The 57,671-nt window shown below is 59.7% G+C and carries 48 protein-coding genes (2 of these 48 cut by a window edge); 27 read left to right on the top strand and 21 right to left on the bottom strand.

Annotated features, from left to right (window positions below; genetic code table 11):
* Positions 1-1,068: the 5' portion of an isochorismate synthase EntC gene (gene entC, locus ABLV12_RS17925; protein WP_004100073.1), read on the bottom strand. The gene continues 108 nt to the left of window position 1, outside the view; only the first 1,068 of its 1,176 coding nucleotides appear in the window; the start codon lies at positions 1,066-1,068; its stop codon lies beyond the left edge, outside the window.
* 189 nt (positions 1,069-1,257) lie between these two features.
* Between entC and fepB the strand changes: the two genes are divergently transcribed.
* On the top strand, positions 1,258-2,217 hold the full coding sequence (gene fepB / locus ABLV12_RS17920) for a Fe2+-enterobactin ABC transporter substrate-binding protein (protein WP_023320536.1): 960 nt from the start codon (positions 1,258-1,260) through the stop codon (positions 2,215-2,217).
* A 230-nt stretch (positions 2,218-2,447) separates the two neighbouring features.
* Entirely contained in the window at positions 2,448-4,589 is a 2,142-nt protein-coding gene (locus tag ABLV12_RS17915) for a glycosyl hydrolase family 18 protein (RefSeq protein ID WP_115239834.1), read from the top strand.
* A 459-nt stretch (positions 4,590-5,048) separates the two neighbouring features.
* On the opposite strand, the gene entS is transcribed toward ABLV12_RS17915, so the two are convergent.
* Positions 5,049-6,290: an enterobactin transporter EntS gene (gene entS / locus ABLV12_RS17910; protein ID WP_004111272.1), complete on the bottom strand. Its 1,242-nt coding sequence runs from the start codon at positions 6,288-6,290 to the stop codon at positions 5,049-5,051.
* Between the two features lie 112 nt (positions 6,291-6,402).
* On the opposite strand from entS, the gene fepD reads away from it, so the two are divergent.
* From fepD to fepC, 3 genes are read left to right on the top strand one after another with little or no spacing between them, the layout of a single operon-like run.
* On the top strand, positions 6,403-7,410 hold the full coding sequence (gene fepD, locus ABLV12_RS17905) for a Fe(3+)-siderophore ABC transporter permease (RefSeq protein ID WP_004111269.1): 1,008 nt from the start codon (positions 6,403-6,405) through the stop codon (positions 7,408-7,410).
* Positions 7,407-8,399, top strand: a complete 993-nt coding sequence (gene fepG / locus ABLV12_RS17900) for an iron-enterobactin ABC transporter permease (protein ID WP_032704620.1) — start codon at positions 7,407-7,409, stop codon at positions 8,397-8,399. Before fepD ends, fepG begins: the two co-directional genes overlap by 4 nt.
* The gene (gene fepC, locus ABLV12_RS17895; protein WP_032727936.1) at positions 8,396-9,190 is read left to right on the top strand and encodes an iron-enterobactin ABC transporter ATP-binding protein; all 795 of its coding nucleotides are present in this window, start codon (positions 8,396-8,398) and stop codon (positions 9,188-9,190) included. Before fepG ends, fepC begins: the two co-directional genes overlap by 4 nt.
* 98 nt (positions 9,191-9,288) lie before the next feature.
* On the opposite strand, the gene entF is transcribed toward fepC, so the two are convergent.
* The 3 genes from entF to fes are packed head-to-tail and all read right to left on the bottom strand — an operon-like array spanning position 9,289 to position 14,611.
* Positions 9,289-13,170: an enterobactin non-ribosomal peptide synthetase EntF gene (entF, locus tag ABLV12_RS17890; RefSeq protein ID WP_348867199.1), complete on the bottom strand. Its 3,882-nt coding sequence runs from the start codon at positions 13,168-13,170 to the stop codon at positions 9,289-9,291.
* 10 nt (positions 13,171-13,180) lie between these two features.
* Complete coding sequence (locus tag ABLV12_RS17885) at positions 13,181-13,384, bottom strand: MbtH family NRPS accessory protein (protein WP_004100064.1); 204 nt, start codon at positions 13,382-13,384, stop codon at positions 13,181-13,183.
* A 27-nt stretch (positions 13,385-13,411) separates the two neighbouring features.
* Positions 13,412-14,611, bottom strand: a complete 1,200-nt coding sequence (fes, locus tag ABLV12_RS17880) for an enterochelin esterase (RefSeq protein ID WP_348867198.1) — start codon at positions 14,609-14,611, stop codon at positions 13,412-13,414.
* A 318-nt stretch (positions 14,612-14,929) separates the two neighbouring features.
* Between fes and ABLV12_RS17875 the strand changes: the two genes are divergently transcribed.
* Together ABLV12_RS17875 and entD are read left to right on the top strand one after the other, a co-directional pair.
* Positions 14,930-17,179: a TonB-dependent siderophore receptor gene (locus ABLV12_RS17875; RefSeq protein WP_004111258.1), complete on the top strand. Its 2,250-nt coding sequence runs from the start codon at positions 14,930-14,932 to the stop codon at positions 17,177-17,179.
* A gap of 67 nt (positions 17,180-17,246) precedes the next feature.
* Entirely contained in the window at positions 17,247-17,870 is a 624-nt protein-coding gene (gene entD / locus ABLV12_RS17870) for an enterobactin synthase subunit EntD (RefSeq protein WP_004111252.1), read from the top strand.
* Between the two features lie 53 nt (positions 17,871-17,923).
* Here the strand turns inward: entD and ABLV12_RS17865 are convergent, their stop codons facing one another.
* Both ABLV12_RS17865 and ABLV12_RS17860 read right to left on the bottom strand, forming a co-directional pair.
* Positions 17,924-18,859, bottom strand: a complete 936-nt coding sequence (locus ABLV12_RS17865) for a transketolase C-terminal domain-containing protein (RefSeq protein ID WP_004100059.1) — start codon at positions 18,857-18,859, stop codon at positions 17,924-17,926.
* Complete coding sequence (locus ABLV12_RS17860; RefSeq protein ID WP_023329422.1) at positions 18,852-19,682, bottom strand: transketolase; 831 nt, start codon at positions 19,680-19,682, stop codon at positions 18,852-18,854. The genes ABLV12_RS17865 and ABLV12_RS17860 overlap by 8 nt, the downstream gene beginning before the upstream one ends.
* Before the next feature lie 364 nt (positions 19,683-20,046).
* Between ABLV12_RS17860 and ABLV12_RS17855 the strand changes: the two genes are divergently transcribed.
* From ABLV12_RS17855 to yqaB, 9 genes are all read left to right on the top strand, one after another.
* Positions 20,047-20,997 (top strand): sugar-binding transcriptional regulator, encoded by a 951-nt coding sequence (locus ABLV12_RS17855; RefSeq protein ID WP_004100053.1) that lies wholly within the window; start codon positions 20,047-20,049, stop codon positions 20,995-20,997.
* Between the two features lie 364 nt (positions 20,998-21,361).
* A complete protein-coding gene (locus ABLV12_RS17850; RefSeq protein WP_348867197.1) occupies positions 21,362-22,882 on the top strand; it encodes an FGGY-family carbohydrate kinase in 1,521 nt (506 codons plus the stop codon).
* Between the two features lie 133 nt (positions 22,883-23,015).
* A complete protein-coding gene (locus tag ABLV12_RS17845) occupies positions 23,016-23,951 on the top strand; it encodes a D-ribose ABC transporter substrate-binding protein (protein ID WP_004100051.1) in 936 nt (311 codons plus the stop codon).
* A 43-nt stretch (positions 23,952-23,994) separates the two neighbouring features.
* Positions 23,995-24,615, top strand: a complete 621-nt coding sequence (locus ABLV12_RS17840) for a DUF2291 domain-containing protein (protein ID WP_004111235.1) — start codon at positions 23,995-23,997, stop codon at positions 24,613-24,615.
* Between the two features lies 1 nt (position 24,616).
* Positions 24,617-26,161: a sugar ABC transporter ATP-binding protein gene (locus tag ABLV12_RS17835; RefSeq protein ID WP_348867196.1), complete on the top strand. Its 1,545-nt coding sequence runs from the start codon at positions 24,617-24,619 to the stop codon at positions 26,159-26,161.
* 17 nt (positions 26,162-26,178) lie between these two features.
* Entirely contained in the window at positions 26,179-27,234 is a 1,056-nt protein-coding gene (locus ABLV12_RS17830) for an ABC transporter permease (RefSeq protein ID WP_004100048.1), read from the top strand.
* Positions 27,235-27,294: 60 nt separating this feature from the next.
* Complete coding sequence (locus ABLV12_RS17825; protein ID WP_004100047.1) at positions 27,295-28,092, top strand: SDR family oxidoreductase; 798 nt, start codon at positions 27,295-27,297, stop codon at positions 28,090-28,092.
* 179 nt (positions 28,093-28,271) lie between these two features.
* The gene (locus ABLV12_RS17820) at positions 28,272-29,057 is read left to right on the top strand and encodes an SDR family oxidoreductase (RefSeq protein WP_004111223.1); all 786 of its coding nucleotides are present in this window, start codon (positions 28,272-28,274) and stop codon (positions 29,055-29,057) included.
* A 74-nt stretch (positions 29,058-29,131) separates the two neighbouring features.
* On the top strand, positions 29,132-29,713 hold the full coding sequence (yqaB, locus tag ABLV12_RS17815) for a fructose-1-phosphate/6-phosphogluconate phosphatase (protein ID WP_004111221.1): 582 nt from the start codon (positions 29,132-29,134) through the stop codon (positions 29,711-29,713).
* A 145-nt stretch (positions 29,714-29,858) separates the two neighbouring features.
* On the opposite strand, the gene ABLV12_RS17810 is transcribed toward yqaB, so the two are convergent.
* The gene (locus ABLV12_RS17810; RefSeq protein ID WP_004100044.1) at positions 29,859-30,011 is read right to left on the bottom strand and encodes a Hok/Gef family protein; all 153 of its coding nucleotides are present in this window, start codon (positions 30,009-30,011) and stop codon (positions 29,859-29,861) included.
* Positions 30,012-30,233: 222 nt separating this feature from the next.
* On the bottom strand, positions 30,234-32,267 hold the full coding sequence (betT, locus tag ABLV12_RS17805) for a choline BCCT transporter BetT (RefSeq protein WP_004100042.1): 2,034 nt from the start codon (positions 32,265-32,267) through the stop codon (positions 30,234-30,236).
* Positions 32,268-32,396: 129 nt separating this feature from the next.
* Here betT and betI point away from each other — a divergent pair, with 129 nt between their 5' ends.
* From betI to betA, 3 genes are read left to right on the top strand one after another with little or no spacing between them, the layout of a single operon-like run.
* Positions 32,397-32,990 (top strand): transcriptional regulator BetI, encoded by a 594-nt coding sequence (gene betI / locus ABLV12_RS17800; protein ID WP_160885810.1) that lies wholly within the window; start codon positions 32,397-32,399, stop codon positions 32,988-32,990.
* 10 nt (positions 32,991-33,000) lie between these two features.
* Entirely contained in the window at positions 33,001-34,473 is a 1,473-nt protein-coding gene (betB, locus tag ABLV12_RS17795) for a betaine-aldehyde dehydrogenase (RefSeq protein WP_004100039.1), read from the top strand.
* A 14-nt stretch (positions 34,474-34,487) separates the two neighbouring features.
* Complete coding sequence (gene betA / locus ABLV12_RS17790; RefSeq protein ID WP_064345007.1) at positions 34,488-36,152, top strand: choline dehydrogenase; 1,665 nt, start codon at positions 34,488-34,490, stop codon at positions 36,150-36,152.
* Between the two features lie 133 nt (positions 36,153-36,285).
* Here betA and ABLV12_RS17785 read toward each other — a convergent pair whose 3' ends face one another.
* Positions 36,286-36,981 (bottom strand): GNAT family protein, encoded by a 696-nt coding sequence (locus ABLV12_RS17785; RefSeq protein WP_348867195.1) that lies wholly within the window; start codon positions 36,979-36,981, stop codon positions 36,286-36,288.
* Between the two features lie 209 nt (positions 36,982-37,190).
* Between ABLV12_RS17785 and ABLV12_RS17780 the strand changes: the two genes are divergently transcribed.
* From ABLV12_RS17780 to ABLV12_RS17760, 5 genes are all read left to right on the top strand, one after another.
* The gene (locus tag ABLV12_RS17780; RefSeq protein WP_004111210.1) at positions 37,191-38,759 is read left to right on the top strand and encodes an ABC transporter substrate-binding protein; all 1,569 of its coding nucleotides are present in this window, start codon (positions 37,191-37,193) and stop codon (positions 38,757-38,759) included.
* Positions 38,760-38,923: 164 nt separating this feature from the next.
* Positions 38,924-39,973, top strand: coding sequence for an ABC transporter permease (locus ABLV12_RS17775; protein WP_004100034.1), 1,050 nt, complete (start codon positions 38,924-38,926; stop codon positions 39,971-39,973).
* Positions 39,973-40,806, top strand: coding sequence for an ABC transporter permease (locus ABLV12_RS17770; protein ID WP_004100032.1), 834 nt, complete (start codon positions 39,973-39,975; stop codon positions 40,804-40,806). Before ABLV12_RS17775 ends, ABLV12_RS17770 begins: the two co-directional genes overlap by 1 nt.
* Positions 40,799-41,635: an ABC transporter ATP-binding protein gene (locus tag ABLV12_RS17765; protein ID WP_348867194.1), complete on the top strand. Its 837-nt coding sequence runs from the start codon at positions 40,799-40,801 to the stop codon at positions 41,633-41,635. Before ABLV12_RS17770 ends, ABLV12_RS17765 begins: the two co-directional genes overlap by 8 nt.
* The gene (locus ABLV12_RS17760) at positions 41,622-42,326 is read left to right on the top strand and encodes an ABC transporter ATP-binding protein (RefSeq protein WP_004100030.1); all 705 of its coding nucleotides are present in this window, start codon (positions 41,622-41,624) and stop codon (positions 42,324-42,326) included. Before ABLV12_RS17765 ends, ABLV12_RS17760 begins: the two co-directional genes overlap by 14 nt.
* Positions 42,327-42,422: 96 nt before the next feature.
* On the opposite strand, the gene ABLV12_RS17755 is transcribed toward ABLV12_RS17760, so the two are convergent.
* Positions 42,423-43,760 (bottom strand): aspartate aminotransferase family protein, encoded by a 1,338-nt coding sequence (locus tag ABLV12_RS17755; protein ID WP_004100029.1) that lies wholly within the window; start codon positions 43,758-43,760, stop codon positions 42,423-42,425.
* A 182-nt stretch (positions 43,761-43,942) separates the two neighbouring features.
* On the opposite strand from ABLV12_RS17755, the gene ABLV12_RS17750 reads away from it, so the two are divergent.
* Positions 43,943-44,707: an SDR family NAD(P)-dependent oxidoreductase gene (locus ABLV12_RS17750; protein WP_004100028.1), complete on the top strand. Its 765-nt coding sequence runs from the start codon at positions 43,943-43,945 to the stop codon at positions 44,705-44,707.
* 709 nt (positions 44,708-45,416) lie between these two features.
* Here the strand turns inward: ABLV12_RS17750 and ABLV12_RS17745 are convergent.
* From ABLV12_RS17745 to ABLV12_RS17730, 4 genes are read right to left on the bottom strand one after another with little or no spacing between them, the layout of a single operon-like run.
* Positions 45,417-46,178, bottom strand: coding sequence for an amino acid ABC transporter ATP-binding protein (locus ABLV12_RS17745; protein ID WP_004111204.1), 762 nt, complete (start codon positions 46,176-46,178; stop codon positions 45,417-45,419).
* Entirely contained in the window at positions 46,171-46,836 is a 666-nt protein-coding gene (locus ABLV12_RS17740) for an amino acid ABC transporter permease (protein ID WP_004100026.1), read from the bottom strand. Before ABLV12_RS17740 ends, ABLV12_RS17745 begins: the two co-directional genes overlap by 8 nt.
* Positions 46,837-46,850: 14 nt before the next feature.
* The gene (locus ABLV12_RS17735; RefSeq protein WP_004100025.1) at positions 46,851-47,492 is read right to left on the bottom strand and encodes an amino acid ABC transporter permease; all 642 of its coding nucleotides are present in this window, start codon (positions 47,490-47,492) and stop codon (positions 46,851-46,853) included.
* 49 nt (positions 47,493-47,541) lie between these two features.
* Positions 47,542-48,393: a transporter substrate-binding domain-containing protein gene (locus ABLV12_RS17730; protein ID WP_160885808.1), complete on the bottom strand. Its 852-nt coding sequence runs from the start codon at positions 48,391-48,393 to the stop codon at positions 47,542-47,544.
* A 234-nt stretch (positions 48,394-48,627) separates the two neighbouring features.
* On the opposite strand from ABLV12_RS17730, the gene ABLV12_RS17725 reads away from it, so the two are divergent.
* Positions 48,628-50,094 carry a PLP-dependent aminotransferase family protein gene (locus tag ABLV12_RS17725; protein ID WP_016809446.1) on the top strand — a complete coding sequence of 489 codons (1,467 nt, stop codon included), beginning with the start codon at positions 48,628-48,630 and terminating at the stop codon, positions 50,092-50,094.
* Here ABLV12_RS17725 and ABLV12_RS17720 read toward each other — a convergent pair.
* Positions 50,091-51,425 (bottom strand): PLP-dependent aminotransferase family protein, encoded by a 1,335-nt coding sequence (locus ABLV12_RS17720; protein ID WP_348867193.1) that lies wholly within the window; start codon positions 51,423-51,425, stop codon positions 50,091-50,093. The two genes, ABLV12_RS17725 and ABLV12_RS17720, sit on opposite strands and share 4 nt — an antisense overlap.
* Positions 51,426-51,533: 108 nt before the next feature.
* Between ABLV12_RS17720 and ABLV12_RS17715 the strand changes: the two genes are divergently transcribed.
* Positions 51,534-52,424 carry a DMT family transporter gene (locus tag ABLV12_RS17715; RefSeq protein ID WP_195606994.1) on the top strand — a complete coding sequence of 297 codons (891 nt, stop codon included), beginning with the start codon at positions 51,534-51,536 and terminating at the stop codon, positions 52,422-52,424.
* Between the two features lie 183 nt (positions 52,425-52,607).
* On the opposite strand, the gene ABLV12_RS17710 is transcribed toward ABLV12_RS17715, so the two are convergent.
* The 5 genes in view from ABLV12_RS17710 to ABLV12_RS17690 are tightly spaced (at most 18 nt apart) and all read right to left on the bottom strand, a layout consistent with a single transcriptional unit that may run on beyond the window.
* Complete coding sequence (locus ABLV12_RS17710) at positions 52,608-53,876, bottom strand: Zn-dependent hydrolase (protein WP_348867192.1); 1,269 nt, start codon at positions 53,874-53,876, stop codon at positions 52,608-52,610.
* Entirely contained in the window at positions 53,866-55,050 is a 1,185-nt protein-coding gene (locus ABLV12_RS17705; protein WP_348867191.1) for an amidase, read from the bottom strand. Before ABLV12_RS17705 ends, ABLV12_RS17710 begins: the two co-directional genes overlap by 11 nt.
* An 18-nt stretch (positions 55,051-55,068) precedes the next feature.
* Positions 55,069-56,079, bottom strand: coding sequence for an ABC transporter ATP-binding protein (locus ABLV12_RS17700; protein WP_004100016.1), 1,011 nt, complete (start codon positions 56,077-56,079; stop codon positions 55,069-55,071).
* Positions 56,069-57,112, bottom strand: coding sequence for an ABC transporter ATP-binding protein (locus ABLV12_RS17695; RefSeq protein WP_224358242.1), 1,044 nt, complete (start codon positions 57,110-57,112; stop codon positions 56,069-56,071). The genes ABLV12_RS17700 and ABLV12_RS17695 overlap by 11 nt, the downstream gene beginning before the upstream one ends.
* Before the next feature lie 3 nt (positions 57,113-57,115).
* Positions 57,116-57,671: the 3' portion of an ABC transporter permease gene (locus ABLV12_RS17690; RefSeq protein WP_016809132.1), read on the bottom strand. 338 nt of this gene lie beyond the right edge of the window; 556 of the gene's 894 nt are visible here — the last part of the coding sequence; its start codon lies off the right edge, out of view; the stop codon is at positions 57,116-57,118.

Below are 57,671 nucleotides of genomic sequence, written 5' to 3'. Positions count from 1 at the left end.
CAGCGTGCGTTGATGCAGGCGCGCGCAGCGGATGGTGACCACCCACTCGCCGTTGCCTTCATCATCGCACCAGCCGACGATACCGCCGAACAGCTGGCGATCGAACGGCTCCAGTTCGTTAATCAGGCGTTTTGCCGCCTGATGCGGGAAGCCGCTCAGCGCCGGGGTGGGATGCAGCAGACAGGCCAGCGACATGGCATTCTCGTTTGCCAGCGCGGCGCCCTGAATCTGCGTCGCCAGATGCCACAGGGTCGGCGTGGTGATCAGCTGCGGAGAATCCGGCAGGCTTAGCTCGCTGCTGCGCGGTGCCAGTACGGCCTTCATCGCCTGGGTCACCAGCTCATGTTCATGGCGGTCTTTTTCCGACGCCAGCAGCTTGTGCCCCGCTTCGCGGTCCAGCACATCGTCCGGCTGACGGCGGGCCGAACCGGCCAACGGCAGAGAGTAAAAATGCGCCCCTTCTTTACGTAACAGCAGCTCCGGGCTGGCGCCCAGCAGCACGCCGCCGTCCGAAAGCGGCACGTGGAAGTTATAGCTGGCGGGGTTCTGGGCAATCAGGCGCTCCAGCAGCGCACCGCTATCAACCCGCTCACGGGTGGTGATATCAATCAGGCGCGACAGGACCACTTTGTCCACTTCCGGCGTCGCGGTCAGGGCCGCCGCGCGCGTCACCATCGCCATAAAGGTGTCCTGTTCGGGGATCTCCCGGCGCTGAATCACGTCCATGGGCTGCAGCCCCGACGCATAGCGCGCGGAGTGCTGCTTTTCTGGTCGGGAGAAGGTTTCCCAGCTTGTGGGTATAAACAGCTCGGACGGCTCGCTGGTATCAAACGGAATGGCGCCGACCATTATCGGCTTAGCGATCCCGGCAGCCCGCGCCGCTGTAAAGGCGGCGGCCATTTTGTGCTGGAATTCCCCATCCAGATTTTCGCCATCGGCGGCAGGATGAGAAAACCGACTAAAGCAGCCAGCGGTGGTGAAACTGCGGTACGGCGACATAAAGAAGAAGCTTTCCGGCGGCAGAGTCATTTTTTTCTCCCGTACTTCCTCAGCCAAAGACGTTTCCATATCATCCTCCAAAAAAACGATAAAGATATTACGAATAATTATCATTTATATTTTGGTTGGGTAACCTAAAAGGTATTGCGCGCTATGTCAACCGTACAGGTAGCATGTTGTGCGACTTAGGCTTGCATCCACGCGGCGCAAAGCTGAAAATGAGAAGCATTTATCACCACTTAATCAGGATGCGAATACGTGAATTTCTCCACCTTTTGCCGCCGTACCCTCCTCGCCAGCGGTCTGGCGATTTTAGGAATTAGCTCAGCGCTGGCGGCAGACTGGCCGCGGCAGATAACCGACAGCCGGGGAACGCACACGCTGGAAAGCCAGCCCCTGCGAATTGTTTCCACCAGCGTGACGCTGACCGGCTCACTACTGGCGATTGACGCGCCGGTAGTCGCCAGCGGCGCCACGACGCCGAACAACCGCGTCGCCGACGGTCAGGGATTTTTACGTCAGTGGAGCGATGTGGCGAAAGCGCGGAAGCTGTCGCGCCTCTACATTGGCGAACCGAGCGCTGAGGCCGTCGCTGCGCAAATGCCGGATCTGATTCTGATTAGCGCCACCGGCGGCGATTCGGCGTTGACGCTCTACGACCAGCTTTCCACCATCGCCCCAACGCTTGTCATTAACTACGATGACAAAAGCTGGCAGGCCCTGCTGACCCAACTGGGGACGATCACCGGCCATGAAAAACAGGCGGCAGAGCGAATTGCGGAATTTGATACTAAGCTGGCGGCGCTGAAAGAGAAGATGAAGCTGCCGCCGCAGCCGGTCACCGCGCTGGTCTACACCGCCGCGGCCCATAGCGCCAATATCTGGACGAAAGAGTCCGCTCAGGGGCAGATGCTTCAACAGCTGGGCTTTACCCTTGCCGATCTGCCCGCCGGTCTGCATGCCAGCCAGAGTCAGGGGAAACGTCATGATATCGTGCAGCTGGGCGGTGAAAATTTAGCCGCCGGACTTAACGGTCAGAGCCTGTTCCTGTTCGCTGGCGACCAAAAAGACGCCGATGCGATTTACGCCAACCCGCTGCTGTCGCATCTGCCCGCAGTCGAAGGTAAACGCGTTTATCCGCTGGGAACGGAAACCTTTCGCCTGGATTATTACAGCGCCGTACTGGTGCTGCAGCGCTTAGCCGCGCTCTTTGCTTAAAGCTCTTCTCCCGGCGCGGGTCGCCGGGATCTCATCGCGCATCACTCCTCACATCATCTCTTTGTTATAAAAGCTTATTTTCCCTCACTGAACCTCATCAGTCTCATCGCCGCCTCAGCCAAAATATCATCGTCGCCGGTGTTGTTTTGTGATTAGCCCTGGCCGCCGCGTTGCCCGATTATCTGCCCCACACCGCTTGAGGTGGGCATTCAACACAGAAGGAAATTAACGTGGCAACAAGCAAATTGATTAAGGGCGATACGCTGACCGAAACCAGCAACGCCGCAGACGGCTTTAACCCGGCAACCGAAGTGAGCAACTACAGCTATACCTCCGCTCGCGTCGCCAAACCGGTCTATAACAAATACAAAGCCTCAACCAGCAAACCGAAAGTCTTTGGTTACTACACCGACTGGTCTCAGTATGACGGACGTCTGCAGGGCGGCGATGCGAAAGATAACCGCGGTCGCGGCTACGATCTGACTAACGTCTCCCCTACGGCTTACGATAAAATCATCGTCGGCTTCGTCGGCGTCACCGGCTTCCATAAAGTGGATGGGATGTACCGCGATGTGGTTGCCGAAGCCGCCGAGCAGTGCGGAAAAGTCAAATATGAGCCGACCTTCCTCGACCCGTGGGGCGATTTCCAGTCCTACGTTAACGTTGGCCACTCCGTCAGCGGCTGGGACGTCGATCCGAAAACCGTCACTCAGGCGAATACCAAAGGTCTGCTCGGCGGCCTGCGCGATCTGCAGGCCAAAGCGAAGCAGCAGGGTCACGATCTGGTGCTGTCCATGAGCATCGGCGGCTGGACCATGAGTAACAGCTTCCACGAAACCGCAGCTTCTGATTCCGCCCGTAAAACCTTCGCGAAAGGCGTGGTAAAACTGTTCAAACAGTTCCCGATGTTCAGCGAAGTGGATATCGACTGGGAATACCCGAACGCGGAAGGCGCGGGCAACCCTTACGGCCCGGAAGACGGCGAAAACTATGCGCTGCTGATCGGCGAGCTGCGTAAGCAGCTGGATTCCGCCGGTCTGAGCAACGTCAAAATCTCCATTGCCAGCTCCGCGGTAGTGAAGACCTTCGATTACTCCAACGTGAAAGCGCTGCTGCAGGCCGGTCTGTACGGCATCAACGTGATGACCTATGACTTCTTCGGTACGCCGTGGGCGGAAACCCTGACGCATCACACCAACCTGAACGCGCTGGAAGAAGGCGGCTGGGCGGTCAATACCATCGTCGACCATCTGCTGGCCGAAGGCTTCCCGTCAGACCGCATTAATATTGGTTACGCTGCCTACAGCCGTAACGGCCGCAATGCAGAGCTGGAATCTCTGTCTCCGCTCAAGGGTACCTATAACCCGGGCACCGGCACCACCGTGGGTACCTTCGAGTCGGGTACCACCGAATGGTATGACACCATTTATAACTACCTGGATCTGGAAAACCAGAAAGGCCGTAACGGTTTCAACGTCTATACCGACCAGGTGGCCAACGCGGATTACCTCTACAATCCGGAAACGAAGCTGTTCATGTCTCTGGACACCCCGCGTACGGTGAAAGCCAAGGGCGAATACGCCGCCAGCCTCGGTCTGGGCGCGCTGTTCACCTGGACTATCGACCAGGACAACGGCGTGCTGGTGAACGCCGCGCGTGAAGGTCTGGGCTATGAAATGGCCTCTGAAGTTATCGATATGGAGCCGTTCTATTTCGAAGGCATCAACGTCGAACCGACGGATGAAGCGGATGAAACGGATGAAAATGAGGAAGACGACGTTCAGCCTGAACCGGCGGTCAACCACGCGCCGAAAGCAGCCATCGAACTGATGGTGGTTGGCGGCTCCCGCGTGCGTCTTTCCGGCGAAAAATCCTCGGATGAAGATAGCGACGACCTGTCCTTCAGCTGGGGCGTGCCTGCGGCGATCGCCGTGGCGGATAAAACCGCCGCCGTCATCGAGTTCGACGTCCCGAAAGTGAGCGAAGATACCGAGTTCACCTTTACTCTGTTCGTACGCGATACCTGGGGTGAGCCGTCAACGCAGCAGCGCTTTGTGCTCTCCGTCGTCGCCGCTACCCAGAGCGATGACAGCGAAGACGAGTCGGAAGACAAGAACGATGATGAGCCGGCGGACGACCAGGATAACAGCGATGATCAACCTCAACCGGCGGATGATGATGTAGTGCCGTCAGACGAAACCACGCCTTATCCGCTGTGGAATGCCAGCACCGTGTATGGCGGCAACTGGGGTACCTTTGAAACCGTCAGCTGGAAAGGCCACAACTACCAGGTGAAATGGTGGTCTCAGGGCAATCAGCCGGACCTGAACTGCGGCCAGTTCCAGGTGTGGACCGACCTCGGCGCGTACTAAGCCTTAATCGTCACTGACGAGTGATAGCCAGCCCCGGAGCCATCCGGGGCTTTTTATTGGCGCTCTTTTCGGTTTACCCGGTGGCGCTAGCGGGCTACTTCAAGTCGATAGCCTGGGATGCGCCAGGATGAATACATCGGTGCGGCTTCTTCCCGGGTCGCGCTGCGTTTACCCGGGCTACGAGTCCACCCCCGTCTGCGGGCCAGTAGCCCGGGTCAGGCGTTTACGCCGCAACCCGAGGAGGTGCCGGGATGAGTACATCGGTGAGGCTTCTTCCCGGGTCGCGCTGCGCTTACCCGGGCTACGGGTAACGCGCCGTCTGTGGTTCCGGCCAACTCACCGTCGTCTGCGGTGTGCTTCCCCGGTGGCGCTGCGCTGACCGGGCTACGGGTTCACCGCCGTCTGCGGGCCAGTAGCCCGGACAGGCGCGACGCGCCGCCTCCGGGAAGACCGGCGGAACTAGCTTTCGCTGACCGTCTCCGGGCGCTGAAAGCGGCGCAGCTCGCGTAGCAGCCCGACCAGCACCACGCCCACAATCACCAGCGCCCAGCCGCTGGCGCTCGCCGAAGCGGCCGGCGTCAGAATCGCGCCCAGCCCCCCCAACAGCGCCGCGCCTATCGCATCGCCGGTCACGTTCTGCGCGGTCCACAGCCCGTTGATGCGCCCGAGCATATTCTCCGGGGTTTGCGTCTGGATCAGCGTATATTGCAGCAGCGAGCTTATTGCGCTCAGCCAGCCAAACAGCGCCAGGCACAGAGCGCCCAGCTCCCACACCGGCATCAGGCTGAACAGCGCAATCGCCACAAACGAGCCGACGGTGGTCGCCAGCATCAGCACGCCGGGCTTCGCCGTCTGCGCCAGCTGTCCGCTGGTCAACGCGCCGAACGCCGCTCCCAAAGGGATCGCCGCGTACAGCAGGCCAATCTGCGACGCCGACATCTGCCAGCTTCCGGCCAGCGCCGGATAGAGCACGCGCACCGCGCTGGCCATCGTCAGCAGTCCGCCAAGCAGCGCAATGCCGCCGATAAGCGGGCTGTTAAACAGAAACTTCAATCCCGCGTTCAGCGATTTTAGCGGATGTTCGCGCGGCTGCGGCGGCGGCGCCAGCCGCGGCAAACGCAGCAGGGTCAGCGTCGTAATAAAAGTACCTGCCGCCGCCAGCCCGTAATTCCAGGCCACGCCGCCGGTTGCCAGCAGCAGACCGCCGATCATCGGTGAAATGACCGATCCCAGCCGCACCGTCAACATAGTGATCGCCCCGGCCTGCATCAGATTTTCCCGGCCAACCAGCGCTGGGGTCGCCGCCAGCAGCGCGGTCACGCCGATTGAGGCAAACAGGCCGTCCCAGATGCCCAGCAGATAGATTGCGATAAGCGACGGTTCCGGCAGCATGGCGTTGAGGCACAGGCCGACGAAGCCGATGCCGCAGGTGCCGCGCGCCAGCAGGATCAGTCGCTTACGCTCATAGCGGTCGGCAAGCACGCCGCCGATCATCAGACCGACAAACATCGAACCGCCGGTTAAGGTGACCGACAGCCCCACTTGCCAGGTCGAATGGGTCATCATCTGGATCTGTACCGGGATCGCCACGCCCAGCAGGCCAAGCGACAGAATTGAGATAAAGCGGGCGATAAAGACGGCGCGAAAGGCCGGGTGGGTTTTCAGCAAGCTGAGATTCAGCAGCCAGGATTGTCGGTTCATGACAGCGCCTTGTTATTATTTTCCATACCATTTTTATGGGTGCACATGCTAACATAACTGGATAGAATCGATAACGATAATTACTATCATTATCATGTCAGGGATGTAAGCCATGTCGTCTTCAACGACCGCGGCGCGCGCCTTTGCCGTGCCGGGTCTTTTAATCGTCTTAATCATTGCGGTTGCGCTCAGCCTGCTGATCGGCGCCAAACCCCTACCGTTTAGCGTCGTCATCGATGCTTTCGCCGGCACCTGCCAGAGCGCCGATTGCACCATCGTCCTTGATGCCAGACTGCCGCGAACCCTTGCCGGGCTGCTGGCCGGCGCCGCGCTGGGCCTGGCCGGAGCGCTGATGCAAACGCTGACCCGTAACCCGCTGGCGGATCCGGGGATCCTCGGCGTCAACTCCGGCGCCAGCTTCGCTATCGTGCTGGGTGCGGCGCTGTTTGGTATCTCCTCACCGCAAGAGCAGCTGCTGATGGCCTTTTGCGGCGCGTTCGGCGCCTCGCTGCTGGTCGCCTTTACCGGCAGCCAGGGCGGCGGCCAGCTGAGCCCGGTTCGCCTGACCCTCGCGGGGGTCGCCCTGGCGGCGGTGCTGGAAGGCCTTTCCAGCGGTATCGCCCTGCTCAACCCCGACGTCTACGATCAGCTGCGCTTCTGGCAGGCGGGTTCGCTGGACGTGCGCACCCTGCAAACGCTTAAAATTGTCCTGATCCCGGTACTCATTGCCGGCCTGGTGACGCTATTGCTGAGCAGGGCCTTAAACAGCCTGAGCCTCGGTAACGATACGGCCACCGCGCTCGGCAGCCGGGTGGCACGTACCCAGCTCATCGGCCTGCTGGCGATTACCGTCCTGTGCGGCAGCGCCACGGCGGTGGTCGGGCCCATCGCCTTTATTGGCCTGATGATGCCGCATATGGCCCGCTGGCTGGTGGGCGCGGATCATCGCTGGTCGCTGCCGGTCACCCTGCTGGCCACCCCTGCCCTGCTGCTGTTTGCCGACGTGCTGGGCCGTCTGCTGGTCCCCGGTGAGCTGCGAGTTTCGGTCGTCAGCGCCTTTATCGGCGCGCCGGTGCTGATCTGGCTGGTCCGCCGCCAGCCGCGCGGAGGTGGAATGTGATGGCCCCGTCCCGCCGCCTGATGTTTAGCTGCCTGCTGCTGCTGATCGCCAGCGCCCTGGTCTCCCTGTGGGGGCTCGGCACCGGCCTGGTACCGTTAAGCGTTGAACAGGTTATCTCCGCGCTGCTCGGCGATGCGCCGCGCAATATCACCCTGGTGGTGACCGAGTGGCGCCTGCCCCGCGTGCTGATGGCGCTGCTGATCGGCGCCGCCCTCGGCGTCAGCGGCGCGATTTTCCAGTCGCTCACCCGCAACCCCTTGGGTAGCCCGGACGTGATGGGTTTTAACACCGGGGCGTGGAGCGGCGTGCTGGTCGCCATGGTCATGTTCGGCCAGAACCTGGCGGCCATCGCCGCGGCGGCGATGGCTGGCGGGATCCTCACCGCGCTGGTGGTCTGGATACTGGCGTGGCGCAACGGGATTGAAACCTTTCGCCTGATTATTATCGGCATCGGCGTCCGCGCCATGCTGGTAGCATTCAATACCTGGCTACTTCTGCGCGCTTCGCTGGAAACCGCCCTCTCCGCCGGGCTGTGGTATGCCGGCTCGCTTAACGGACTGACCTGGGGAAAAACCTGGCCATCCGCGCCGCTGATTCTCTTGATGCTGGTTTGCGGGGCGCTGCTGGCGCGGCGCATGCGGCTGCTGGAGATGGGTGACGATACCGCCTGTGCGCTGGGCGTGCGGGTTGAGCGTTCGCGCCTGCTGATGATGCTGGTCGGGGTGGTACTGACCGCCGCCGCCACCGCGCTCGCCGGGCCGATTTCATTTATCGCCCTGGTGGCCCCGCATATCGCGCGCCGCCTCAGCGGCACCGCGCGCTGGGGGCTGACTCAGGCGGCGCTGTGCGGCGCCCTGCTGCTGGCCATCTCCGACTACGCCGCGCAGCGTCTGTTTATGCCCTATCAGTTACCGGTGGGCGTGGTGACCGTCAGCATTGGCGGCATCTACCTCATCGCGTTGTTAATTCAGGAGTCCCGCAAAAAATGACCGCTGTTACCTCCCGTTTGCGCGGCGATCGGCTGACCCTGGCGTACGGCAAAAAGACCATCGCCGAATCGCTGAACGTCACCATTCCCGATGGCCACTTTACCGCGATTATCGGTCCCAACGGCTGCGGTAAGTCGACCCTGCTGCGCACCCTGAGCCGCCTGATGACGCCTACCAGCGGTCATGTCTGGCTCGACGGCGAACAGATCCAGCATTACGCCAGTAAAGAGGTGGCAAAGCGCATCGGCCTGCTGGCGCAGAACGCCACCACGCCGGGGGATATAACGGTTCAGGAGCTGGTCGCCCGCGGCCGCTATCCGCACCAGCCGCTGTTTACCCGCTGGCGCAAAGAGGATGAAGAGGCGGTCACCAGGGCGATGAAGGCCACCGGCATTACCGACCTCGCGCAACAAAGCGTCGATACGCTCTCCGGCGGCCAGCGCCAGCGGGCGTGGATCGCCATGGTGCTGGCCCAGGAAACGGCGATTATGCTGCTGGATGAGCCCACCACCTGGCTGGATATCAGCCATCAAATCGATCTGCTGGAGCTGCTGAGCGAGCTGAATCGGGAAAAGGGCTATACGCTGGCGGCGGTGCTGCACGACCTGAATCAGGCCTGCCGCTACGCCACCCACTTGATTGCCCTGCGCGACGGTAAAATCGTCGCCGAGGGCGCGCCGAAGGAGATTGTCAACGCGGCGCTGATCGAGAAGATTTACGGCCTGCGCTGTACGATTATTGAAGATCCGGTGGCGCATACGCCGCTGGTAGTGCCGCTGGGTCGCAAGTAGAAATTCCCGGCTCGCGCTGCGCTTAGCCGGGCTACCCAATCTGGCACAAACGGTAGCCCGGGTAAGGCGTCAGCCGCAACCCGGGAGTTCATCGATCCCTAACCCAGTATCTCCCTGACCACCGGACCGATCGCTTCAAAAGCCTGCGGAGAGATAATATCCACGTGGGCGCAATCCTGGCTAAACACCTCCAGCTCGCCGATCCACGGCCCCCACACCACCTGCGGGTCCATCCCGGGTTGCCGGGTCTTCTCCGCCACGAACAGCGTCGCCTTACCGTCAAACTTCGCGCTGTGCGCGGTAGTCAGCAGGCGCACTGCATCGGCATAGTTGCCTTCAATCACGCTGAACAGCTCGCCGGAAGCCTGCCCCTGCTGGGCGGCCAGAAACGCCTCACGTTCACGGGCAATTTCCGCCAGCACCTCAGGATCCAGCCCGTTCGCCTCTTTCTCCGCCCAGTTCTGCGTCTCGGGCGGCCAGGTATCCAGCAGCCCGAGGAAGGCCACCGCTTCGCCGCGCTGGCGTAAACGGGCGGCAATTCCCTGCGCCAGGGTACCGCCGAGCGAATAGCCAAACAGATAGTACGGGCCGCGCGGCTGCTGCGAAAGCAGGGTTTGCAGATGATGTTCGCATACCGCATCCAGATCGGCCGCCGTCGCCATCGGCCCCTGCGGTCGCGGCGACTGAATGCCGACGATCGACCAGCGCGGGCTTAAATAACGCGCCAGCACGCTGAACTGCCAGGCAAAACCGGAAGCCGGATGGAAGCAAAACAGCGTCGGACCGTCGCTCTCGCGCAGCGGCAGGATCGCGTCGAAGCCCAGCCGTTGCGCCTGCTCATCGCTCAGATCCGATGCCAGCAGCGCACTCAGCTTGCCGACGGAAGAAGCGACCATTATCTGGCCAGGCGTCACCTGGCGTTCCAGTTCGCGGCTCAGCAGCGCCGCCAGGCGCATCGCCAGCAGCGAATGGCCGCCAAGGGCGAAGAAATCGGCATCGATGTCGTTCACCTCACAGCCGAGCAGCTGGCTGAACGCTGCGGCAACGGCAGTTTCCACGCCCGGCTCCGGCGGACGTCCGCTGCGCTCACTGCTCAACGTGGGTAACGGCAGCGCTTTACGATCCAGCTTGCCGTTGGCGCTTAGCGGCAGCGCCGGCAGCTGAATCAGCACCACCGGCACCATATGCGGCGGTAGCTGTTCGCCAAGCTGCGCTTTGAGCGCGGCGGTGTCCAGCGGCAGACCGGAAGCAGAAACCAGATAGCCCACCAGCTGACGGGCATCGCCGCCGGTCGCCGCCGCCAGGTTGAAGACGCAGGCGTGAGCCACCGCCTGCGCAACGTCCGGCAGCGCAGATAGCGCGCGGTCAATTTCGCCCAGCTCAATTCGCTGGCCGCGTATTTTTAGCTGGTCGTCGCTGCGTCCGAGATACTCGACCGCGCCGTTATCCAGCCAGCGGGCAACATCGCCGGTACGGTACATCCGCTCGCCCGGCGCGTAGGGGTCGGCAATAAAGCGGCTGGCGGTCAAATCGGGACGCCCCAGATAGCCCTGCGCCAGCTGAATGCCGGTCAGGTAGAGATCCCCCGCCACGCCCGGCGGTACCGGGCGCATGGCGGCATCAAGGATGCGCAAGCCGGTATTCCACACCGGCCAGCCAATCGGTACGCTGGCGCCGGTGACTGCCGCCAGTTCGGGCCCGCAGGCCGGATACCAGCTGACGTCCACCGCGGCTTCCGTCGGGCCGTACAGGTTATGCAGCGGCGCGCCGGTGAGCTGCTCCCATTCACGGCATAGCGCCGTCGGCAGCGCCTCTCCGCTACAGAATACCCGGCGCAGGGTTTGACAACAATCGACGTTTTCCGCCTCCAGCGAGGCAACGAACGCCGCGAGCATCGACGGCACAAAGTGGGTCGTTGTCACGCCGTAGCGGGCAAAAAACTGCTGCATCGCCAGCGGGTCGCGGTGGGCTTCCGGCTCGGCCATCACCAGCTGCGCACCGGCGATAAACGGCCACCAGAACTCCCATACCGAGACATCAAAGCTGCACGGCGTCTTCTGCGCCACCACATCCTCAGCACAGAGCGGATAGTGGTCCTGCATCCACAGCAGGCGGTTGACGATGGCGGTCTGCCCGACCATCACCCCTTTCGGTCGCCCGGTGGAGCCGGAGGTAAAGATGATATACGCGGTATGCTCCGGCTGCGAGAGCGCCAGCGGCGCGGACTCGCCCGCCGCCAGCGGCTGCTGGTAGCAGAGGCTTTCCAGGCCGGGAATATCGCTAAAGCGCGCCAGCTGATCCTCGGAGGTGATCAGCAGCGACGGACGGGCGTCTTCCAGCATCATCCGCAAGCGGTCGTCGGGATAGCCGGTATCCAGCGGCAGCCACGCGGCTCCGGCCTCAACAATGCCGTGCAGCGCCAGCGTCAGGAACACCGAACGCGGCAGCGCGACCGCCACGCTATCGCCCGGTTTGACGCCCCGCGCGCGCAGACGCTCGGCCAGCGCTAGCACCTGCTGGCGCATCTCACGGTAGCTAAACTGCCAGCAGCCATCCGCCAGCGCCGGGGCATCCGGGGTTTTTGCCGCCTGTGCCGCCACCAGCGCGCTCAGGGTGGTGAGCGGCAGGTCGACAGCGGTCGCGTTCACCTGCGCCAGGCGTTGGTTTTCCGCCGCCGACAGCATATTGGCCTCGCCGCAGGGCAGAGTGGGATTATCGGCAAACTGAGTCAGCAAAGAAGATAGACGGGCGATATGCCCGCGCAGCGTCTGTTCATCATATCGCTGCTTGTTCGCCAGCACCTCCAGCGATAGACCGCCGGTTTCATCCGGGAAGAGCGCCAGCTCCAGGTCATTGACCGGGCCAGTGGCCAGGGTGTGGGTAATCGCCTGTACGCCGTCGATATCCAGCTGATAGTCGAAGACTTTAATATTGAGTACCGGGCCAAACAGCGGTTCATCGCCCGCCGCCCTGCCGCTGTCGCGGACAATCTGTTCGGCATCATAGCGCTGGTGGCGGCGCATTTTCTTGAGCTGTCCGGCAAGACGCATGGCCAGCTCCGCCAGCGTTTCCCGGGCGTCAATATTGACCGCCAGCGGCAGAACGTTGAGCACCGGGCCGGTAGCGGTTAATGCCGCAGAGCCCATGCGGCGCATGAAAATAAAGCCCGCGGCGTAATCCATTCGGCTGCACAGCCGTCCCAGCCACAGGGCGGTTAGCGCCAGCGCCAGATCCGCGCGCTGGCACTGCGGCGCGCCTGCCGCCAGCCGGCTAAATACACCGGCGTCGACCTCCAGCTTCATGCGCCAGATATCGGTGCTGGTCGCCCTTCCCGCCAGCGGCGCGTCGGAAAGGGAGGCCGGAGCCGGCAGCGCCTGACGCTGCGCCTGCCAGAACTGTTTGTCACGCTGCCAGGCGTCGCTGCCGTAGTAGCGCTGGTACTCTTCCACCACCTCGGCAAACGGCGTGAACGGCGAAGCTGGCGTCTCTTCGCCGCGCTGCCATGCGCGATAAATCGCGGCGATCTGGCGGGTAATGGCCGGGAAACTGAAGCCATCGACCAGCAAATGATGATAACGCTGATACCAGTACCAGCACTTATCCCCCACCCGCAGCAGCTGATGGCAGACCAGCGGATTACCGCCGTCCACGCGCAGGTTTTGCCCGAGGTCGGCCTGCATCAGCGCCAGCGCGGCGGCGTACGGGTCGTGCGACGTGCGCAGATCCCGATAGTCCGGCTCGGCAAAATGACGATTTTCATCGACCCACTGCCAGGCTTCGCCGTTATCTTCACAAAAACGCATGCTGAGGGTGTCAGCCTGAGAGAGCCCGGTGACAATCGCCCGCCCGAGCAAGGTCGGGTCGATATCGCCGCGCAGCTCAACATAGTGGGCCACGCTCCAGGCGCCGGGCAGCGTCGAGAGGCGCTCCGCCATCCAGATCCCCGGCTGAGCCGCAACCAGCGGTAAACGTGTGGTCATTGTGGGCTCCTCAGGATGCATAGTGCGCGGGGGTAAGCGTTGACCAGTTCTCCGCCAGCCAGGCGTTGCACGCCTCTAACGACTGCGGCGGGCACTCTACCGTCCAGCCTTCCGGCAGGGCGCAGTGGTGCGGCCACAGGCTGAACTGCTGCTGGTCATTGCGCAGAATGTAAAACTGCCCTTGCGGATTGTCGAAGGGGTTACTGAATTGCATATCAAATTCCTCGTAAATCGCGCTTTGCTACTCTTCACGGCCTAATGGCTGCCACAGCTGGATGAGCCCGGCCGTCAGCCCGCCGCGCCAGCAAAGCGCATCATGTCCGCCGTCAACCTGACGCCAGAAAATCGTCTGCTGTTCCAGATGCGTCAGCAGCGCCTGGTTCGCGCGAAAAATGATCGGCTCGCGAACGCCGGCCTCCAGCCAGATGCGTAGCCCTTGCGGCTGTATTTCGCCGCGGCTGAGCCGCTCAATCAGCAGGCCCGTCTGCGCGCCGCCGCGATGCGGCCACCAGTAGGAGCCAGACTGGCTGAGCACGCAGCCAAAGCGCAGAGGCCAGTAGAGCGCGGCGAACATCGCGGCCAGGCCGCCAAAGCTCTGGCCTGCCACCACGGTTCGGTCGGCGCTATCGCTGAAAGGTGCTATCCGGTGAACCATCGGCAGCAGCTCTTCCTGAACCGCCAGCCAGAACGTTTCATTGCAGGGAAGCTCTTCGGCGCGATGCTGGTTATCGATAACGTCAATCAGCAGATAAACCGCCTGCGGTAACCGCTTCTCGCGGGTTAATCCTGCTAGCGGCGCCCATACCGGCATGCTTTCAGCCCAGAACTGACCATCAAGCAAAATCGCCAGCGGGCGCGCTTGCGGCTGCGCATCGCCGGTGGCGTAAATCCATATCCGCCGCCGGTTGCCGAGTCGCTGGCTCTGCCATTCAATGCAGACCGGCGGCTGATAAGGTTCATCACGCAGCGCCCAGCCGGGCTGTTCGGGGGCGTCCGGCAGCTCCAGCGCAGAGACCGCGTGGCCGCGCCCGCCCTTCCAGCTTTGCGGATTAAGCGGGTCGGCAATCGCCCGCGGCAGCAGCTTGCGCCAGCCTTCGCGCAGCAGCGCGCGGTCCGGGCTGTCGCCGTTAAAAAGCTGAGGGGAAAAGTCGTCGTCCCGCGCGGAAGGAATAAAGCAGTAGCTGCCGCGCCAGGCGGCAGAGAGAGTGGTTTGCCAGCACCAGGCATCGGTACCGGGAATGCGCTGCAGCGTTTGCGGTACGGCGTTTTTATGATGGTCAGTCACGCCGGTAATATAAATCCATACCCGCCGGGTTGGCGAAGAGGCTTCGTTGCCCGCCGGATCGCGCCACCAAAAGGTCACCCGATACGTGTCGTCCACGACCTCAATTTGCGGACCGGAGATATGGCGCCACCAGTCGTCGCATCCTGTCTTATGCATTCCTTTCAACCCTATGTTTATCGTGACATTTATCAACAAACGCATTAATAAACGCAATATTTATTGATAATATTATTGATAACTATTTTCATTTGCAATAGCGTATTAGCGCGCTGTGGGAAGCGCGTCTTTTAAAAAATAAACATGTCAGAGAGAGCTTATGCAGCGCCGGGACTTTCGGGGAAACAATTTAGCCCGAAAGCCGGGTTCTGGTCAGCGACGGAGTGCCTGTGCTCTCTACCGGCAACATTGATACCGCCTCCCCTCCCGACGGGAAGGGGCCTTTGGGGAAGGCGGCGACGAAAAGCAGGATTTACAATGAATAACAGGATCAAATCCCTGGCCTTGCTGGTCAATCTGGGAATCTACGGGGCTGCTTTTCCGCTAAGCGCGGCGGAAACGGTCTCCGATAGCAAAACCGCAACCGCTGATGAAACCATGGTTGTCACCGCCGCCGAGCAGAACCTGCAGGCGCCTGGCGTATCAACCATCACCGCAGATGAAATTCGTAAACGTCCGCCTGCGCGCGACGTATCTGAAATTATCCGTACCATGCCGGGCGTAAACCTGACCGGCAACTCCACCAGCGGCCAGCGCGGCAACAATCGCCAGATTGATATTCGCGGCATGGGCCCGGAAAACACCCTGATCCTGATTGACGGCAAGCCCGTGACCAGCCGCAACTCCGTACGTCTGGGCTGGCGCGGCGAGCGCGATACCCGCGGCGATACCTCATGGGTACCGCCGGAGCTGATCGAACGTATTGAAGTCATTCGCGGCCCGGCGGCCGCGCGCTACGGCAACGGCGCGGCGGGCGGCGTGGTCAATATCATCACCAAGAAGAGCGACGGCGAATGGCACGGTTCATGGAATACCTACATGAACGCCCCGGAGCATAAAGACGAAGGTTCGACTAAACGCACCAACTTTAGCCTCAGCGGCCCGCTGGGGGGCGATTTCAGCTTCCGCCTGCTGGGCAACCTCGACAAAACCCAGGCCGATGCCTGGGATATCAACGACGGACATCAATCCGAGCGTACCGGCGCCTATGCCAATACCATGCCTGCCGGGCGTGAAGGGGTGAAAAATAAGAATATTAACGGCGTCGTGCGCTGGGATTTCGCGCCGATGCAGTCGCTGGAGTTTGAATCCGGCTACAGCCGTCAGGGCAACCTCTACGCGGGCGATACGCAGAACACCAATACTAACGATCTGGTGAAAGAGAACTACGGGAAAGAGACGAACCGCCTCTATCGCCAGACTTATTCCGTCACCTGGAACGGCGGCTGGGATAACGGCGTGACCACCAGCAACTGGGCCCAGTACGAACGTACCCGTAACTCGCGTAAAGGCGAAGGTCTGGCGGGCGGCACGGAAGGTATCTTCAACAGCAACCAGTTCAGCGATATCGACCTCGCCGACGTGATGCTGCACAGCGAAGTCAACATCCCTCTGGATCTGGTGTTTAACCAGAACCTGACGCTGGGCTCCGAGTGGAATCAGCAGCGGATGAAGGATTTGGCGTCAAATACCCAGACCTTTATGGGCGGCGATATCGACGGCTATGACAGCACCGGCCGTAGCCCATACTCGAAGGCCGAGATCTTCTCCCTGTTTGCCGAAGACAACGTGGAGCTGACCGACACCACCATGCTGACGCCGGCGCTGCGTTTCGATCATCACACGATCGTCGGCAACAACTGGAGCCCGTCGCTTAACTTGTCTCAGGGTCTGTGGGATGACTTCACGTTAAAAATGGGCATCGCCCGCGCCTATAAAGCGCCGAGCCTGTACCAAACCAACCCGAACTATATTCTCTATAGTAAAGGCCAGGGCTGCTATGCCAGCGGCAACGGTACCGGTTGCTACATGATGGGTAACGATGACCTGAAAGCCGAAACCAGCATCAACAAAGAGATTGGCCTTGAGTTTAAACGCGACGGCTGGCTGGCGGGTGTGACATGGTTCCGTAACGACTACCGCGATAAAATCGAAGCGGGCTACGCGCCGATTTCACAGACGACGAACGGTAAAGTGAAAACCGATATCTATCAGTGGGAAAACGTGCCTAAAGCGGTGGTTGAAGGTCTCGAAGGCACCCTGAACGTGCCGGTCAGCGAAACGGTGAACTGGACCAATAACATCACTTATATGCTGCAAAGTAAAAACAAGGAAACCGGCGATCGTCTGTCGATTATTCCGGAATATACCCTGAACTCCACTCTGAGCTGGCAGATTCAGGAGGATATTTCGGTGCAGTCGACCTTCACCTGGTACGGCAAGCAGCAGCCGAAGAAATATAACTACAAAGGTGAGCCGGCGGTGGGTTCTGAAACGGATGAAGTCAGCCCTTACAGCATCGTTGGCCTGAGCGCCACCTGGGATGTGACGAAAAACGTCAGCCTGACCGGCGGCGTGGATAACGTCTTCGACAAGCGCCACTGGCGCGCGGGTAATGCGCAAACCACCGGTAGCCTGACGGATGTTTCTTATATGGCTGGCGCTGGCGCCAATACCTATAACGAATCAGGCCGCACCTGGTATCTGGGCGTCAATACCCACTTCTGATTGTCCGGCCGTTCCCCCCGCCCTCTTCCCATAGAGGGCGGAGGGGAGAATCTGTTAACATCCCCCTATGCAAACCCAACGTTCTATCATTCAGCTTGCCGATCGCTCGCTGCAGCGTGTCGATTTCGACCCATTGACCTTTCGGCCTGAAGATCTCCTCTGGCTGCCGCACCATGCCCGGCTAACCGGCTGCGCCCGCAAGCGGCAGAGCGAACATCTTGCCGGGCGTATCGCTGCGGTTTATGCGCTGCGGGAAGTCGGTGAGACAGAGGTCCCTGCCATTGGCGACCAACGCCAGCCGCTATGGCCGCCCCCATGGTACGGCAGCATAAGCCACTGTGAACGCAGCGCGCTGGCAGTCGTCTCTGTCCGGCCGATCGGCGTTGATATTGAGCGCATCTTGACTCCTGACCTGGCGGCTGAGCTGGAAAGCTGCATCATCAACAGCGCGGAAAAAAGTCTGCTGGACGCCAGCGGCCTGGGCCCCGAGCTGGCGCTCACGCTGGCATTTTCGGCGAAAGAGAGCGCGTTTAAGGCCAGCCATCCCGACGTACAGGCGGGCGTCGGTTTTAGCGATTTTACGCTGGCGTATATAAAGGAGGGAAATCTGCTTCTTCGGCTCTCCGCCGGGGAGTATCGGCTGCAATGGATTAAGGCCGGTGACTACGTCATTACGCTCTGCGCGGCGTAAAAGCAAAACCCGCGCGGCAGCCGCACGGGTTATCGGTTTAAGCCGGCGTAAAGTCAGCGCATTTTCTGCGCCAGCCCGGCGACGGAAGCGGCATCGAAACCGTGGTGTTTACGCAGCCAGCCGCGATCTGCCGCCGCCGCATACTCACCATCCGGGATCCCCAGGCGTTTGAGCGGAATTGCCGCCCCGGCCTCAGCCAGCACTTCCGCCACCAGGCTACCCAACCCGCCGTTGACGTTATGCTCCTCCACCGTTATCACCGCCTTGCACGGTTTCAGCGCCGCCAGCAGCGCGGCGGTATCGCAAGGGCGAATGGACGGCACGCTCACCACTTTAGCCTGAATCCCCGCGTCGGCCAGCATCTGCGCGGCATCGACGATCTCATGCACCGTCGATCCGGTAGCGACCAGAGCGATATCCTCGCCTTCCCGCAGCGTAACGACCGCTCCCGGCACGAAGCGATAGCTTTCATCATGCAGTTCCGGCAGCGCCTTGCCGTCAAGACGAATATAGACCGGCCCCTGATAGCCGATGGCGTAATCGATAATCTGCCGGCATTCGCGCGGCGAAGACGGGGCGAAAATCTGGATATTGCCGAAGCCGCGCATCACCGCCAGGTCATCAATCGCATGATGGGTGCTGGCTAGCGGGCCGTAGCTGGCGCCGGCGTTAAGGCCAAATAGCTTAACGTTGGTGTTGTTATAGCAAACGTCGACTTTAATCTGCTCATTGGCGCGGGAAATCAGGAACGGCGCGGCGTTACAGGTGACCGCCACTTTCCCCCCCAGGGCCAGGCCCGCCGCCGTCCCGACCATGCTCTGCTCAGCGATGCCCACGTTCACCAGACGCCCGGGGAACTGTTTAATAAACGGCGCGATTTTGGCCGTTGACGTGGAGTCAGCCACCACCGGCACCAGATCGACACCGCTGTCGACCGCATCAATAAAGGCCTGAACCATCACGCTCGCCAGGTGTTCTGCATTACTCATCTTTCAGTTCCTCCAGTGCCAGTGCAATTTCTTCGCCTTTCGGTACCCGGTGGTGCCACTCCGGGCGCCCCTGGATAAAGGAAATACCGGCACCTTTCGTGGTGTTGGCGATAATAACGTTGGGTTTACCTTCCTGCTTCAGCCCTTCCAGGGTCGCCACCACCGACGCCATGTCGTTACCCTGGCATTCGGTAACCGTCATTCCGAAGGCCTTCCATTTATCGGCCAGCGGATCGGTATTCATAATTTCCCGCGTCGGCCCCGCCAGCTGGAGATTGTTTTTGTCATTAATAATGACGAGGTTATCAAGGCCGTAGTGCGCCGCAGCCAGCGCCGCTTCCCAGTTGCTGCCTTCCGCCAGTTCGCCATCGCCGGTAATTAAAAAGATGCGGCGGGTGCTGTTGCTTTTTTTCGCAGCCAGCGCCAGCCCCACCGCAACAGGCAAACCGTGGCCCAGCGCGCCGGTGTTGAGTTCAATCCCCGGCGTTTTCTGACGAACCGGGTGACCAGGAAGATGAGAATTCGCATGCTGATAGGTTTCCAGCCAGTCAACCGGGAAGAAGCCCGCTTCGGCCAGCACGCAGTAGTAGCAGCCCACCGCATGGCCTTTCGACTGGATGTAGATATCGCGCTGGTCATCATCCACGCGGTCCGGCGCGACGTTCATAATGCGAAAATAGAGCGCAGTGAGCAATTCAACCTGCGACAGGTCGGCGCCGGTGTGCCCGCCAGCGGGGCTATTGGCATTCAATCTGACGATATGGCGACGTACGGCGCGGGCTTTACGCTCAAGTGCCTGGACATCATAGCTATAGGGATTCATTTAATACCTCTGAATTTATTTTCAACTTGGAATATTTATTCCGTCAGGGACTAAAAAAACCAGACATCCCCAGGCAACGCATCGTAGGGCTCACGCCGCTGCATCATACTCAGGAACATTCTGCCTCCTTACCACCGGGTATCACTTCACCCGGGCACTTTTCAGTTGACCTGAAATCGCTATGAATATATATTCAACAACGATTCTTTATTCAATTATGCAGCTACTGTTCTGTTTTTGTCCATAGCTGATTTTGAGGATTGGCGAAAGTTAGATATTCATCACACTTAAATGTCTTTTCTTTTCGCGTATGATAATGAGCTCTAAGATAATGGCTGCACGTAAATGATTTTCGGGGAAATATATGGCTAAGCAGGATGAACAACGGCTATTAGTTAAGATTGCCACGCTCTACTATCTCGAAGGACGCAAGCAGTCCGACATTGCTCAACTTCTCTCGCTTTCTCAGTCATTTATCTCCCGAGCGATCACCCGCTGCCAGAAAGAGGGCGTGGTGAAAATTAGCGTTGTTCAGCCATCAAATATTTTTCTTAACCTTGAAAAAGGTCTTGAGGATCGTTACGGAATTAAGCAAGCCATCGTGGTGGATACCGAAGAGGATGCCAGCGATCACACCATCAAGCGCGCTATCGGTTCCGCCGCTGCCCACTACCTCGAAACGCGATTACGGCCAAAGGATCTGATTGGCGTCTCTTCGTGGAGTTCCACCATCCGCGCGATGGTGGATGAGGTACACGCGCAAAACCTGAAAGCCAGCGGCGTCATCCAGCTGCTCGGCGGCGTAGGGCCGAACGGCAACGTGCAGGCCACTATTCTCACCCAGACCCTGGCGCAGCATCTGAACTGTGAAGCCTGGCTGCTCCCTTCCCAGAGCATTGAAGGATCCACCGAGGAGAAGAATCGTCTTGTTGCCAGTAAAGATGTCGCCGACGTTATTGCCCGCTTTGATGAAGTCGATATCGCAATTGTCGGGATCGGTATTCTTGAACCTTCGCAGCTGCTGAAAACATCCGGCAACTACTATCACGAAGATATGCTGCAGGTGCTGGCGGAACGCGGTGCCGTGGGTGACATTTGCCTGCACTATTACGATAAAAACGGCAGAGCAGTGTTACGCGATGATGAAGATCCTGTTATCGGTATGGCGCTGGAGAAGGTGAAGAAGTGCCCTAACGTGGTGGCCCTGGCCGGCGGCAGCGAGAAGGTCGCGGCTATCAAAGGTGCGCTTTCGGGCGGTTATATCGATGTTCTGATCACCGATTACCCAACGGCCAGACTGCTTATTGCCGGTTAATTTCCTCACTCAAACACTTTCCCACAGCCTTTACGCTTTGCCAGAAGCGTAAAGGTTACGCAAATAAGTCATTATATTTCAATAATATAAAACTCGAAAATCACCTCCTTTCCCACCCATAGCTGAACGCTTCGCCGATCGGATAAGTGTGATTGCCAGCACAATTGATAACTTTTCCAGTAGCCCGACGGGAAGTTTCTGGCTAAGGTATCAAATAAATAATCACTATCGAATATATATTCAGTGATTAAAAAAGTGAAAACGAATTGTCACATCATGCCCTGCCAGGAAGCAATGCGAACAAGAGGAATGCTCACCTTTTGCCCTCCGCACCAGGACGAAGTGTGACTCAGGAGACTACCTAATGCAGGCAACACCTAAAGAGTTCATCATTGCACTGGACGAAGGCACCACGAATGCCAAAGCCGTCGTGCTCGATAGCCGCGGCCAGGTCGTGGTCAAATTCTCCCAGCCGCTGGCGATTCAAACACCGCGTGAGGGCTGGGTTGAGCAGTCGGGAGAAGTGCTGGTAGAGGCGTCACTGGACGTTATTGCGCAAGCGGTTGAACACGTTGGCGCGGAAAACATCGCTGCCTTAGCCATCAGCAATCAGCGCGAGACGGCGATCGGCTGGTATCGCCAGAGCGGTAAGCCGATCAACGCGGCTATCACCTGGCAATGTACCCGCAGCGCTGCGTTTTGCGATGAACTACGCCGCGACGGTACTGAGCAACAAATTAAGGCCGCTACCGGCCTGCCGATTGCCCCCCTGTTCTCTGCCTCAAAAATGCGCTGGCTGCTGGAATCCATTCCTGAGGGTCGCATGCTGGCAGAGCGGGGAGAAATCTGCCTCGGCACTATCGACAGCTGGCTGCTGTGGAACTTAACCCAGGGCGAAGCGTTTCATTGCGATTATTCCAATGCCGCGCGCACGCAGCTACTGAACCTGCAAACCGGCCAGTGGGACGACGAAATGCTGGCGCTATTCCAGATCCCACGCGCCGCGCTGCCGGAGATTAAACCGTCCAGCGGATTATTTGGCTATACCCGCGGGCTGAATAATATTCCTGACGGTATTCCGGTAATGGCGATGGTCGGGGATTCCCACGCCGCGTTGTTTGGCCACGCACTGGGCGAACTCGGCTGTGTTAAAGCCACCTACGGTACGGGGTCATCGGTGATGGCGCCGGTAAAATCCGCACAGTGCGATATCGACGCGCTGGCCACCACCATCGCCTGGCACGACGGCGACAGCATCACCTACGGGCTAGAAGGTAATATTCCCCATACCGGCGACGCCGTGGCGTGGATGGCCGACAGCACCGGGTTAAGCGAGCTTTCGGATGCCGAACTGGCTCACGAGCTTAACACCCTTCCCGGCTCCGTAGACTCCACTCTTGGCGTCTATTTTGTACCAGCCTTAACCGGCCTCGGCGCACCGTGGTGGGACGACAGCGCCCGCGGCGTGATTTGCGGTCTGAGCCGCGGCGTCAAGCGCGCCCATCTGATTCGCGCCGCGCTGGAATCCATTACCTATCAAATCGCCGATGTCGTCGTCGCCATGCGCCAGCAGGATGACTTCCATTTAGCGGCGCTGATGGTCGACGGCGGCCCGACCAAAAACGACTGGTTAATGCAGTATCAGGCTGACCTGCTCGGCTGCCCGGTGATGCGCAGCGACGTTGCCGAACTGTCGGCGATTGGCGCAGCCCTCCTTGCGCGCAAGGCCCTGAATCCGGGAACGGTCGCCGACCTGAAAGCCTTTTTAACCGAACATAGCGAATTTATTCCCGATATGGCCCGCCACCAGCGCCTGCAGAAGAGATGGCAGGAGTGGCGCCATGCGGTGAACAGAACATTATGGAAACCGGCAACGTCCGCCTGACGCCCACCAGGGAATCGCACGCGTGACGCACCTTACTCATCAACAAAAGGAGACCCCCGGCCCATAAACTCGATTTACAGGCCTTACGTTGTTTCACCGTACCCGACAATAACAACCAAGAGAGAAAATTGTCATGAAATTACGTTTAACGCTTTTAACTGCTGCTACCCTGACCGCCTTTTCTTTTGCCGCTCAGGCCGCAGAAAAAGGCACCATTATGATCATGGTTAACTCGCTGGATAACCCGTATTACGCCTCTGAAGCCAAGGGCGCCAGCGAGAAAGCCAAAGAGCTGGGATATCAAACTACCATTCTGTCCCATGGCGAAGATGTCAAAAAACAGAACGAGCTGATCGATACCGCCATCGGTAAAAAAGTTCAGGGCATTATTCTGGATAACGCCGACTCCACCGCCAGCGTCGCCGCCATTGAAAAAGCGAAGAAAGCGGGTATTCCGGTGGTTTTAATCAACCGTGAAATTCCTGTCGATGATATTGCGCTGGAGCAAATTACCCATAATAACTTCCAGGCCGGTTCTGAAGTCGCCAACGTATTTGTCGAGAAAATGGCGGAGAAAGGCAAATACGCCGAGCTGACCTGTAACCTGGCGGATAATAATTGCGTAACGCGTTCAAAATCTTTCCACCAGGTTATCGACCAGTACCCGGATATGGTCAGCGTCGCTAAGCAGGACGCGAAGGGCACGTTAATCGACGGCAAACGCATTATGGACAGCATCCTGCAGGCGCACCCCGACGTGAAAGGCGTGATTTGCGGCAACGGTCCTGTCGCGCTTGGCGCCATTGCCGCGCTGAAAGCCGCTAATCGCAACGACGTGGTGGTGGTCGGTATCGATGGCAGCAACGATGAGCGCGACGCGGTAAAAGCCGGCACCCTGCAGGCCACCGTGATGCTTCAGGCGCAGGCCATCGCCGCTCAGGGAGTGACCGACCTCGATAACTACCTGCAAAAAGGCGAAAAACCGGCCAGGCAGCGCGTGATGTTCCGCGGCATTCTGATCACCCAGGACAATGCAGACAAAGTTCAGGACTTCAATATCAAATCCTGATTCCAGGTTGTTGCGCCCCTTCCGGGGCGCACAGGAGAGTATTATGTATAAAAAAATCTCGCTGATGCTGGTCGTTGTTGCCCTCGGAGGCTGCCGAATTGTTTCTCAGCAGGAGCTGGCCGACCTGAAATCCCCGCCTAATCCGCATATGGCGGATATCGATCGGACATGGCAAGAGCAGGTCGTTCCTCAGGTTGTGGCCAGGGCCCGCCCCGTTGCCGAGTTAATGACTGCCCTGCGCACGGCGAAAGACATTGATAGCGCCTGCAAAGCGTTAGGTTATCGCGCTCAGGATGAGAACCCGTGCGTGTTCTACGTCAAAGTGGAAGGCAATATCAGCAAAATTGATTCCGCTTCCCGCAGCGGAAAAATGACGATCCAGGATACCAGCGGCGGCAACGTGGTGGTGCAGATTGGCCCGACGCTGCGCGGCACGCTTTTACGCGACGGCTACCAGGGCGCCAGCTATCAGGACTTCAACGATCAGGTGCTGTTTGGTGAATATAGCCGGGCGATTAACGAACATGCGGTCAAAATGATCCAGACGGCACAGGTTAAAACCGGTGAAGCGGTGCAGGTATATGGCGTGTTCTCGGCCTGGGATATTCCGCAGACCGTTCCTGATATTACGCCGGCAAAAATTGTTCGTTTGGGAGGACAATAAAATGCAGCGGCAAGAACTCGTCAATTCCCAACCAGTCGAATCTGAAGTTATTATCGAAACCCGTGAATTATCGCGCGTTTATCCCGGCGTCGTTGCCTTAGATAACGTCAATTACCGGGTCTATCGAAATAAAGTAAACGTTCTGATCGGTGAAAATGGTGCGGGTAAATCCACCATGATGAAAATGCTTGCTGGCGTTGAAACACCCTCCTCCGGTCAAATTATTCTTGATGGCGTTCCGGTTACCCTGAGCTCGACTCACCAGGCCGAAAAGCAGGGAATCAGCATCATTTTCCAGGAATTAAATTTATTTCCGAATATGAACGTCATGGATAATATTTTCATGGCTAACGAGTTCTTTCAAAAAGGAAAGATCAACGAAAAATATCAATACGAGTTAGCCAAAAAATTACTCGAGAGGCTGGAGCTCAACGTCGACCCTTATACCCAGCTCGGCGAGCTCGGTATTGGCCATCAGCAGCTGGTCGAAATTGCGCGCGCGCTTTCAAAAGACACCCGGGTATTAATTATGGATGAGCCCACCTCCGCGCTCAGCCAGTCGGAAGTCAAAATCCTGTTTAACGTTATTGAACAGCTTAAACGTCGCGGCGTCACCATTATCTATATTTCCCACCGCCTCGAAGAACTGATGGAAATTGGCGACCACATCACCATTTTCCGCGACGGACGCTTTATCAGTGAACGCGAGGTCAGCGACGCCAGTATCCCGTGGATTATCGAACAGATGGTCGGCGATAAGAAAAAACATTTCGACTACCGGCCCGCGCTGAAAGGCGAAGCGGTCCTTGCCGTTGAAGGTTTAACGGCGCTGCACCCGAGCGGCGGCTATAAGCTCAACGACGTGACCTTCACCTTAAGTAAGGGAGAGGTGATCGGCATCTATGGCCTGCTCGGCGCCGGACGCACGGAGCTGTTTAAAGGCCTGGTCGGATTAATGCCTTGCCAAAGCGGTAACGTCCATCTCAACGGCGAAAATATCGAAAAGTCCCCGTTCCAGGCGCGGCTGAAAAAAGGGCTGGCGCTGGTTCCCGAAGACCGCCAGGGAGAAGGCGTGGTGCAGATGATGTCGATTCAATCGAATATGACCCTCTCTGATTTCAGCCTTCAGGGCTTTCGTCGGGCGTGGAAATGGCTGAATCCGCAGAAAGAAATCACCTGCGTCAAAGAGATGATCCGCGAACTGGCGATCAAGGTCAGCGACCCCGATCTGCCCATCACCTCGCTCAGCGGCGGCAATCAACAAAAAGTGGTGCTCGGCAAGGCGTTGATGACCAGGCCCGAAGTGGTGTTTCTCGATGAGCCCACTCGCGGTATCGACGTCGGCGCGAAAACTGACGTGTATCACCTGATCGGCAAAATGGCCCAACAGGGTCTGGCGGTGATGTTCTCTTCATCGGAGCTGGATGAAGTTATGGCGCTGGCGGATCGCATTCTGGTGATGGCCGATGGCCGGATTACCGCCGATTTACCGCGCCATGCGGTTACCCGCGAAAAATTGATCGCGGCTTCAACACCTCAAGATTAATCAGGCTGGAACCCATCATGAACCAGAAATATATGATTTATATGTACCTGCTGAAGGCCAGAACGTTTATCGCTCTGCTGCTGGTTATCGCATTCTTCAGCGTGATGGTACCGAATTTCCTGACCACATCTAACCTGCTGATTATGACCCAGCACGTGGCCATCACCGGCCTGCTGGCCATCGGCATGACGCTGGTTATCCTGACCGGCGGTATCGACCTTTCCGTCGGCGCCGTCGCCGGGATCTGCGGTATGGTTGCCGGGGCGCTCTTAACCAACGGTCTGCCCTTATGGAACGGCAGCGTTATCTTTTTCAACGTGCCGGAGGTGATCCTCTGCGTGGCGCTCTTCGGCGTGCTGGTTGGCTTTGTTAACGGCGCGGTAATCACCCGCTTCGGCGTGGCGCCCTTTATCTGCACCCTGGGCATGATGTATGTCGCCAGAGGCTCGGCGCTGCTGTTCAACGACGGCAGCACCTATCCGAACCTCAACGGCATGGAAGCGCTGGGCAATACCGGCTTCTCCACTCTCGGCTCCGGGACGCTGATGGGCATCTATCTGCCTATCTGGCTGATGATCGGCTTCCTGCTGCTGGGCTACTGGCTGACCACCAAAACCCCGCTGGGCCGCTATATCTATGCAATCGGCGGTAATGAATCCGCCGCTCGCCTGGCCGGCGTGCCTATCGTCAAAGCAAAAATCTTCGTTTACGCCTTCTCCGGCCTGTGCTCCGCATTCGTTGGCCTCATCGTCGCGTCACAGCTGCAAACCGCGCACCCGATGACCGGCAATATGTTCGAAATGGACGCCATCGGCGCTACCGTGCTCGGCGGAACCGCGCTGGCAGGCGGTCGCGGCCGGGTTACCGGATCAATCATCGGCGCATTCGTCATCGTCTTCCTCGCCGACGGCATGGTGATGATGGGGGTCAGCGATTTCTGGCAAATGGTCATTAAAGGCGTCGTTATCGTCACCGCCGTCGTCGTCGACCAGTTCCAGCAGAAACTGCAGAACAAAGTCATCCTGATGCGCCGCCATGAGGAGAAGCTGGCTGCGGCAGGAGCCACCAGTTAATCACCTATTTATTACCCCGCCGGACGCACTGCCGTCCGGCTTCAATAAGGGATGAAAAACATGCAAAGAAATTTCCAGAACAAAACGGTTGTGATCACCGGCGCCTGCCGCGGAATTGGTGCAGGTATCGCCGAGCGCTTTGCGCGCGATGGTGCGAATCTGGTGATGGTCTCTAACGCCGAGCGCGTCCATGAAACGGCGGAAACCTTACGCCAGCGCTATCAGGCCGATATCCTGTCGTTACAGGTTGATGTGACCGACGAAGCGCAGGTGCAGTCGCTGTACGAGCAGGCTGCAGCGCGTTTTGGCACCATCGATGTCTCTATCCAGAACGCAGGCGTGATCACCATCGACTATTACGATCGCATGCCGAAAGCCGACTTTGAAAAAGTGCTCGCCGTTAACACCACCGGCGTCTGGCTGTGCTGCCGCGAAGCCGCCAAATACATGGTTAAGCAGAACCACGGCAGCCTGATCAATACCTCTTCCGGCCAGGGTCGACAGGGTTTTATCTACACCCCGCACTATGCCGCCAGCAAAATGGGCGTCATCGGCATCACCCAAAGCCTGGCGCACGAGCTGGCGCCGTGGAATATCACCGTTAACGCCTTCTGTCCGGGCATTATTGAAAGCGAAATGTGGGATTACAACGACCGCGTCTGGGGCGAGATCCTCAGCACCGAGCAGAAGCGCTACGGTAAGGGCGAGCTAATGGCGGAGTGGGTCGAAGGCATTCCAATGAAGCGCGCCGGCAAACCGGAAGACGTTGCCGGGCTGGTGGCGTTTCTCGCCTCCGACGACGCGCGCTACCTCACCGGGCAGACCATCAATATCGATGGCGGCTTGATTATGTCGTAATGCCGCCAGCCTGGCATTTTTCAGGTCAGGCTACACAAATCATCTCCCGGAGGCGGTGCTGCGCACCTGTCCGGGCTACCCGACGGCACAAGCCCCGTAGCCCGGACAGGCGCAACTCGCCGCCTCCGGGAACGCCAACCCCGGGCATGCTAAAGAATATTTTTTAGAGAGAAATAACTATGATCGCAAAAGATTTTGCCCAACAGCTATTTAATCTGCAGGACCGCGTAGCCTTTGTCACCGGCGCGGGCAGCGGCATCGGCCAGATGATTGCTTACGGACTCGCCAGCGCGGGAGCCCGGGTTGTTTGCTTCGATCTACGTGAAGACGGCGGCCTTGCTGAAACCGTCAAAAATATTGAGGCGATCGGCGGCGGAGCCTGTTTTTACACCGGCGATGTTCGTCAGCTTAGCGACCTACGCGCCGGCGTCGCGCTGGCGAAAAGCCGCTTTGGCCGCCTTGATGTCGCCGTAAACGCCGCCGGGATTGCTAATGCCAATCCGGCGCTGGAAATGGAAACCGAGCAGTGGCAGCGGGTTATCGATATTAACCTTACCGGCGTGTGGAACTCCTGTAAGGCGGAAGCTGAACTGATGCAGGAATCCGGCGGCGGCTCGATTATTAATATCGCTTCCATGTCCGGCATTATTGTTAACCGCGGCCTCGATCAGGCTCACTACAACTGCTCGAAAGCGGGCGTGATCCACCTGTCGAAAAGCCTCGCGATGGAGTGGATCGGCAAAGGGATCCGCGTTAACTCCATCAGCCCAGGCTACACCGCCACGCCGATGAACACCCGCCCTGAGATGGTTCATCAGACCCGCGAGTTCGAAAGCCAGACGCCGATCCAGCGCATGGCGAAGGTTGAAGAGATGGCCGGTCCGGCGCTGTTCCTTGCCAGCGATGCGGCCTCATTCTGTACCGGGGTTGATCTGGTCGTCGACGGCGGCTTTGTCTGCTGGTAAGACGATATAAAAATGCGGGGAGCTTTCCCCGCATTTCCCTCCCTGACGATGATCACAGCACACAGGCAATTATTATGTATCGCCACTATCAGGCCCTGATTTTTGATATGGATGGCACGCTTTTTGACACCGAACCTTTGCACCGCAAAGCGTGGCTGAGCGTATTCGCTGCCGACAATATCACCATTTCTGAAGAGGAGCTGATTCCGTTCAATGGTTCAGCGCCCTGGCAGGTGGCCAGCCAGCTTGTGGCCTTAAAAGGATTACGAGCCGATCCGTTCTCCCTGGCCGAGCGTAAAAAACAGGCGATCGAGAACTTGCTGCAGACGGTCGATATTCAGCTTTTACCGGCCATGAAGATTTTACAGCAGTGGCAGGGCAAAATTCCCCTGGCGCTGGGAACCGGAAGCGAACGTAGCACCGTGGATATACTGCTTGCACGCTTTCAATTAACTCAGCATTTCGCCGCTATCGTCTCCGCTGACCGGGTTAAAAATCATAAACCCGCCGCCGACACTTTTTTATTATGTGCCAGCGAGCTTCAGGTTCAGCCTGAACGCTGCCTGGTTTTTGAAGACTCACGATTTGGTATTGAAGCCGCAAAAAATGCAGGTATGGACGTGGTCGACGTCAATACTCTGACGCCTGCCAGATAAGCATTATGCAGGGTGGCGGCGCTTTTGCTTTTAACCGGTCTCTGTTCTCTCGCCGTCCATCCTGCTCCCGGATCAGCAGAAAAAAGGTGCCTTAAGGTTCCTTACCCAACCTGCGGATAAGCGGGGATAGCTCCCCGCATACCGGCTACTTCTTCGTTTCGTAAGCGAGAACGGCCTTGAACTCCATACTACGTTCTTTGATGCTCAGCTCGCACAGCGAGTCGTGCACCATTAACGTCAATCCCAGCGCTGTCAGACACAGCACGATGATTGCCACCAGGGCGTATTTTGTCAGCATCTCGTTGCCTCCATGCGAAGAAGAGGCTACTATCCAACGTGCTAGGTTTGGATTGTAGGCCTCAGGTTGATGGGAACATCTCCTGGGGCTTCGTCTTTCTGAATCCTCACCTAAGCCTGAACGCAGAAAGCCTCAGGCACCCGCCGCCATCATACGCTTCCCTGCGCTTTTCACTGTATATTTAACCAGCTGCAATCCTTTTTCAGAAAACGTTTAGATAGCCTACATTCCGGGGAAGGTCACGCTGTTGCCCGGCGCTTCGCGATGCAGGTGGATAAAGTTCAAATGACGCTCGTACTGGTCAAGAATATCGGTAATGACCTGCTCTTTGCTGTAGTCCATCAGGTCGTTGCCCTGACTCCCTTCCAGCAGGAAGGTCTCCAGACGATAGTAGGTCGACTTCCCGCTGCGCGCCCGGTAGGTAAAGCCGGGAATGGAGTACTGCTGCGGCCAGATCTGATAAACAAAGTTCTGCTCGTCGCCCATATGCACCAGCAGGTCAAGATGGCCCAGGTTGTCCCCCTCTTCCGGCGGCAGGCTTTTTAGCTCGACGTAGGCACCGCGCAGCTTCAGCTCCTGCGCCACCTCTTCCATCGCCGGGAAGCACACCGTCTCCATCATCTGGCGGGTATAGCGCGTGCCGGGATAGTTCATCAGCCGTGACAGGCGCTTCTTCCAGCTCAGGCGATCCTGCACGCCCAGCGGTCGCGGGGCGGTGTCGCGGTTGGCGCTCTCGCGGCGATAATCCTCAACCTTCAGCGACTTATATAACCCCGCCATCACGAAGAAGATCACGAAGCTAAACGGCAGCCCCATAATCACCGTCGCGTTCTGCAGGGCAGAAATGCCGTTAGTCATCAGCATCCCCAGGGTCAGCAGGCCGATAACCACCGACCAGAAGATCCGCAGCCAGTTTGGCGCATCGCTGTTGATATCCTTCAGCTTCGAGGTGAAGTTACCCAGCACCAGCGCCCCGGAATCCGCGGAGGTCACGTAAAACAGCAGGCCGGTAATCGTCGCCACCGAAGCGCTAAAGGTAAACGCCGGATACTGCGCCAGCAGGTTATAGAAGCCGCGCTCCGGGTGGGCGACCGCCTCGGCGGCGAAGGCCGCATTGCCGTGGATGATTTCATACAGCGCGCTATTGCCGAACACCGACAGCCACAGCAGCGTAAAGGTGAACGGGATAATCAGCGTTCCCACCACAAACTGACGAATGGTGCGCCCGCGTGAAATACGCGCCAGGAACAGGCCGACAAACGGCGACCACGCCACCCACCACGCCCAGAAGAACAGGGTCCAGTTGTTCATCCACTCGACCGGACGATCGAAGGCGAAGCTGTTGAGGGTCATGCCCATAAAACGATTCACATAGTCGCCAACATTGAGCACCAGCGCGTTGAGCAGAAACTCGGTGTCGCCCATAAACAGGATAAACAGGATCAGCCCGAGGGCCAGCACCACGTTAAGCTCGGAAAGGATACGAATGCCTTTATCCACCCCGGAGGTCACGGAGATGGTGGCGATAATGACCGACAGCACGATCAGCGCCGCTTTCGCGCCCAGCGAATCCGGAATATCAAACAGCACGCTGAGGCCGTAGTTTAGCTGCACCACGCCAATCCCGAGGGTGGTGGCGATACCAAAAATGGTGCCGATAACGGCGGCGATATCCACGCTGTGGCCGATTGGGCCATTAATCTTTTTGCCGAAGATCGGATAGAGCGCGGAGCGGATGGTCAGGGGTAAATTATAACGATAGCTAAAGTATCCCAGCGCCATCCCCATCAGGGCATACATCGACCAGCCGGTCAGCCCGTAGTGAAACAACGTCCATACCATCGCCTGGCGCGCCGCCTCCATGGTCTGCCCCGCCCCTTCCGGCGGCTGCATATACTGGGTCACCGGTTCGGCGACGGAGAAAAACATCAGGTCGATACCGATACCGGCGGCGAACAGCATTGCCGCCCAGCTCATGACGCTAAACTCCGGCTTCGAGTGCTCCGGCCCGAGCTTCACCGAACCGAAACGCGAGCAGGCGATGCACACCACAAACACGATATACAGCGTTGCCGCCAGCAAATAGTACCAGCCGAAGGTCTTTGAAACCCAGTTCAGGGTACGGCCAATCCAGGCCGCGGAAAAATCGCTGAAGAAGAGAGTCATCAGGGAAAACAACAAAATCAGTCCGGCGGAGGTATAAAAAACCACCGGATTGATTTTGTCCTTTTCTCTGCTCGGCGAAAGGTCTGTCATCCATTCTCCTTACTTTTTTTTGCAACTATTAAAGACAAAATCGGCAACAATTAAGACACATTTTATATTGAACGTCCAATCAAAAACCGCTTTAATAGATAAACAAAGCTGATGAATGGAGTCTGAGAAATGCCCAAACTGGGGATGCAACCGATACGGCAGCGGCAGCTGATTGACGCGACCCTGGCCGCCATCAATGAAGTGGGAATGCACGATGCCACCGTCGCGCAGATCGCCCGACGTGCTGGCGTATCGACCGGCATCATCAGCCACTATTTCAAAGATAAGAACGGCCTGCTGGAGGCGACGATGCGCGATATCACCGGCCAGCTGCGCCAGGCGGTGTTGAGCCGCCTGCACGCCCTGCCCGGGGTCGGCCCGCGGGAACGCCTGCGCGCCATCGTGGCCGGCAACTTCGACGAGAGTCAGATAAGCAGCGCGGCAATGAAGGCCTGGCTCGCCTTTTGGGCCAGCAGCATGCATCAGCCGATGCTCTATCGCCTGCAGCAGGTCAGCAGCCGACGACTGCTGTCGAATATCGTCTATGAGTTTCAGCGCGCCCTGCCGCGCGAAGAGGCGCAGGAGGCCGGATACGGTCTCGCCGCGCTGATCGACGGGCTGTGGCTACGCGCGGCGCTGAGCGGTAAACCGCTCGATAAAGCCCGCGCCGAAACGCTCGCCGAGCACTTCATCAGCAAATATCTGCCACCGACTTCTCAATAATGGAGGACCCATGTCCCGAATGGCCGAACAGCAGCTTTACATCGACGGTGGTTATGTTTCCGCCACCAGCGGTAAAACCTTCGAGACGATTAACCCCGCCAACGGGGAAGTGCTGGCGACCGTCCAGGCCGCCGGCCGCGAAGACGTCGACCGGGCGGTAAAGAGCGCCCAAAAAGGGCAAAAAATCTGGGCGGCGATGAGCGCCATGGAACGTTCGCGCATTTTGCGTAAAGCGGTCGACATTCTGCGCGAGCGCAACGACGAACTGGCGCGTCTGGAAACTCTCGATACCGGCAAACCGCTAAGCGAAACCGCCGCCGTCGATATCGTCACCGGCGCTGATGTCCTGGAGTACTACGCGGGCCTGATCCCGGCGCTGGAAGGGAGCCAGATCCCGCTACGCGAAAGTTCATTCGTCTATACCCGCCGGGAACCGCTGGGCGTCGTCGCCGGGATCGGTGCCTGGAACTACCCGATCCAGATCGCCTTATGGAAATCAGCCCCGGCGCTGGCGGCCGGGAACGCGATGATCTTTAAGCCGAGTGAAGTCACCCCGCTCACCGCCCTGAAGCTGGCGGAAATTTACCGCGAAGCGGGACTACCGGCGGGCGTATTTAACGTGCTGCCGGGCACCGGCGCCGAAACCGGCCAGTATCTCACCGAGCACCCGGACATCGCCAAAATCTCCTTTACCGGCGGCGTCGCCAGCGGCAAAAAAGTGATGGCCAACTCCGCCGCCTCCTCACTGAAGGAAGTGACTATGGAGCTGGGCGGAAAATCACCGCTGATCGTCTGCGAAGACGCCAACCTCGACCTCGCCGCCGACATCGCGATGATGGCTAACTTCTACAGTTCAGGCCAGGTCTGCACCAACGGCACCCGGGTATTCGTTCCGGCGCGCCTGAAAGCGGCATTTGAAGAGAAAGTCCTCGCCCGCGTGGCGCGTATCCGCCCCGGCGATCTGTTTGCTGAAAGCACCAACTTCGGGCCGCTGGTGAGCTTCCCGCACCGCGAGAACGTGCTGCGCTACATCGAGACGGGTAAACAAGAAGGCGCGCGCCTGCTCTGCGGCGGCGAAGTGCTGAAAGGGGAAGGCTTCGACCACGGGGCATGGGTCGCCCCGACGGTATTTACCGACTGCGATGACCAGATGACCATCGTCCGCGAAGAGATCTTCGGCCCGGTGATGTCGATTCTGAGCTACGACGATGAGGAAGAAGCGGTTCGCCGCGCCAATGCCACCGAATACGGCCTCGCCGCTGGCGTCGTCACGCCGGATTTAAACCGCGCCCATCGTCTGATTCATCGGCTGGAGGCCGGGATCTGCTGGATCAACACCTGGGGCGAATCCCCTGCGGAGATGCCGGTCGGCGGCTACAAGCACTCCGGGATTGGCCGCGAAAACGGCGTACAGACGCTGCACAGCTACACCCAGATAAAATCCATCCAGGTTGAGATGGGTCAGTTTCAATCCATATTTTAACCAGGAGGTCATTTTTGCAGTTTGACTACATTATTATTGGTGCCGGTTCCGCCGGCAACGTACTGGCTACACGACTGACGGAAGATCCTGACACCACCGTCCTGCTGCTGGAAGCGGGCGGCCCGGATTACCGTTTCGACTTCCGCACCCAGATGCCCGCCGCGCTGGCGTTTCCTCTACAGGGGCGTCGCTATAACTGGGCCTACGAGACCGAGCCTGAACCGCATATGAACCATCGCCGCATGGAGTGCGGACGCGGTAAGGGACTCGGCGGATCCTCGTTAATCAACGGCATGTGCTATATCCGCGGCAACGCTATGGATCTTGATAACTGGGCCTCGGCGCCGGGGCTTGAGCACTGGAGCTACCTGGACTGCCTGCCCTATTACCGCAAAGCAGAATCCCGCGATATCGGCGCCAACGATTACCACGGCGGCGACGGCCCGGTCAGCGTCACCACGCCAAAGCAGGGCAATAATCCGCTGTTCCACGCGATGATTGAAGCTGGCGTACAAGCTGGCTATCCGCGCACCGACGATCTTAACGGCTACCAGCAGGAGGGATTTGGCCCGATGGATCGTACCGTGACGCCGCAGGGACGCCGCGCCAGCACCGCGCGCGGCTATCTCGACCAGGCGCGCGCGCGTCCCAATCTGACTATTCGCACCCATGCGCTGACCGATCATATTATTTTTGCCGGCAAGCGCGCCGTCGGCGTCGAGTGGCTGGAGGGCGACAGCACCGCGCCGTCGAAAGCGACCGCCAATAAAGAAGTGCTGCTCTGCGCGGGGGCTATCGCTTCGCCGCAAATTCTGCAGCGATCCGGCGTCGGCAGCCCGGAACTGTTGCGCCAGTTCGATATTCCGCTGGTACACGCCCTGCCGGGCGTCGGGGAAAACTTGCAGGATCATCTGGAGATGTATCTGCAGTACGAATGCAAAGAGCCGGTGTCGCTTTACCCGGCGCTGCAGTGGTGGAACCAGCCGAAAATCGGCGCCGAATGGCTGTTCGGCGGAACCGGCATCGGCGCCAGCAACCAGTTTGAAGCGGGCGGATTTATTCGCAGCCGGGAAGCCTTTACGTGGCCGAATATTCAGTATCACTTCCTGCCGGTCGCGATTAACTACAACGGCTCAAACGCGGTGAAAGAGCACGGCTTCCAGTGCCACGTTGGCTCTATGCGCTCCCCGAGTCGCGGCCACGTGCGGCTGAAATCGCGCGATCCGCACGAACATCCGGCGATTCTGTTTAACTATATGTCCAGCGAACAGGACTGGCAGGAGTTTCGCGATGCGATTCGGATTACCCGCGAAATCATGCATCAGCCGGCGCTGGATAACTATCGCGGCCGGGAGATCAGCCCGGGTGCGGAGTGCCAGAGCGATGCCGAGCTGGATGAGTTCGTGCGCAATCATGCGGAAACCGCCTTCCATCCGTGCGGCACCTGTAAAATGGGCTATGACGAGATGGCGGTGGTCGATGGCGAAGGTCGGGTTCACGGACTGGAAAGCCTGCGCGTGGTCGACGCCTCGATCATGCCGCAGATTATTACCGGCAACCTTAACGCGACCACAATTATGATTGGCGAAAAAATGGCTGATGCCATTCGCGGCCGTCAGCCGCTGCCGAAGAGCACGGCGGCGTATTACGTGGCGAACGGCGCGCCGGTTCGCCGGTAAGAGGCGGTTCCCGTCACCCCGCCCTCTCCCCAACGGGGCGAGGGCGAAAACCGCATCAGTAGCCCCCTCAAGCCCTGTGCCGGGAGGCAACGTTTGCGCCGAACGGCTCCCTCTCCCTCCGGGAGAGGGAAAACTAGCGAAAATCTTCCAGCCGCTTTATCTGCCGTCCATTAGCATCAAAATTCTCCGGCGCCAGCCAGGCCCGCAGCGCCGCATCGCGCGCGGGCCATTCGCTGTCAATAATCGACAGCATATCGCTATCGCGGGTTCGTCCTTTACGCACCATCCTCTGGCGAAGGCGTCCTTCCCAGGTGAATCCCAGTCGGTCAGCGGCGCGGCGGGAAGCAATATTCATTGAGTCACACTTCCACTCCAGTCGATGATAGCCATGGGCAAAACCATTTTGCAGCAGCAGCCAGACCGCCTCGGTGCCGAGCGGCGTATTTTTCATCGCCCGCGACCAGGTGACGTGGCCAATCTCCACCGTGCCCATCGCCCGCTCAATCGCCATATAGCTGACCAGCCCGACGGCTCGCTCGCAGCGCAGATCGACAACCGCGTAGGGCACCAGTCCGTCATCCATAACCTTGCCGGTGATCCAGTTCGCCGTTGACTCAACGCTCTGCGGACGCGTGCTCGCCAGCCACGTCCAGTCACTGTCGTCGCCGAGAGCATAGGCAGCAAACAGATCCGCCGCGTGCCGGTCGGTATCCAGCGGCTCCAGTCGGCAATAGCGGCCATTTAACGCCGTGCGGCGCAGAAGCCCCGCCCCCCGCCACCCGGGCACGCGATCGTTGACCTGCTGACCAAATTCATTAATTTCCGGCACGCTTATCTCTCCCGTATTGTTATCAAATTGTTATAGCAAGAAAGCCGAACGGCCGGAAGATGCCCGGTACGATCGATCGTCATAACCCATTGGTGTTGCTTATGCTTTTTAAGCATAAACTTAGCCGATCTTTGACTTTACGCCCGTAATTAAGCGGCCTAACGTAGCGAAACATCAATAATCACAATAACTTTTTTCAGGGATCGCATATGACTAAAAAACTGCTGCCGCTGCTGGCGCTCGCCGCGTTATCCGCCGCCGTTCACGCCGCCACGCCGCCGGGGACTCTGGTGGTCGCCCAGGGCCTCGACGATATCGTCAGCCTCGACCCGGCGGAAGCCAACGAGCTCTCCAGCATCCAGACGGTACCGAGCCTTTATCAGCGTCTGGTGCAGCCGGACCGCGATAACCCTGAAAAAATCACCCCGATCCTGGCCGAAAGCTGGCAGGCCGATCCGGCGGCGAAAACGCTGACCATCAAGCTAAAGCCCGACGCCAAATTCGCCTCCGGTAACCCGCTACGCCCGGAAGATGTCATTTACTCATACACCCGCGCGGTCACCCTGAACAAATCGCCGGCGTTTATTCTTAACGTCCTCGGCTGGCAGCCGGATAACATCGCCAGCCAGTTGAAGAAGGTAGACGACCATACCCTCACGCTACGCTGGACTGCCGACGTCAGCCCGGCGGTGGCGCTGAATATTCTCTCCACGCCGATTGCCTCTATCGTCGATGAGAAACAGGTCGCCCCGAACGCCAAAGATAACGACTTCGGCAACGGCTGGCTGAAAATGCACTCGGCGGGCAGCGGCGCGTATAAAATGCGGGTCTATCAGCCGCATCAGGCCATCGTGCTGGAGGCCAACAGCAGCGCACCCGGCGGCGCGCCGAAGCTGAAAAGCATCATCATTAAAAACGTTCCGGACCCGGCCTCACGTCGTCTTCTCATCCAGCAGGGTGATGCTGACGTGGCGCGCGATCTCGGCGCCGACCAGATTGCGGCTCTGCAGGGTAAAGCGGGCGTCAAGGTTCTCAGCATCCCCTCCGCTGAGCAGAACTATCTGGTCTTTAATACCGGCAACAGCGCTAACCCGCTGCTGAAAAACCCGGCCTTCTGGGAAGCGGCGCGCTGGCTGGTGGATTACAACGGCATCACGAAAGATTTGCTGAAAGGGCAATATTTCGTCCATCAGAGCTTCCTGCCGGTCGGCCTGCCGGGCGCGCTGGAGAATAACCCGTTTACATTCAACCCGCAAAAAGCCAAAGACATCCTCGCTAAAGCGGGCATTAAAGAGGCGCATTTCACCCTCGACGTCGAAAACAAGCCGCCGTTTATCACCATTGCTCAGTCGATGCAGGCGAGCTTCGCCCAGGGCGGCGTGAAGGTGGATTTGCTGCCGGCCGCGGGTAGCCAGGTCTATGCTCGCGTGCGCGCCAAACAGCATCAGGCGGCGATTCGGCTGTGGATCCCTGACTATTTCGACGCCCACTCTAACGCCAGCGCCTTTGCCTACAACGACGGTAAATCCAGTACCGTCGCCGGGCTAAACGGCTGGCAGATCCCGGAGCTGAATAAAGCGACCCTGGCGGCAGTCGCCGAGCCGGACGCAGCGAAGCGCCAGGATCTGTATAAAAACATGCAGGAGGAACTGCAGCGCAATTCGCCTTACGTGTTTATCGATCAGGGTAAAACCCAGATTGTGGTTCGCGATAACGTGAAGGGTTATCAGCAGGGTCTCAATGCCGATATGGTGTGGTATGACCGGGTAACCAAATAACGCCTGGGGCAGGTACAATCAGGTAGCCCGGACAGGCGCAACGCGCCGCCTCCGGGAACGCAGGCCCCGATACCTTATGTTTTCCCGTTGGCGCTGCGCTGACCGGGCTACAACAACAGATCGCACCAGCTGATAACACTGTACTTTTTACCAACGGAATAACCATGTCTGCTGTTTTACCTCCCCGAGCAGAGCGGCGCGCAAAACGCCCCCTGCTCGCGCTGTTTCAGGGACTGCTGACGCTGGCCCTGACGCTGCTCGGCCTGCTGCTGGTGACCTTTGCGCTCTCTGCGCTGTCGCCGGTTGATCGGGTGCTGCAAATCGTCGGCGACCACGCCAGTCAGTCCACCTATGATCAGGTGCGCCACCAGCTCGGCCTCGACCAGCCGTTGCCGCTGCAGTTCTGGCACTATCTGCTGAATCTCGCCCACGGCGATCTTGGAATCGCCAGCTCAACCGGCCAGCCGGTGCTGCACGACCTGCTCGCCGCTTTCCCGGCAACCCTCGAACTGGCCACGCTGGCGTTGATTATCGGCGCGCTGTCGGGCGTTATCGCAGGCGTTCTCTGCGCCCGCTACGTCGGCTCGCCGTGGGATCTGGCGATGCGCACCTTTACGCTGCTCGGCAACTCAGTGCCGATCTTCTGGCTCGGCCTGCTGATGCTGGCGCTGTTTTACGCCAAACTGCAGTGGACGCCGGGGCCGGGGCGGCTGGACGATATTTATCAGTACACCGTCGAACCGCGCACCGGCTTTGCGCTCATTGATACCTGGCTCTCGGGTGATAAAGAGGCGGTTAAAAACGCCGCCGGGCACCTGCTGCTGCCGGTGCTGCTGCTGGCCTATTACTCTCTGGCGAGCATCACCCGCCTGACCCGTTCCGCCTGCCTGAGCGAAATGAACAAAGAGTACATCCTGCTGGCGCGCGCCAAAGGGGCCGGTGAGATGACGATTCTGCTGCGTCACGTCCTGCCCAATATCCGCGGCACCCTGCTGACGGTGACCGCCCTCGCCTGGACCTCCATGCTGGAAGGGGCGGTGTTGACCGAAACCGTCTTCTCCTGGCCGGGAATTGGCCGCTATCTGACCACCGCGCTCTTTGCCGGCGATACCACGGCGATTATGGGCGGTACGCTGCTGATCGGCGCGAGCTTTGTGCTGATTAATAACCTCACCGACCTGCTGGTGCGGCTGACCGATCCGAGGATACGCTGATGCCTGGCTACCTTTTTTTACGCCGCCTGCGCCGTTCTCCCGCCGCCTTTTGCGGTCTGATCATCATTACGTTACTCCTGCTGACTGCGCTCTTTGCGCCCTGGCTGGCTCCGCTCGACCCGAACTGGCAGGACGCCGCCGCGCGGCTGCAGGGTCCGGGCGCGCGGCACTGGCTCGGCACCGACAGCTACGGTCGCGATCTTCTCTCAAGGCTGATTTTCGGCACCCGTCCGGCGCTGGGGCTGGTTGCGCTGGTGACGGCGATTACGCTCCCCGCCGGTCTGCTGGTGGGGATCCTGTCCGGCTATTACGGCGGCTGGCTGGAGCGCGTGCTGATGCGTTTTACCGACGTGGTAATGTCGATGCCGCGGCTGATTCTGGCCTTCGCGTTTGTCGCGATGCTCGGCCCGGGCCTGGTGAACGGCGCCCTGGCGCTGGCGCTAACGACCTGGCCCGCTTACGCCCGTCAGGCGCGCAGCGAAATTCAGCGCCTGCGCCACAGCGACTATCTGGCGGCGGCGGAGATGATGGGCATTCGCGGCTGGCGTCTGCTAATTGGCCATATTCTGCCGCTCTGCCTGCCCTCGGCGATCGTCCGGCTGGCGCTGGATCTAGCCGGGATTATTCTCGCCGCTGCCGGTCTCGGCTTCCTTGGCCTCGGCGCCCGCCCGCCAATGGCGGAATGGGGCGCGATGATCGCCGACGGCATGCAGGTCATTTTCGACCAGTGGTGGATCGCCGCCGCCCCTGGCGCCGTCATCCTGATCGCCAGCCTGGCGTTTAACCTGCTGGGCGATGGCCTGCGCGACGTTCTGGAGCCGCAACATGACTGATACTCGTCTGATCGTTCAGGGACTGACCATCGACTATCCCACCGCCAGAGTGGTGGACCATTTAAGCTTCACGCTCGGCAACGAGCGACTGGCGCTGGTCGGCGAATCCGGCTCCGGTAAATCCATGACCGCACGCGCCCTGATGGGGCTGGTCCGCCGGCCCGGCGTCGTCAGCGCCGATGCGCTCAACGTGCTGGGGCGCGACGCATTAACCCTTCGCGAGCGCGGCTGGCGCGCGCTACGCGGCAACGATATTGCGATGGTGCTGCAGGATCCGCGCTACGCGCTCAATCCGGTAAAAAGCATTCAGGCGCAGCTGGAAGAGGCATTAACTCTGCATCAGCGCCTTAGCCGCCGCGCGCGGCTGGAGGCGGTCAAAGCCGCCGTTGCCGCCGTCGGTCTGGATTTACCGGTACTCAACCGCTATCCTGGCGAACTCTCCGGCGGGATGGGCCAGCGGGTGATGATTGCCCTTGCGCTGCTCAATAATCCGCAGGTGCTGATCGCCGATGAGCCCACTTCAGCCCTCGATGCCCGACTGCGCAATCAGATCCTTGAACTGCTGGTAGAGCAGTGCGAACAGCGGCGGATGGCGATGCTGTTGATTAGCCACGACCTGCCGCTGGTGGCCGAGCACTGCCAGCGGGTGCTGGTCCTGTATCAAGGGAAAAAGGTCGATGAGATGGCGGCGCGAGATCTGACGACGGCGACGCATCCCTACACCCGTACGCTCTGGACCTGTCGCCCGGCCGCGCAAACTTACGGTCAGATGCTGCCGACCCTCGACCGAACCCTGAACTTGACGGAGGCGGCGCATGGCAATCGTTAATCTCAACAATCTACAGGTGAATTTTGCTGAAAAAACCGCGGTGTCCGCCGCCAGCTTTGCCGTTGATGCAGGGGAAACGTTCAGCCTGATCGGCGCATCCGGCTGCGGAAAATCAACGATTCTCCGGGTATTAGCCGGGCTGCAGCGGGACTGGCGCGGCCGCGTTGAACTGTTCGATAAGGCCATTACGCCGGGCGCGCGTTTTCAGGGCGAACTGCGGCGCAACGTACAGATGGTGTTTCAGGACCCGTACGCCTCGCTGCATCCCAATCATACGCTATGGCGTACGCTGGCGGAGCCGCTGAAAATACACGCTATCGGCGAAATCGAGCAGCGGGTGTCCACCGCCCTGGAAGAGGTGGGGCTGCCTGCCGACGCCGCGCGCCGCTATCCGCACCAGCTTTCCGGCGGCCAGCGCCAGCGGGTGGCGATTGCTCGCGCGCTGCTGCTGCGGCCAAAGATTCTGCTGCTGGATGAGCCAACGTCGGCGCTGGATATGTCGGTGCAGGCGGAAATACTGAATCTGCTCAATCGGCTAAAGCAGGAGCACGGAATGACCTATCTGCTGGTCAGCCACGATGCCGATGTGATTGCCCATATGTCGGACCGGGCAGCGTTTATGGCGGAGGGCGTGATTCAGCGCTTCTTTGACCGCGAAGCGCTGGCGAACGGCGAACATCGGTTAGACTGAAAACCCGCCCCCGCTTGCGGGGCTACGGGTTCGACGCCATCTGCGAGAAGGTCGCCCGGGTAAGGCGTTTACGCCGCAACCCGGGAAATCATCCCCTTACTGAGCCAGGTTCGCGAAGCGGGCGAATACCGCATCAAAAATCGCCAGGCCTTTTGCCACCTGCCCGGCGCTGATGGTGCACGGCGGCACCACATGAATGCGGTTCTCCACCACAAACGCCAGCAGGCCGGCTTCGGTTAACGCGCCTTTAATGGCCGCCATATCGGCAGCGCCCAGCGGCGTTTTATGTTCGCGGCTGCTGACCAGCTCCAGCGCCTGGAACAGACCGCGGCCGCGCACGTTGCCGATAATCGCGTGCTTCTCCGCCAGCGCCTCCAGCCCCGGACGCAGCACCTCGTTGCCGATGGTCGCCGCGTTCTCCACCACCTTCTCTTCCTTCATCGCGTCAATGGTGGCGACAATCGCCGCCATCGCCAGCGGATGGCCGGAATAGGTCAGCCCCCCGGCAAAGAAATGGTCATCAAAGTAGCGGGCGATAGGCTCGCTAATCAGCACGCCGCCGGCCGGGACGTAGCCCGCATTGACCCCTTTGGCGAAAGTCACCAGATCCGGCACCACGCCATCCTGCTCGAAGGCAAACCAACTCCCGGTACGACCAAAACCGGCCATCACTTCATCAAGGATCAGCACAATACCAAACTCATCGGCCAGCGCCCGCACCCCCTGCATATAGCCCTCGGGCGGGACAAGAATCCCGGCGGTGCCCGGAATCGACTCCAGCAGAATCGCGGCTATCGCGTTCGGGCCTTCGCATTCAATCATCCGCCGCAGATGGGCCAGCGCGCGCTGGCACTCCTCCTCTTCCGTCGCGGCGTTAAATTCGCTGCGATAGAGGTAGGGATTGAAAAAGTGTACGTGCCCGCGGGAATACTCGTTCGGCACCCGGCGCCAGTCGCCGGTGGCGGCAATGGCGCTGCCGGTGTTGCCGTGATAGGAGCGATAGGCAGAGAGCACTTTATCGCGCCCGGTGTAGAGCCGCGCCATGCGGATGGCGTTCTCGTTGGCGTCGGCGCCGGCGTTGGTGAAGAACACTTTGCTAAAGCCTTCCGGCGCCAGATCGACGATGCGCTTCGCCGCTTCGCCGCGGGCGAGGTTGGCAGTGGCGGGCGCGATGGTCACCAGCTCTTCCAGTTGGGCTTTCATCGCCGCCAGCACGCGCGGATGCTGATAGCCAATGTTGACGTTGACCAGCTGGCTGCTGAAATCCAGGTAAGTATTGCCTTCGTAATCCCACAGCTCGCAGCCTTTAGCCCCGGCGATCACCAGCGGATGTAAATTGCCCTGCATCGACCATGAATGAAACACATAAGCGCGATCCAGCTGCCGAACTTCATCATTGCTTATCGCTACCTCGTTCTGTAGTGCCAGCTTCATACCCTGCCCTCTCTCATGTCGTTGTTGTTGGCCTCATCATTGGTCGTTCAGGGCAGAAACGGATAGAGCCAGTCAGGCGAAAATGATGTGACACCGTGTCACATCGCCGCGCGCCGACTGGCTCTGTGCCCGCGCGCGCGGGGTTTTTATAGTGGGAGCGACAACCTGCACAGGAGAATGAAATGGCAACGAGCAAAGTGGTGTTTATTACCGGGGCGACCTCGGGTTTTGGGGAAGCAGCGGCGCAGGTCTTCGCCGATGCGGGCTGGTCGCTGGTGCTGAGCGGACGCCGTTTTGAGCGGCTGAAGGCGCTACAGGATAAGCTCGCCTCGCAGGTGCCGGTGCACATTATCGAACTCGACGTCCGCGATAGCGATGCGGTCGCCGGGGCCGTGGCGGCGCTGCCCGCTGAATTCGCCGATATCACGACGCTGATTAACAACGCCGGGCTGGCGCTGTCGCCGCAGCCCGCGCAGAAAGTGGATCTGGACGACTGGAAAACGATGATCGACACCAATGTCACCGGGCTGGTCAACGTGACCCATGCCCTGCTACCGACGCTGATTCGTCACGGCGCGGGGGCGAGCATCATCAATATTGGCTCTATCGCCGGGCAGTGGCCCTATCCCGGCAGCCACGTCTACGGCGCCAGTAAGGCTTTCGTGAAGCAGTTCAGCTATAACCTGCGCTGCGATCTGCTCGGGACCGGGGTGCGCGTGACCGATCTCGCGCCGGGTATTGCCGAAACGGAATTTACCCTGGTGCGCACCAAAGGCGACCAGGCGGCGTCGGACAACCTGTATCGCGGTACCACGCCGCTGAGCGCGCGGGATATTGCCGAACAGATGTTTTATATCGCCACCCTGCCGGACCATATGAACATCAACCGGGTCGAGGTAATGCCGGTACGTCAAGCCTGGCAGCCGTTCGCGATCGATCGGGATTGAGGTTTGGTAGGGCGGAGAGGCGCGTCAAGCGCCGCCTCCGGGAATGGTAGCCCGGACAGGCGCGATAAGCGCCGCCTCCGGGAAAGTGTGCAGGGGTTCCGTTCACTATTATCCCGCAGAAAATGTCTCAACGTGGTAGGTGAACGGGTAAAGGGGGAGAAAACCGTCTCCCCCTTTACAATCCCCGCGGTCCCGCAAAGAAATCGGTGCTGCGCACTGCGCTCACCTCCCGGACCTCAGCCTGCGGTCGGCTCAACTCGACATCACTGTCTCGATTCGCCTCTGTCCGCCATCCCTGGCGGCCAGCCCTTGTCTTCGGTCCTCCGGTTCGCCGATTTCAGCGGGGGCCAGGGCATCGCTGCATCTCACGTTGTTTCAGAAATATCCCCGCTGCTGTATGAAACTCTCCCGGAGGCGGCGCTTGACGCGCCTGTCCGGGCTACTCAATCTGCCACCCTCAGGCGCCGGGCCCGGAAATCCCGGGTCGCGGCGTAAACGCCTTACCCGGGCTACCGCCCCTGCATGAACATCTCCCGGAGGCGGCGCTTGACGCGCCTGTCCGGGCTACCCAATCTGCCACCCTCCAACACCGAGCCCGGAAATCCCGGGTCGCGGCGTAAACGCCTTACCCGGGCTACCGCCCCGCAGACGGCTGGAAACCCGTAGCCCCGGTAAGCGCAGCGCGACCGGGGAGATTGGCCGCTGGAGATTACCGGCTGCTCTGCAGAAACTGCCTGACGCGCTCGGAGTCCGGGTTGCTGAAAAACTTCTCCGGCGGCGCTTTCTCAATCAACAATCCCTTCTCAAGAAACACCACCTCATCCGATACCTGGCGCGCAAAGTCCATCTCGTGGGTCACCACCACCATCGTGTAGCCCTCGGCGGCCAGTGCCTTCATCACCCCCAGCACCTCGTTGACCAGCTCGGGGTCCAGCGCCGATGTCGGCTCATCAAACAGAATCACCTCCGGCGACATCGCCAGCGAACGGGCAATAGCCACCCTCTGCTTCTGTCCGCCGGAGAGCGTGATCGGGTAAACGTCGGCTTTATGCGCCATCCCCACTTTCTCCAGCTGCTGCATGGCGATAGCCTTCGCTTCATCACGCTTCATCCCCTTGACGTGCAGCAGCGCTTCGCTGACGTTCTGCTGCACCGTCAGGTGCGGCCACAGGTTAAAGCTCTGAAACACCATCCCTACCCGCTCGCGGATTTTCGACAGCTGACGATGGGACATCGCCCGGCCATTTTGCTCATCAATCCCCAGCCGCTGGCCGCTGATGCGGATCTCGCCGCGATCCGGCTGTTCCAGCCAGTTCATGCAGCGTAGCAGCGTTGATTTACCTGACCCCGACGAGCCGAGTATGCTCACCACGGTCCCTTTCTCTACCGTCAGATTGATATCACGAAGAACTTCAACATTATCAAACTGTTTTGAGACGTTTTTGACGCTTACAGCAGTCGTATCAGGCATGACTCATTCCTCTTCTCGCTCCCCAGGCGCTCAGACGCTTAATCAACAGCTCCAGCAGGATGCTGATCGCCCAGTAGAGCCCAATGGCGACAATAAAGGCGTTAAACGGGATAAAATAGGTGGCCTGCACGCTGTTAGCCGCGGCGGTTATCTCCTGGACGGTGATAATGCTGAGGAAAGCGGTATCTTTCAGGCAGATAATCAGCTGATTGCCCATCAGCGGTAGTGCCGATGACAAAATATTGGGCAGAATAATGCGGCGGAATATTTTGTAGCGCGAGAATCCCTGCGCTACCGCCGCCTCGATATAGCCTCCGGAAAAGACCCGACGCTGGCTGCGCAAAATCTCAAAGAAATAGGCGCCGTGGTAGATAATCAGGGCGATTAATCCGGCGGTCCAGGGCTCCAGACTAATACCCACTTGCGGCAGTCCGTAATAGAGCAAATAGGCGAGGATCAAAAAGGGAATCGCCCGCATTAAGCTGACAAAGCCAATAATAAGCCGGTTAAGAGTTTTCTTTTGATACTCGGTTAAATAGCACAGGGCCACGCCGATAATTAAGCCGGCTATTGCCGCAGTAATAAAAAGCTCAAGGGTGGCGAGTAAACCGGCAATAAAGCTGTCGCGCACCGACCAGATAACGGCCCACTGATTCATAGCACCTCCTCTCTTTATCGTGCCAGACGCTTCGCTTTACGCTCGGCCATCCCCTGCAGTTTCAGCAGCAGGCCAATAATCACCACGTACAGCAGACCCGCCGCCAGAATCGGCGAAAGCGGCTCATAGGTGACCGAAGAAATTCGGTTGGTCACGCGCGTCAAATCCACCACGCCAATCACCGCAATGGCGGGACTGCCCTTAATCAGGAACGACATCTCATTAACCAGCGCGGGCAGGCTTTCAATCCACATTTGCGGCAGCATGATGTAGCGGAAGTAAGCCCAGCGGCGCATCCCTACCGACTCCGCCGCTTCCCGCTGTTCGCGGGGGAAAGTGCGAAAGGCATTGCGCCAGATTTCGGCGTTGAAGGCCGAGGTGTTGAGCGTCAGCGCCACAATCGCCGCGACGTTTTTATCGAGATTAATCCCGACGGTCGGCAGAGAAAGAAACAGGAACAGCACCAGCGTAACCAGCGGCGTCGCGCGGGCAAGGCTGATATAGACCACCAGCAGCTGATCGATAACCGGGATACGCAGCATGCGCACCAGCGCGATCAGCAGACCAATCACCACCCCAAAGGCAATGGCGATGGCCGAAATCCAGAGGGTCGTCCATGCGCCTTCAATCAGTAACTGCCAGGAAATTGCATCCATGAAGCCCTCCTTCACCTGAACAGGCGGCGGTTTCCCGCCGCAGAACTCATTACAGCCCGGCTAATTTATGGAACTGTTCCGGGCTGGTAATCGCTTCGGTCGGCAGGTCGTCATAGGTTTCGCCAAACCACTTTTTCTGGAGTTCCGCAAGCTTGCCGGTCTCCTTCATGTGGTTCATAAATTTGGTCATATAGGCCAGCAGCTGCGGCGAGTTTTTCGGGATCGGCCACGCCATATAGCCCGGGCCGGATACCGCCAGACCTTTGGCAAACACCTTCGGCTTAGCCTTCGCCAGGTCGTTGACCGAGATAACCACGTTAATCACGTAGTCCAGGCGTTTGTTGGCGAGGTCGGCGTAGGCTTCAGGATAGGAGGGATACTCCACCACCGGCCCCAGCTTACCGCCGGTTTTCTCCAGCATTGCTTTCAGTTCTGGCAGCCTTGCCAGCAGCGCGCTGCCCGCCTGAACGCCCACTTTTTTCCCACTCAGTTCGGCAATGGTATTCAGGGAATTATCACCCGCGCGTTTGACAAAATAGTGCTGCGCTGACGCCCACGGCGGCGTGAAATCAAAGACCTTGAGACGGTCATCGGTAATCACCGCGCCGGTTAACGCCATGTCGTATTGCCCGGTGGAGACCGCCGCCAATAATCCGGTCCATGGCAGAATGCTCTGGTCGACGTTGAATTTCGCGTATTTACGTAATTCATTGAGCATATCTTTGTTGAAGCCATCCGCCTGGCCGTTATTCATAAAGTTAAAAGGCGCGTAATCATCTTCGGTCGCGACTTTCAGGGTGCCGGATTTTTCTATTTCCGGAAGATCTGCGGCGGCTGCGTGATAAGAAAAGGCCATCGCCATGATGGCGCCCAGACAAATTGAACCTAATGATTTGTTCATTAATTCACCCCTAATTAATTCGCCAGACGTGTTCATTCCAGAACATGAAAAGGTTTTGCAAAATATGTGCCGACGGAAGTTCCGGTCCGCGACTGATGAATACGTTTTTACTGTAGGGAGCGTTTTAAATTTCCGGATAGAGCCAGATTCATCGTGCGGATGTGTCAGTCATTCTCAGGGTGGTATGGAATTTGCTCCGGTTCCTGTACAGAGCGTTTGAGTAAGGAGCCAGCCATGATCCGACACCGGTTACACGTTGATTTCGACCCGCGCCGCGGTTTGCAGGAGCAGGTGCGCGAAACGCTGATTAACGCCATTCTGGGCGGCATTTTTTCCGCCGACACGCCGCTCCCCTCCTGCCGCCAGCTGGCCAGCCAGCTGCGGGTATCGCGCAACACCACGGCGCTGGTGTTTGAGGGGTTGGTTAACGAGGGATATCTGGTGAGCCGCCCGCGCAGCGGTTATTACCTGCATGCGGATTATCAGCACGCAGCTCCCTCCACGGTAACGGAAGCTGCACCGCAGGACGCGGGTTCTGCACCACGCTGGGGCACGCGGCTGCAAATTACCCCCAGTCAGCAGGAGTCGATTCTCAAACCGGCCGGCTGGATGAACTACCGCTATCCGTTTATCTACGGTCAGCCCGATACCCGCCAGTTCCCGCTGGCGACCTGGCGCTCGGCGGCGAACTGGCTGCACGGCGGCGTAAGGGACCCGGAGTGGGTGGTGGATCATATCGATCGGGACGTGCCGATGCTGATTGAGCAGATCCGCACCCGGGTGCTGCCCAAACGCGGAATTGTCGCCTCGGCGGACGAGATTCTGATAACCCTCGGTTCGCAAAACGCGCTGTACCTGCTGACCCGCCTGCTGATGTCCCCCGGCACGCGCGTTGGCGTGGAGAATCCCTGTTTTCGCGAGGCTATTAACACTTTTCTGCTTGCCGATACCGATATCGTGCCGCATCCGGTGGATGAACAGGGGATCGTCCTTAATGACGCCCCCTGCGATTACTACTATGTGACTCCCGGGCATCAGGTGCCAACCGGGGTGGCGATGAGCAAAGCGCGCCGCAGCCAGCTGCTGGAGCATGCCGCCCGCCATGATGCGGTGATTATTGAGGACGATTACGACTCTGAAAGTAACTTTATGCTCAACCCGCTGCCGGCGCTGAAGGCCAGCGATCGCTGCGGACGAGTGATCTACGTGAGCAGCCTGTCAAAGGCGCTCTCGCCTGGCCTGCGGCTGGGCTTTATGGTCGCTGACCCGGATCTGATTGACGAAGCCCGGGCGCTGCGGCGGCTGGTGTATCGTCATCCGCCAACCAACATTCAGTATCAGATGGCCCATTTTCTCGCCCAGGGTCATTATGAAACCCACCTGCGGCGCTACCATTACGACTCTGCCCAGCGCTGGGAGCGCCTCAATAACGCGCTGCGGCAGCACCTGCCAGAATGCCAAATCATCCCCGGCAGCGAACACGCCAATGCCTTCTGGCTGGCCACCCCGGAGCAAATCAACACCCAGCAGCTGACCTGGCGCGCCGCCCACGCCGGGGTGCTGATCGAGCCCGGCGCCCGGCATTTTCTCAGCGACGCGCCGCCGGATAACTTTTTCCGAATGGGCTTTCACGCCATTAACCCTGACGCCATCGAACAAGGCGTGGAGGTGCTGCGCGGCCAGCTGGCGCAGATGGGCTAGCGGTATTGTTCAAATGCCACGGCCTGGCGAACCTCGACCAGCGCCGCGCGCAGGGTATCAAGCGGAACAGAACCGAGGGCGATGCGCAGCGCCTGCGGAACAGTTGCGGCAACGCAGAAGGGTTCGGCGGTCGACACGGAAATATGGCGCGCCATCAGCGTTTTCGCCAGCCGATCGGCCCGACTCTCTTCGCCCAGAGGTAGCCAGAGAAAGTACGAATCCTCATGGCTCACGAAGGGCAGCCCGTCGAGCGCCTCACGGGCAAGCCGCTGCCGCTGCCGCGCATCCTGGCGTTTCTCATTTTCAAAGCGTGCAACCGTGCCATCTTCAATCCAGGCGCAGATCAGCGAGCTCATCAATGACGGCGTATTCCACGTCGTCGCTCGTATGGCGCGCTCAATCTCAGTCCGATAGCGAGGTGGGCAGATGACCGTCCCTACGCGCAGACCGGTAGCGACGTTTTTCGAGAAGCCGGTGACATATACCGTTCTTTCCGGCGCATAGCTCACCAGCGGCGGCGGCGGATTGCGCACCAGGCTGGCATAGGCGGCATCTTCAACGATCAGCAGGTCGTGCTGGCGGGCGAGTTCCGCCAGCGTCTGCCGTTGGCGAGGGCTGAGCACCCAGCCCAGCGGATTGTGCAGCGTCGGCATGGTATACACCGCCCGGACGCGCCGCTGCTGGCATAGCCGGTGGAGCGCATGCAGATCCGGTCCGTCCGCGCCGCAGGGGATCGCCGCCAGTTCCAGATGATACAGCGCCGCCAGAACCTTAAAACCCGAGTAGGTGAGCGCATCGACCGCCACCACGTCCCCCGGCCGCAGAAGCCCCATCACGGTCACCGCCAGACCGTGCTGGGCGCCGTTGACGATCAGCACATTTTCCGCGTCAGGGGCAAAGCGGCTGCTGGTCAGATAGCGAGCGATAATTTCACGTTCCGGGAGCCGTCCGCCATGCGGCTGGTAGCGCAGATGAGCCTCGATATCCCCTACCCCCGCCAGCTGCCTGAGCGCCTCGCGCAGCGCATCCCCCTGCGTCGGCAGCGAAGGATAGTTGAAGTTGAGATCCACAACATCGGCTGCCACCGCCTGCTGATCGACACCGTGTCCCGGCGGTAGCGCGATGTCCCGCACGAAGGTGCCGCGACCGGTTTCGCCGCTGACCAGCCCCATCGCTTCCAGTTCATGATAAACGCGCGTGGCCGTGGCCAACGAGATCCCTTCGTCGGCGGCAAGCGTACGATGCGTCGGCAGGCGGGTTCCGGCCGGCAGCTGTCCGCTCTGAATCGCCTGCGCGTATCTGTCGACAACCGCTTTGTATCGGGCTTTCATCGGTGAATGTATCTATGACAATAATTTGATTGTATTGGATTGACCACATTACCATCGGCGCAGTCATGGCTCAAGCGAGCACAGCCCACCCCACTAAGCGAGGTTAGCGTGGTAGATTCAGCGGTTCATAAAACGGTTCCCGGGCCGTGGTCCGGATGGCTTAATGGTTTACTGGGCGTCATTATTTTTAGCGGTTCGCTGCCCGCAACGCGCCTGGCGGTGCTGGATATGGACCCGTTCCTGCTAACCTTTCTGCGCGCCTCCATCGCCGGCCTCCTCGCTATCGCGCTGGTAGTCGGCTTGCGCCAGAAATGGCCGCGCGCATCGCAGCTTGTCCCCCTGGCCATCGTCTCATCAGGGGTGGTGATCGGCTTTCCGCTGCTCACGGCGCTGGCTTTGCGCCACGTCACTTCAGCGCATTCGATCGTTTTCATCGGGCTATTGCCGTTGATGACGGCCATTTTTGGCGTAGTGCGCGGCGGAGAACGTCCGCGCCGCGCTTTCTGGATCTTTTCCGTTATTGGCAGCCTGCTGGTGGTGGGTTTCGCCCTGACGCAACAAGCTGCGGCGTCGCTGAGCGGCGATCTGCTGATGCTGGCGGCGGTGGTCGCCTGCGGCCTCGGCTATGCGGAGGGTGCTAAGCTGACCCGGGAGCTTGGCGGCTGGCAGGTGATTAGCTGGGCGCTGATTATGGCGCTGCCTTTTATGCTGATCGCCTCGTTACTCACCCGGCCAGCGTCATGGAGCGCCATCTCGGTTTCCGCCTGGATTGCGCTCGGCTATGTGTCGCTCTTTAGCATGCTTATCGGTTTTATTTTCTGGTACAAAGGGCTGGCCGCTGGCGGTATCGCCGCCGTCGGACAGCTTCAGCTATTACAGCCGTTCTTCGGGCTTGGCCTGTCAGCCGCGCTGCTGCACGAAACCGTCAGCCCACTGATGCTGACCGTAACCCTGGGCGTGATTCTGTGCGTTATCGGTTCGCGCAAATTTGGCCGCTAGCCTGTATTGCCCTTGTAGCCCGGAAATCCCGGGTCGCGGCGTAAACGCCTTACCCGGGCTACCGCCCCGCGGTATAGCGGTGAACGGAAACCCTTTACACCTTCCCGGAGGCGGCGCGTTGCGCCTGTCCGGGCTACTACCAGTAGCCCCGGTAAGCGCAGCGCGACCGGGGAGGACAACCGGTTACACTACCCGCGCGTACTGCAGCATCACCTGCAGCAGCACGTTCGCGCCGGCCTCAACGTGCTCCGGCGACGCATATTCAATTTCGTTGTGGCTGATCCCGTCCTTACAGGGGATAAAAATCATCCCGGTCGGCGCCAGATAGCTCATATACACCGCGTCGTGTCCGGCGCCGGAGACAATCTCCCGCGCGGGATACCCCAGCCGCTGCGCGGCGTCGGCGATCGCCGCCTGGCACTCCGGGTGGAACGGTGCCGCCGGATAGTGGCTCACCTCTTTTAACGCCACCTTCAGGCCGCTCTCCCGCTCGACCCCGGCGATAAACGCCCGCAGCTGGCGGTCCATCTCATCCACCAGCGCATCGCTGATATTGCGCATATCAATCGAAAAAGTGACCTCTCCCGGCACTACGTTACGGCTGTTCGGATAGACCTGCACTCTTCCAACCGTACCGCGCCCTTCCTCGCTGCGCCCGGCAATCGCCACCACTTCCTGCATAATGCGGGTCGCTATCTGTAACGCATCCTGACGCAGGCGCATCGGCGTCGGCCCGGCGTGGGACTCCTGGCCGGTCACCACGCAGTCATACCAGCGGATCCCCAGCACGCCCTGCACAATGCCGATAATTTTCTCTTCATCTTCAAGAATCGGCCCCTGTTCAATATGCGCTTCAAAGTAGGCGCCAACCGGATGGTCGCCCGGCGTCTGGCTGCCGATATAGCCGATACGCGCCAGCTCCGCGCCCACGGTTTTACCGTCCGCATCCTGCGCGGCGTAGATGGTCTCCAGCGGGAATACCCCGACAAACACGCCGGAGCCCATCATCACCGGTACAAAGCGCGACCCCTCTTCATTGGTCCAGAACACCACTTCAATCGGCGCTTCGGTTTCAATCTCCCGATCGTTCAGGGTACGTACCACCTCCAGCGCCGCCAGCACGCCGTAGTTACCGTCAAATTTGCCGCCGGTCGGCTGGGTGTCAATATGGCTGCCGGAGACAATCGGCGGCAGCGCCGGATTACGCCCTTCCCGGCGCATAAATACGTTGCCGATTTTATCGACGGTGACGCTCATCCCGGCCGCCTGCGCCCAGCTAATCACCAAATCCCGTCCCTGGCGGTCAAGATCGGTCAGCGTCAGACGGCAGCAGCCTCCCTTCGGCGTGGCGCCAATTTCCGCCAGCGTCATCAGCGAATCCCACAGGCGTGCGCCATTGACGCGGCAGGCGGTGGTTTCGGTTATCGGAGTAAAAAGGACATCACTGCTCATTTCGGTCTCCTTGCATAAACGCGGCGGCCAGCTCGACCAGCAGACGATCGCTGCCGCGCGGGCCCAAAAATGAAATTCCCAGCGGCAGGCCGCCCGTCCGGGCGACCGGCAGCGTCACCTGCGGACGTTGGGTCATGACGGAAATTAACAGCAGATCGTGAGACAGGCGGCGGACCGCCTCTATCTCTTCGGCCTGCGCCGTCAGCAGCGGCGCGCCGTCGGGAACGGTCGGCATCACCAGGACCGCATCGCCCAACTGCGCGTCCCACCAGGCGGTAAAACGCTCGCGCTGCTGGCAGGCTGCGTCAAACTGCGCGCGGGTGACCGCTTTGCCCCAGAAAAAACGCTCGCGGACGTCCGGCCCCAGCTGCAGGCCGTAGCGCTCAATGGTTTCCCCCTGCGCCTGCCAGGCTTCGTAGCCCTGAATCTGGCGGAAGGCGAGATAGATATCATCCACGTCCGGCAGCGGCGCGCCGAGCGGCGTTACCGGGCCGAAAAAGCGCGCCAGCGCCTGGCGGACCGGCAGCAGCGCCTGCTGGCTGCGCAGCGGCAGGCGGGAAAACAGCTCTTCATGGCTGGCCAGCCGCACGCCGGTGATATCCGCTCGCTCATCGTCGAACAGACAGGCGGCGACGGTGGAAAAGACCTCCGGCGAGCGGGCAAAGAAACCACAGGTATCCATGGTGGCGCATAGCGGCTGGCAGCCGTCGAGGGAGAGTCGACCATGGGTCGGGCGCAGGCCAAACAGTCCGCAGTAGCTTGCCGGCGTGCGTACCGAGCCGCCGGTATCGCTGCCGAGGGCAAAGTCGCACGCCTCGTTCGATACCGCCGACGCTGAGCCGGACGACGATCCGCCGGGGATATGATTCGGCGCGGCGCCGTTGCGCGGAGTGCCGTAATGCACGTTGTGCCCGCTCATCGAATACGCCAGCTCGCTGGTATGGGTTTTACCGATAAAGCGCGCGCCGTTATCTAATAATTTTTGCACCACCGGCGCGGTGCGGGTTTTCACCCCGGACAGCGCCAGCAGATGCGGATTGCCGCCGCCGGTGGGGTAGCCCGCTACGTCAAACAGATCTTTGACCGCAAAAGTTAACCCGCTCAGCGGCCCCCTTAGCGCATGCGCCACCGGATGCGGCGGATAGGGCATAAAAGCGCGAATATCATCCTGCATACTGCTTTCCTCATGGCTTCAGGCGTACAGCGCCTGGTTTTTAACGGACGCACTCAGCTCCCGCCAGCGATGGCAGCTCACCACGTGACGCGGCCCGGCCGGTTCGGTAGCCGGCTGGCTCTGCGCACAGGCGGGGCGCGCGTGCGGACAGCGATCGGCGAACGCGCAGCCGGGCGGCAGACGCGAGAGATCCGGCGGCGAGCCGGGGATACAGTGCAGCGCGTCGCCCTTTTTCAGCCCTTCTTTCGGTCGGCTGCCCAGCAGCACCTGGGTATAGGGATGGCGCGGACGATACAGAATCTCCTCAATCGACGCCTCTTCCACGATGCGTCCGGCGTACATTACCGCCACCCGGTCGGCGATCTCCACCGCCGCGCCGATATCGTGGGTCACAAAAATGATCGACAGATCGCGCTGCTTTTGCTGCTCGCGCAGCAGGATCAGGATCTGTATTTGCACCGTGGCATCGAGCGCGGTGGTTGGCTCATCCGCCAGCAGCAGCTGCGGGTTGCAGGAGAGCGCGAGGGCAATCATCGCCCGCTGGCGCATTCCGCCGGACATCTCGTGCGGGTAAGCATCCAGCCGCCGCTCGGGGCTCGGAATGCGTACCTGGCGCAGCGCCTCGAGCGCCCTTTCCCGCGCCGCCTGTCGCGACAGGCCTTCATGGCGACGCAGCCCTTCGACAATCTGCTGGCCCACGGTATAGACCGGGTCGAAGGCCAGCAGCGGCTCCTGGAAAATCATCGCGCAGCGCGCGCCGCGGTAGCGCCGCAGCTGCCCGGCGCTCATCTTCAACACCTCCTCTTCCCCGACCCTCAGCGTGCCGGAAAGCACGCTGCTTTTTGGCGGATGCAGGCGCATCAGGGCGCGCAGGGTGACGCTTTTACCGGAGCCAGATTCGCCGATCAGCGCCATCACCTCGCCTTTTTGTACATCAAAGGAGACGCCGTTGACCGCGTTGACCGTCTGACCGTCGCGGCGAAACTCAACCCGCAGGTCGCGGATATGGACGTAAGCTTCATGCGACATGGCTCACCTCCTGAATGGCGATTTTTTGCTGCCAGGGCGACGCGGGCTGTGCCATCAGGCAGGCGCTCAGGTGCCCCTCGCCGACGCTTTCGAGCGTCGGTTTCACCTCCGCGCACACCGCTCTGGCATGCGGGCAGCGGGTATGAAAGCGGCAGCCGGAGGGCGGAGAAATCGGGCTGGGCGGATCGCCGCTCAGCGGCGAGGTTAAGGTGCGATTATGCGGGTCCATCGACGGCATCGAACTTAACAGCGCCCGGGTATAGGGGTGGGCCGAGGCGGTAAACAGCTGCTCCGCCGGGCCAATCTCCACCACCTCGCCGAGATACATGACCAGGATGCGGTCCGACAGCCAGCGCACCACATGCAGATCGTGGCTGATAAACACATAGGTCAGCGCCAGCGTCCGCTTCAGCTCCTGCAACAGCTGCAGAACCTGAGCTTCTACCGATTTATCCAGCGCTGAGACCGCCTCGTCGAGGATCACCAGCCTGGGCTTCATCGCCAGCGCGCGGGCGATATTCACGCGCTGGCGCTGGCCGCCGGAGAGCGCGTGCGGATAGCGGTGCGCAAAACGTCCCGGCTCAAGGCCAACGTGCGCCAGCAGGTAGCGGGCGTACTCGCTGGCCTCTTTGGCGCTGACGCCGTGTACCCGCTGACCGAAGGCAATGCTCTCTTCCATGGTCATGCGCGGGTTGAGCGAGGCGTAGCTATCCTGGAAAACCATCTGTACCTGGCGGCGATACGCTTTCATCGGCAGGCGCGATGAGCCTACTTCCAGGCCGTCAAAGATCAGCTCCCCGCTGTCCTGCTTAAGCAACTGCATCAGCAGCCGGGCGGTGGTCGATTTACCGCAGCCCGACTCCCCCACGACGCCGAGGGTTTCGCCTTTGATCACCGAAAAACTGACGTCATCCACCGCCTGTACCACTTCGCGCACTTTGCCGCCGCCGGCGGGAAAATGCTTCAGCAGATTGTTAACCTTGAGCAGCGGCTGCGCCGGCCCGCCGAGGTCGATATTCGTAAAGGGTTGCATCGCTTACTCCTTAATCGCCATTGCCGCACGCAGGCGGTCCGCGAGGATATTGAACGAAATGGAGGTGATAAAAATCATCAGACCGGGCAGCGCCGCCACCCACGGCTGGGTATAAATCGCCGTGCGCAAGGTGTTCAGCATCAACCCCCACTCCGGCTCCGGTGGACGAACCCCGAGGCCGAGAAATGAGAGCCCGGAGGCGAGGATCATGCACACCGAAATCAGGCCGGTGGAGAAGACGAAAATCGGCCCCAGCACGTTGCCCAGCACCTGGACGCGAATAATGGTGAACGCGCTGGCCCCGGTGGCCCGGGCGGCGTCGATGTAGTCCATATGCCGCACCTGCGCGGTGACGCTTTCGGCAATACGCGCCACCTGCGGCACGAACACCAGGGTCAGCGATAGCAGCGCGTTACCGATGCCCGCGCCCAGCGCGCCGGAAAGCGCGATCGCCAGCAGCACCGAGGGAAAAGCATAAAATACGTCCACGGTGCGCATGATCAGGGTGTTGGTTTTGCCGCCCGCATAGCCGGCGATAATGCCGATGGCCCCACCGATA

The sequence above is a fragment of the Klebsiella sp. CN_Kp100 genome, from assembly GCF_040065315.1.
Lineage (GTDB): Bacteria > Pseudomonadota > Gammaproteobacteria > Enterobacterales > Enterobacteriaceae > Klebsiella > Klebsiella oxytoca.
This window is presented reverse-complemented; position numbering and strand designations above follow the sequence as displayed.

Bases quoted from the DNA above. Each gene is read 5' to 3' on its own strand.
- ABLV12_RS17760 (WP_004100030.1), top strand. From the start codon at position 41,622: ATGGCAATCGTTAATCTCAACAATCTACAGGTGAATTTTGCTGAAAAA.
- ABLV12_RS17835 (WP_348867196.1), top strand. From the start codon at position 24,617: ATGCAGCGGCAAGAACTCGTCAATTCCCAACCAGTCGAATCTGAAGTT.
- ABLV12_RS17755 (WP_004100029.1), bottom strand. From the start codon at position 43,760: ATGAAGCTGGCACTACAGAACGAGGTAGCGATAAGCAATGATGAAGTT.
- entF (WP_348867199.1), bottom strand. From the start codon at position 13,170: ATGACCACACGTTTACCGCTGGTTGCGGCTCAGCCGGGGATCTGGATG.
- ABLV12_RS17735 (WP_004100025.1), bottom strand. From the start codon at position 47,492: ATGGATGCAATTTCCTGGCAGTTACTGATTGAAGGCGCATGGACGACC.
- betT (WP_004100042.1), bottom strand. From the start codon at position 32,267: ATGACAGACCTTTCGCCGAGCAGAGAAAAGGACAAAATCAATCCGGTG.
- ABLV12_RS17770 (WP_004100032.1), top strand. From the start codon at position 39,973: ATGCCTGGCTACCTTTTTTTACGCCGCCTGCGCCGTTCTCCCGCCGCC.
- ABLV12_RS17860 (WP_023329422.1), bottom strand. From the start codon at position 19,682: ATGAATCCCTATAGCTATGATGTCCAGGCACTTGAGCGTAAAGCCCGC.
- ABLV12_RS17825 (WP_004100047.1), top strand. From the start codon at position 27,295: ATGCAAAGAAATTTCCAGAACAAAACGGTTGTGATCACCGGCGCCTGC.
- ABLV12_RS17830 (WP_004100048.1), top strand. From the start codon at position 26,179: ATGAACCAGAAATATATGATTTATATGTACCTGCTGAAGGCCAGAACG.
- ABLV12_RS17695 (WP_224358242.1), bottom strand. From the start codon at position 57,112: ATGCAACCCTTTACGAATATCGACCTCGGCGGGCCGGCGCAGCCGCTG.
- ABLV12_RS17730 (WP_160885808.1), bottom strand. From the start codon at position 48,393: ATGAACAAATCATTAGGTTCAATTTGTCTGGGCGCCATCATGGCGATG.
- ABLV12_RS17740 (WP_004100026.1), bottom strand. From the start codon at position 46,836: ATGAATCAGTGGGCCGTTATCTGGTCGGTGCGCGACAGCTTTATTGCC.
- ABLV12_RS17705 (WP_348867191.1), bottom strand. From the start codon at position 55,050: ATGCAGGATGATATTCGCGCTTTTATGCCCTATCCGCCGCATCCGGTG.
- betI (WP_160885810.1), top strand. From the start codon at position 32,397: ATGCCCAAACTGGGGATGCAACCGATACGGCAGCGGCAGCTGATTGAC.
- fepC (WP_032727936.1), top strand. From the start codon at position 8,396: ATGACCGCTGTTACCTCCCGTTTGCGCGGCGATCGGCTGACCCTGGCG.
- ABLV12_RS17725 (WP_016809446.1), top strand. From the start codon at position 48,628: ATGATCCGACACCGGTTACACGTTGATTTCGACCCGCGCCGCGGTTTG.
- ABLV12_RS17745 (WP_004111204.1), bottom strand. From the start codon at position 46,178: ATGCCTGATACGACTGCTGTAAGCGTCAAAAACGTCTCAAAACAGTTT.
- ABLV12_RS17710 (WP_348867192.1), bottom strand. From the start codon at position 53,876: ATGAGCAGTGATGTCCTTTTTACTCCGATAACCGAAACCACCGCCTGC.
- ABLV12_RS17810 (WP_004100044.1), bottom strand. From the start codon at position 30,011: ATGCTGACAAAATACGCCCTGGTGGCAATCATCGTGCTGTGTCTGACA.
- ABLV12_RS17750 (WP_004100028.1), top strand. From the start codon at position 43,943: ATGGCAACGAGCAAAGTGGTGTTTATTACCGGGGCGACCTCGGGTTTT.
- yqaB (WP_004111221.1), top strand. From the start codon at position 29,132: ATGTATCGCCACTATCAGGCCCTGATTTTTGATATGGATGGCACGCTT.
- betB (WP_004100039.1), top strand. From the start codon at position 33,001: ATGTCCCGAATGGCCGAACAGCAGCTTTACATCGACGGTGGTTATGTT.
- entD (WP_004111252.1), top strand. From the start codon at position 17,247: ATGCAAACCCAACGTTCTATCATTCAGCTTGCCGATCGCTCGCTGCAG.
- ABLV12_RS17775 (WP_004100034.1), top strand. From the start codon at position 38,924: ATGTCTGCTGTTTTACCTCCCCGAGCAGAGCGGCGCGCAAAACGCCCC.
- ABLV12_RS17845 (WP_004100051.1), top strand. From the start codon at position 23,016: ATGAAATTACGTTTAACGCTTTTAACTGCTGCTACCCTGACCGCCTTT.
- fes (WP_348867198.1), bottom strand. From the start codon at position 14,611: ATGCATAAGACAGGATGCGACGACTGGTGGCGCCATATCTCCGGTCCG.
- ABLV12_RS17820 (WP_004111223.1), top strand. From the start codon at position 28,272: ATGATCGCAAAAGATTTTGCCCAACAGCTATTTAATCTGCAGGACCGC.
- ABLV12_RS17875 (WP_004111258.1), top strand. From the start codon at position 14,930: ATGAATAACAGGATCAAATCCCTGGCCTTGCTGGTCAATCTGGGAATC.
- ABLV12_RS17855 (WP_004100053.1), top strand. From the start codon at position 20,047: ATGGCTAAGCAGGATGAACAACGGCTATTAGTTAAGATTGCCACGCTC.
- ABLV12_RS17885 (WP_004100064.1), bottom strand. From the start codon at position 13,384: ATGCAATTCAGTAACCCCTTCGACAATCCGCAAGGGCAGTTTTACATT.
- ABLV12_RS17765 (WP_348867194.1), top strand. From the start codon at position 40,799: ATGACTGATACTCGTCTGATCGTTCAGGGACTGACCATCGACTATCCC.
- ABLV12_RS17840 (WP_004111235.1), top strand. From the start codon at position 23,995: ATGTATAAAAAAATCTCGCTGATGCTGGTCGTTGTTGCCCTCGGAGGC.
- ABLV12_RS17865 (WP_004100059.1), bottom strand. From the start codon at position 18,859: ATGAGTAATGCAGAACACCTGGCGAGCGTGATGGTTCAGGCCTTTATT.
- ABLV12_RS17700 (WP_004100016.1), bottom strand. From the start codon at position 56,079: ATGTCGCATGAAGCTTACGTCCATATCCGCGACCTGCGGGTTGAGTTT.
- ABLV12_RS17720 (WP_348867193.1), bottom strand. From the start codon at position 51,425: ATGAAAGCCCGATACAAAGCGGTTGTCGACAGATACGCGCAGGCGATT.
- ABLV12_RS17850 (WP_348867197.1), top strand. From the start codon at position 21,362: ATGCAGGCAACACCTAAAGAGTTCATCATTGCACTGGACGAAGGCACC.
- entS (WP_004111272.1), bottom strand. From the start codon at position 6,290: ATGAACCGACAATCCTGGCTGCTGAATCTCAGCTTGCTGAAAACCCAC.
- ABLV12_RS17780 (WP_004111210.1), top strand. From the start codon at position 37,191: ATGACTAAAAAACTGCTGCCGCTGCTGGCGCTCGCCGCGTTATCCGCC.
- fepD (WP_004111269.1), top strand. From the start codon at position 6,403: ATGTCGTCTTCAACGACCGCGGCGCGCGCCTTTGCCGTGCCGGGTCTT.